The organism is Anabaena sp. UHCC 0399, from assembly GCF_034931465.1.
Lineage (GTDB): Bacteria > Cyanobacteriota > Cyanobacteriia > Cyanobacteriales > Nostocaceae > Trichormus > Trichormus minutissimus.
This window is the reverse complement of sequence record NZ_JAYGGZ010000037.1, coordinates 1-57,671: the sequence shown is the minus strand read 5'-3', so window position 1 is coordinate 57,671 and position 57,671 is coordinate 1. Positions and strand designations below refer to the sequence as shown.

Here is a 57,671-nt window from a genome sequence, read left to right as displayed (position 1 = left end):
GGGGTTTATGCTCGTTTGCCTTTTAATTTAAAAATCGAGTAGTTATAAACACCTGAAAAAAAGAGGTGACAGGTGACAGCGAAGAGGGAAGCAGAGTATTTCTTCGCTAGTTTGCTACTGCGTTGCCAGGTGCTGCATATTTGCAGGATGAATTCAGACTTTTGACGAAAGCTGAAAGTAGATTCTATCCGGCGGGTTCTGTTTGCAGTATGAGTGAGGCAAAAATCATGCTCTTAATCAACACGCTCAAATTTGTAAAGAAGTATAAATTTGATCACATAGTTTGCATAATTTCCCTAATTGAGTTGTATATAAAAAGGAATACCTGCAAATTCAGTCATTCCACAGAACCTCTATAGGGTTTGACTGAAGATTATGCAAAATTTACAAGGGTGAATATGCTAACAAGAAAGGATTTTCTTCTATTTACAGGTAGCTTATCAATGGTGTTGATGTCACCATTAATGGTCTATGCACAAGTTAGTGGTGAACCTTATAATCCCTATCAAGTACCTGTAGACCAAGCTAACAATATAAATTCTGCATTTATTCCTAAAACTGGTCTTTCTACAGAGTTTAAACGCAGCACTATTTCTAGAGAAAATATTTATCAAATGAAGTTTCCTCTCGATAAAAAATCAGAACCAATTCCTAATCTACCAAAGTCTAAAATTAGTCCCACCTTAGAAAAATTACTCCTCTCCAATAGCACCAGAGAAGAAGTTGAAATCATTATCACCTTCAAAGAAGACCTGACAATTCCCTTATTACCGGAACTAAAAGATGGGGAGGAAAGAGAAAAATCTCAACAACGACAAGCAGCCATTGAAGAAATCAAAGCCCAACGAATAAAATCTCAAATGCGGTTGCTGGAACAATATAAAATAACCAGCTACTTTAAACCAACTGAACACTTTTGGATTACTAATGCTGTCGCAGGTAAAACTCGATTTAGTGCAGTTAGGGAGTTAGCACAACTAGAAGCTGTAGCTTATATCCAACCAGTTTACGGAGGAGAAAAACCACCTGATGCGATTACTAATAATGACGTTGATAATGCCAGAGCAATTGTTTTTTCTGACCCCTATTTCAACTTAGGATTAACTCACCCTTGGATTGGTTTGTTAGATACCGGGGTGAGAAGCACCCATGTTTTATTTAATTCTCCTAGTAACTTGGCCTGGTTACGAGATTGCGTCAATGGTGGGGCGAATTGTAACACCACTACCAACCCTGGTTATAACACTGATGATGATTCCTGGGATCATGGCACAAGTACCGCCGCCATTATTAGCGGTAACGGTCTCCTCGGTAATACATATCGTGGTATTACAGGGGTTAGTCTAGACAGTTGGAAGATTTATACTAATGCTGGTCTAAATTCGGCGGCGGCGATTAGGGGAATTCAAGCTGGAGTTGCAGCCTTTGATAAGGTGTTGGTAGGTGAATTACAGGCTCAAGAGACAGAAAATGGTGCGATCGCCACTGCGGCGGATAATGCTTATAACGCTGGTGTAATTTTTGTCTCAGCTAATGGTAACTTTGGCCCTGATAGTAGCACAGTGCGTTCACCTGCGATCGCTCACAAAGTCATTGGAGTCGGCGGTATAATGACCACCGACCAGACACAATACAACGATCAAGGTCGAGGCCCCGCTACCGATGGACGCTTCAAGCCAGATATCCAAGCACCTACCTTTAGCGAAACAGCCAGTAATGCCTCTGCGTCAGCGTTACAAGTATTTGGGGGAACTAGTGGTGCAACCCCTTACGCTTCCGGTGTAGCAATGCTAGCCCGCAATTGGTTGCGACAATTCGGCACTTATGACAATGGTCAAACCTATGCCTTCATGATTCTCTATGGACAGAAGTCTTACCCCTATAATAATACTGTCGGCGCAGGTGTCCTGAAAATGGCTACCAACGGCTGGGCGCATTGGGGTAAAGTGGTAGTCAACAACGGTTCTACTATCGATATCCCCATTAATGTTGGTTCTGGTAAGCAAGATTTTGATGCCTCTTTATGGTGGCCTGAGTCTGCGGCGCAAGCACACAATGACATTGATGTCCACCTGATAGACCCTTCCGGTGTAGAAAGAGCCAGGGGTTACTCAGCTTTGAGTATATTTGAACGCGCACGGGTTGCAGGTAATCTTACCCCTGGCACATGGAAGATTCGCATTCGTGGCTACAATGTACCGACTGGTGGACAGCTTGTGTATTGGGCATCTCATATCCGTAATTAGGTTAAAGGTGACAGGTGAAAGATTACAACAGAAATATTAGATATCTCCAAAAATGACCTAGTAGGCACAATTCAATTAATTAATTAATTAATTAATTAATTAGACATCTCCAAAAAGTAGAGGCATAGCATTGCTACATCTCTACAAGGTTTCTAGATAACGCATATTTCATTTCTGGAGATGCTCGTAACCTGTTTCCTGTTTCCTGTTTCCTGTTTCCTGTTTCCTGTCCCCAGTCCCCAGTCCCCTATTCGCGGTATCTTAAACATGATGCTCTGAGGGTCTCATATTTTATGAAAGGCAGAAAAGTGCTAATCACTGGCGGGACTGGTGGACTTGGTTTAGGTGTTACACCAGCAGTTCTAGCTCAAGGTGCTGACGTTACGATTACTTACCGCAATCCCCAAGAAGTCGAACGCCTCAAAGCAATTCTCCCTCCCGCAGATTTCGCCAGGGTGAATTTTATCACCGCTAACCTAGAAGAAGAGTCTTCAGTAGCAAATATCATCAACCGCATGGGACAGGTGGATGTGTTAATTCATCTTGTGGGTGGCTTTTCAATGGGCAAAACCCACGAATATAGTTATGACAGTTGGCAGCATGAGTTTGCCATCAATCTGAATACCACTTTTTTGACTTGCAAGTACAGCTTACAAAAAATGCTGGAAACTGGCTATGGGCGCATTGTCACAGTCAGTTCTAGGGCGGCTTTAGAACCTGCGGGACAATTAGCTGCCTATTCTGCGGCGAAAGCTGGTGTGGTAGCCTTTACAAAAGCGATCGCAGATGAAACCAAAGGTACAAATATCACCGCTAATGTCGTCTTACCTTCGGTGATTGATACCCCCAAAAATCGTCAAGCTATGGGTGCAGAAAATGCCGATAAGTGGGTAAAAGCTGAATCTATAGCCGAATTAATCTGCTTTTTAGGCTCAGATGCAGCTAAGGATATCCGAGGCGCAGCGATTCCAATATACGGAAGTATTTAGGGGTGTAATACGGTTAACGTTATTGGTTGGTAGAGACGTTGCATTGCAACGTCTCTACAGGCTATTTCCGAATGGGCGTCCCACAGGGATAAGTTGCTACCTCTGCATCAGTGACAACTTTCTCCGTTGGTTGGTCTTTGGCTGCTAAATAATCGGTGCGGAGTTTATCAAATAATGTGGGTAGCTGATCATACAATCGCTTCAGGGGGCGGGGTTGGCACTGCTTGAGGACATAAGCTGTGAGCAACGGTAGGGCAATTGTGCTGTCGGTATAACAAACAATAGTGCTGGGTAATTCATCAGGGTCAATCTTACCCCAACTAACCGCTTCCGCAGGTGTTGCACCCGATAAACCACCAGTATCAGGACGAGCATCAGTGAACTGGACAAAGAAATCATGTCCCCGTTCTTCTAATCCCAAGACCTCGTGAATCTGCGGTTGGGTTTGTAGCAAAAAGTTTTTAGGGCTACCACCACCAAGAATGACAGCCGCACTTTTACCTTCTCCTTCTCTGGCATTGTAGGCGATCGCAGCTGTTTCGTTGACATCAATGGCTGGATCTAATATCAACTGCGAACCTTCTAACGCCAACGCCGCTACATTCATCCCAATGGAACTGTCGCCAGGGGAAGATGTATATATAGGTACGCCACATTCATAGGCAGTAGCTAGTAAACAAGAATGCTGCACTCCCAATTGCTTCTCTACTTCCCGCACATACTTACCTAGCAAATAATGAAACTCAGCCGTTCCCATACGCTTTTGGAAAGGTTCAGCTTGCAGTATCTTACGGATGAATGCGTCGGTTTCTAGCAAGACATCATAGCCAAAGATGATGTCATAAATTCTGATTGTGCCTTCTTCCCGCAATTTCACATCATCTAAGAATGGATTGCCGGCGAACAACTCAAAACCCAAGCCATAGTGCATATCATGGTAAAGATTTGCACCAGTGCTAATCATCCAGTCAATGAAGCCATGACGAATTAGAGGTGCTAGTGCAGACACCCCAAAACCGGCTGGTGTCATTGCACCGGAAAGACTAACTCCCACGGTGACACCATCTTTAAGTACATCACGACTCATGATTTGGCAAGCTTCCCGCAAACGTGCCGAGTTATAGGCGGTGAAGTAATTATCAATTAAATCCACCACACTAATATCCGTTGACATCGGTATGGGTGAAATTTTTTTACCCAAATGTTTTGCCATTTTGAGACTCCCGAATAGTAAATACGCCGAATCTCATGTTAACTATGTTTCGGCAATTTCTGGCATGGCCTGAATGTAAGAATTGTCGGCGACATATCTGAATCGCACGTACCATTCAGCACCGGCTAAACGCCCCGCTACCGCTAACGGAACTGGGAACTCAGCACTTTTCATCTTACCGAGGGTTTCTGTAAAATATTAGTGGACACTAACCAAGTAATTCTGCGATCACCTCCGGTGGGCGGAACGCCATCGCCTCCGGTGGGCGGAACGCCATCGCCTCCGGTGGGCGGAACGCCATCTCTACGAGAGGCTGCGCCAACGCCTATGGTGAACGGAACATAATCGCTTCCGGTACTGCAATCTGCGCTATCGTCCTAATAACATCATATATTAAGTTATGCTACAAATTTCTAATAAAATCAGCATCTCCGATAGCGAGATCGAAATTAGCGCGATTCGTTCTCAAGGTGCAGGGGGTCAAAATGTCAACAAGGTTTCTACTGCTATCCACTTACGCTTTAACATTGAAGCTTCAACATTACCTGCTTTCTACAAAGAACAGCTTCTGAAGCTAAATGACCGACGCATTAACCAAGAGGGAGTTATTGTCATCAAGGCTCAAGAATACCGCAGCCAGGAGAAAAACCGTGAGGAAGCTTTGCAACGACTCAAACAACTGATACTAAGCGCGGTCATACTACCCCAAATACGCAAACCCACTAAACCAACTCGCAGTTCTCAAAGAAAACGTATCGACAGTAAAACTAAGCGAGGACAGATTAAGTCTATGAGAAAACAGGTAATTGAATGAAGTACCCTGAACTTCTTAAGTCCGTGTTAATTCTAATACCCTTGGCAAGTGACAAATAGACTACATTGAGTCCGTCAAGAAAACAAAAAATTCCCGCTCAACCTTCGCTTCAGGTCTGTGCGATCGCTATATTCTTCATCTTCAACTCTGGGACTTGAACAGTCATCACTGTAATAACTCTGAGGAAGTTCCGTATTGTTTCGACAACAAGTTCAAGGCGAATTATCACATCAAATGCGTCTGAACTGTTTACTATGATGTTAATATGCTGTAAATTTGTTTGTGAGATAGCCTATAGTTTCCATAGATAAATTCATGAAAACTTCAAAATCCTACGTAAATATCTGAAGTAAATTAAAACAGAGCAAATAAATGTAAAGCAACGAATTTGTGGCTAAATAAAGCCTAGATAACTTAAAAAGCGACTAAAACCTAAATTCTAGCGGTTTATGCTATAGAATGCCTGGTTTATGCGATTTTAAGCTCTTTACCTTGTTTTGCAACAAATTTTATTTATATCTCTAATTTGCTTGAGTCAAATATAGCCAATTTTTGGGCAGCATTTCTGTCGCTGGTTTTGGCAGCTAATCAAACTGGAAATGCTAAATATTTGACGAAAACTGTCGAATTCAAGGCAATGTGTTGTTTGAATTAACACAGTGATTTAATAACCAGACTTTAACAAATAAATTTTGTGTCCACAAAAATTGTTGGTACACAGCCTATGGAAATGAAACAAACTAAGATTAAGAGAAAACGAGGAGTTGTCTTAACTTCTAAAGGTCTACAACGATTGCAAGAAGCGATTATATCTTGGGAGATTGTAGAAAACAAAGGTAATCGGCTGACTTTATCAGAACTGGGCAACCGGATCAATGTTTCTAGCAAAACTCTGAGTCGATTGTGGTCTTTAAGTAAAGGTGTAGATCAAAAAACGCTCAAATTGTGCTTTAGTACCTTTAAGTTAGAATTAGAGGCAGAAGACTACATTGTCCTGAGTGAAGAGAATGAAACCGAAATATCTAGTTTCTTCACAGAGAGTTTGTCTACACCAGAAGATAATCCGTCTCAATACTCTAGTGACGAATTAGAAAGTTGTTTCTCATATCCAGATGGGCCAGTACCTTTGGATTCCACCTTATATATAGAGCGTCCGCCGATAGAGGAATTAGTTTATAGAGAAATTACTCAACCAGGCTGTGTAATTCGGATTCGCGCTCCCAGACAGATGGGTAAAACTTCTTTGGTACTGCGTCTGTTAAACTTTGCACAGACACAAGGATATCGCACTGTCAATCTAAATTGCTACCAGATTGATGACCACTGTTTAACTGACTTAAATCAGCTTTTGCGTTGTCTGTGTTGGCAAATTGCCAACGAAATGGGGATTGACCCTAAACTTCACGATAATTGGGATGAGGAGTTTGGTTGTAAGTTGATCTGTAGCTTTTACTTGCAAAACTATATTCTCAAGGCGAGTAAAAGTCCCATAGTTTTGGTATTGAGTGAAGTGGATCGCTTTTTTGAGTATCCTCACATTGCTCAGGAGTTTTTCGCTTTGTTGCGTTCCTGGTGCGAAGAAGCACGGCAAGATCAAATTTGGCAGAAGTTGAGGTTAGTAGTAGTTTACTCTACAGAACAGTATCTATCTCTAAATATTAACCGATCGCCATTTAATATTGGGCTACCTATTCGCCTAGAGGAATTTACCCAGCAACAAGTCATATATTTAGCTAGAAGATATGGACTCGACTGGAGTTCTGGTCAAGAACCTGCTCAATTGATGTCTCTTGTTGGCGGTCATCCGGCGTTGATTCAACTAGCTTTGTTTTATCTTGTCTCTCAAAATATAACTTTACAAGACCTCATACACGAAGCGATCGCCAATGGTGGAATTTACCGCCATCACTTACGGCGACACTGGTTAAGACTAAAAACTAATCCTAGTTTAGTAAAAATATATACTCAGCTTGTATTTGCACAACAAAGTATGATTCTTGATCCTGTTGATACTTATAAACTCGAAAGTTTAGGATTGATTTGCTTTGATGGCGATCGCGTCTTACCTCGTTGTGAACTTTACCTCGCTTATTTTAAAAAACAACTATCTGCCATTGTTTAACTAAAATTCCATAATCAAGGAGATTTAAAAATTACAAATCTCCTTGATTATGGAATCATATTTTTTCACGCAGATGTTGAAAATCTCCTAAAATTTTGGACTAAACATGAGTGCAGATTAATTACCCTGAACTCATGTCACTATACTTATACTTTTATAATTAAAATGCAAGGATAGTTAAGACCTTTAAGCAGAAAGTTAAGCAATAAGAAGACAGTTAAGACATTTAAACTAAAAGTCCGTAAATTATATGAGTGGTTTTTCCCTAATGAGAACTAAGCGATATGGGACTAAAATTTAATGTACTTAAACGGAGCAAACCGCATTGTAAAGTATATCTATTTCATCGGCATAAAGTATCTAAAAATTGCTGACCATTGTGTTAATCTCTTTGTTTGATATCAGAATTTGACATGAAATACCAAGTTGGCGGTAGTCTCCCTAGTGATGATCCTAGCTATGTTATCCGTCACGCGGACGAACATCTCTATGCCAGTCTCAAAGCAGGCGATTTTTGTTACGTCTTTAATTCTCGCCAAATGGGTAAATCATCTCTACTACATCGCACAAGGGATCATCTGACGAAAGAAGGTCATAACTGTGTTTATCTAGATGTGACTCGTTTAGGTAGTGAGGATACAACAACTGAACAATGGTACAAAGGAGTTATTATCAGTCTTTTTTACGGCTTAAATTTGGCTGAAGAAGTCAATTTTAAACAGTGGTGGGAGATGCAAGCAGGTCTTTCCCCTGTACAGAAATTAAATCAGTTTATAGAAGAGGTGTTATTGTGCCAAAAACAAAATCAGCGTATTTTTATTTTTATTGATGAAATTGATAGTTTGTTGAGTTTGAGCTTTTCAGCCAGTGACTTTTTTGCCTGGATTCGTCATTGTTATAACCAAAGAGCGCACGATCCGAAATTTCAACGTTTAGGATTTGCACTGTTTGGGGTAGTCACTCCATCCGACCTAATTGCTGACAAGCGTCGCACACCTTTCAATATTGGTACAGCAATTGAGTTGTATGGTTTTAAAATAGACGAAGCTACACCATTGCTGTCAGGGTTAGCACAAGTAATCAGCCAACCCCAGATAATTCTACAGAAGATTATTACCTGGACAGGCGGACAACCTTTTCTGACTCAAAAACTTTGTCAGTTAGTAGTTCACATTGCTGGGGAAACACCAACCAAAAAAATTAATCTACCCCCAGGTACGGAAGGATATTGGCTAGAGCAACTGGTAAAAAAGCATATTATTCAACATTGGAAAGCCAAAGACGATCCCGAACACCTCCGCACGATCCGCGATCGCCTCCTATTCAACGAACAACGGGCAGGACGGTTGTTAGGCCTTTATCAGCAGGTGTTGCAAGCTGAGACAGCAAGAGAAAAGGCGCAGGCTAACGCTCCTATAGTCATCGATGACAGTCGAGAACAGACAGAATTATTGTTATCTGGTTTAGTCGAGAAACACAACGGCTACCTCAAGATTAAAAATCCCATTTATCGGCATATTTTTAATTCTGAATGGGTGGTAAGGCAATTAGACAATCTGCGTCCTTACTCGCAAGTATTCAATGCTTGGGTAGCATCGGGCTATAAAGATGAGTCCCGGTTACTGCGAGGGCAAGCTTTAAAAGATGCTCAAAATTGGTCGCAAGGTAAAAGTTTGAGCGATTTCGATTATAAGTTTTTTGCCGCTAGTCAAGAATACGAACAGCGCGAAGTACGAACAGCATTGGAGGTAGCACAGGCTAAAGAAGTAGAAGCACGACTAGTACATGAGAAAAAAACTGCTAAATTGCAAAGATTTCTGCTAATTGGAATGTGTATTAAGTTACTCATTTCTATAAGTTTAGGGGTAGGAATTTTCATTTTGTACCGCCGATCTCTGAAAAGCGAAACTCAAGCTAAAAACAGTGAAATTCGGGCAATTGTCTCTTCTTCTGAGGGACTATTTGCCTCACATCGCAGGCTAGATGCGCTCATAGAAGCAATTAAAGCCAAAGATAGGCTGCAAAAACTAGCAAAACCAAACACGAATATTCAGCATCAGGTAGAGAATGTACTGCGTCAAGCTGTTTATGGTGCAGATGAGTACAACCGTTTTGTCGGTCATACAGCAGCAGTTATGGCCGTAGCAGTTAGTCCTGATAGTTCTCTCATTGCTTCAGCCAGTATAGATAAAACAATTAAACTGTGGCGACGTGATGGTACAGCAGTTGTAACTCTTCTAGGTCATCAGGGAGCAGTCAGGGCAGTCGCTTTTAGTCCTGACGGTCAGATACTTGCCTCAGCGAGTGAGGATGGTACGATTAAACTCTGGAAACGGCACGACACAGATGCACTGTGGCGTGTATCTAAAACATTTAAAGGACACACTGCTTCTGTTTGGGGAGTCGCCTTTAGTCCTGATGGCCAGTTCCTCGCCTCTGTCGGTTGGGACAGAACAGTAAGATTTTGGCAACAAGATGGGACTTTACTCAGAACATTTTCGGGTTACAAATGGGGGTTTTGGGGAGTTGCTTTTAGTCCCGATGGTCAAACTGTTGCGGCAGCAAATCTAGATGGAACAGTGAAAATTTGGCAACGAGATGCTACAGGCTGGCAAAATGCCAAAGCTCTACAAACTCTGGAAGGTCACACAGGTTGGGTTATGGGAGTTGCTTTCAGTCCTGATGGACAGACTATTGCTTCAGCGAGTGAAGACAAAACTGTCAAACTTTGGCAACGAGACAGTACAGATGGTAGCTATCGCCTTGATAAAACTCTGCAAGGTAACAGTGCGGGTATTGCGGGAGTAGCATTTAGTCCTGATGGTCAGACTATTGTCTGTGCCAGTCTCGACAAAAGTATGAAACTTTGGCACATTGATGGTACAGAACTGAGAACCTTCAGAGGACATAGTGCATCTGTCTGGGGTGTAACTTTCAGTCCTGATGGTAGTTTTATTGCTTCGGCGGGGGCAGAAAACGTAGTCAGACTCTGGCAAAGTGAAAATCAATTCCAGAAGAGTGTAATGGCTCATGGTGCAGGGATTTGGTCAATCGCTATTACCTCCGATAGTTCCACCATCGCTACAGCCAGTCATGAAAAAGTTGCTAAGTTTTGGAGTCCCCAAGGCAAATTACGGAAAACTTGGACTGAAAGAAGCGTAGTTTTCGAGATTTCATTCAGTGAGGATGGCAAGTTAGTTGCTCTTCCTGCTCACGATGATACGGTAAAAGTCAAGCGGCGAGACAGTAGTTTAATCGCTAGTTACAAATATCCTTATGGCAAAAGCACAGGAGCAGTATTGAGTCCTGATGGTCAATCGATCGCGATCGCCAATGTTGATAAAATTGCTCAGATATGGAAGCGTGATCAGTCTGCACCGCAGATTCTCAAAGGACATCAAGCTGAAGTGTGGCAGGTTGCATTTAGCCCTGACAGTCGGCTGGTTGCCTCAGCCAGTGGTGATGGTAATGTAAAGTTATGGACACTGGATGGCCAGTTACTCAGAACTCTTGTTGGACATTCGACGGCAGTATGGAGAGTTGCTTTTAGTCCAGACGGTAAAATGGTAGCTTCTGGAAGTGGCGACAATACTGCTAAGTTATGGACTGTTGATGGTAAGTTGTTGAAAACATTCAAAGGTCACACAGCTGCGATTTGGGGGGTGGCTTTTAGTCCCGACAGCAAAATACTTGCTTCTGCTAGTGTGGATACTACCATTAAATTATGGAAGCTAGATGGTACAGAACTAACAACCCTGAGAGGACATACCGCAGCTATTAGGAAAATTGCTATCAGCCGCGATGCAACGTTGCTGGCTTCCGGCGGTGATGACAACACACTAATTATCTGGAATTTGCAGCGCATTCTTAACTTAGATGCACCAGCTTATGGTTGCAATTTAGTCAAAGATTATTTGAAAACTAATATAGCTTTAGAAGATAGCGATCGCTCTTTGTGCGACTAGTTAGAATTAGGGCTTGCACAAGAGTAATATTACTTTAAATTTTATTGGCTAGATTTGTCAGAATTTTCTCAACTTAAACCCTTGCGGATTGCTTGTAGTCGCTGCAATATTGTCAAGAAATGACCATTATCTATGAGTTGTGCTAAATGTCCGCTACAAAAACGTTCTTGACGAACGTGGCTAGTAAATAATTTCTGTATTGTAGAAATATCGGCTACATTTAATAATTCAGGAGTAGTTACAAAACTATTAGCTTCATGCTGCCAATTTGTCCAATCAAAAGATATGACAAATTTTTCTGTATAAAGTGCTGTGATGAATCTATTAAATTCTTTAGAATAGTTGTAGGGGTCTAACGCTAGAGGTTCTGTTTGTATGTCATATAGTTGGCAGTCTTGATGAGAAAATAATGTTAAAAAGGTGAGTATATTATCAATATTTTCTAGAGCAATCTGATTAGACATACTCAAATCCTCAAGACTCAATTGCAAAAATTAGGTGCTAGAAGACAATTAGACAGATTCACCAAATATATTCTTATACAATCTCACACTAAATCATGCACGCAACATCTCCAACAGGAGCAGATTTAGTCAAAAATATCAGTCTTTTTTCACAAAATTTTCTTGTTTCTCTGCCAGATTCACCTCAGATGCTCATTAATCTCAGCACAAATTTTTCTTGGTTTTGTTAGTTGTAACATCTATTTTCTGTATCCTCGGATGACTTTGATGACAAGTGATACACCAGAAGCATTAGAATCAGATAAGGAAATTGAGCGTTTAATTGATGAAATAATGTCAGCCAATCTGACTGATGAACAGTACCGCGAAAAAATGCAGCGTCGTAAAGAAGTACAAGAACGACGCATAGCATCAGCTGTGCCAGAAAAAGGGTTAATTATTGTCAATACTGGTAACGGTAAAGGGAAAACAACCGCCGCACTGGGAATGGTGTTGCGATCGCTTGGTCACGGTTACAAAGTAGCCATTGTCCAATACATCAAAGGTTCGTGGGAACCTTCAGAGAAAAAGGTGTTCAGCCTTTGGGAAGACCAAATAGAATTTCACGCAATGGGGGAAGGCTTCACCTGGGAAACCCAAGACCGCGATCGCGATTTGGAAAAAGCCAGCGCAGCTTGGGAAAAATCACTAGAATTCATCCGCAACCCTGATTTTCAGCTAGTGCTATTAGATGAAATCAATATTGCGCTGAAAATGGGATATTTACAAGTAGATGAAGTGTTAGCTGGTCTAGCAGAGAAACCAGCCAATAAACACGTCATCCTCACTGGTAGAGGCGCACCAGCCGCAATCATTGACCGTGCCGACCTAGTTACAGAAATGACTCTGGTTAAGCATCCTTTCCGTGACCAAAACGTCAAGGCGCAACCAGGGATTGAGTTTTAATTAGGGGACAGGGGACAGTTAACGTTGAGTACACATTTGGAGAATGCGGCGATCGTCTCCACTAATAGAGTTAATCTGATGATAGTCTTGTAGGGCTACAGAGTGGGCATAAGTCATTGGCTCATCGCTGGAAAATCTAGGTATTCTACTAGTTGTAGCTACATCTGGTGAAATACCTGCATCTGGTGTACTAGTTACAGTCATTGCCAACTCTCCAGATTGGTTGAGTGTGCCTTGGAAGCAGCTAAACTCAGACCTAGGCATATATAATGCACCAACTAATCTACCTTGCCGTTTTTGAAATACAACATAGCCTTGGCCTATCTGGTTTGGTTGTGCTGATTGACCATACAGATAAATTCCATCTTTTGTAGGTACGTTGACTTTTTGGCTAATTCCTGAGTTTTTAGCAGCTTTTTGAGTATTAATATTCTTCTCTAAACTGATAGAGGAAACTAGTCTCGGTTGCTGTGACTGAAGATTGCTAATGCTTTCAGTGTCTTTGGCTACTGTCCGCAGTTGACTTCTTTGCTCACGAATTTGTCTTAGTTGCACTAGCAGAGGAGTCGAGGAACTATCTTGTTTTTGTTGCGTCGATGTAGGGAGAGTCGCAGCGTAAGCATAACCCGTCCTAGATATCGCTTGTGTAGAGTGAGGCGATTGTTTAATCTGATTATTTAGTAAAGTTTTTTCACCCACCACACCAAGGGTGAAAATTAAACCAATGGCGGGGATTGTCAATTGGCGCAAAGAAAAAAAGTTAGATATGTTGTTAAGCACCCGACTTCTCCTGTTACAAACTTAACGACTTCCTCAGCGATTCACTTAAACCATACCTAAGTTTCTATTATTTAAGATTCGGTCAAAGGTTTGATTAAAATTTCTGAGAATAACAAACGGCTAAAAAATGAGTTTTTATGCAATTTCCGATGATAGTCCTACCTTATCACTGATAAAGACATTAATGCTTCACCCAGAAGGTTCATTCTATTGGGGGATGCGCTCGGAGAATCCCATGCAATGAGAGGGTTTGACATCTTGCTGCTATATTTAGCAGTTAAAAAAAATTGACGTTTCGCCTCAATAACGTCTCGCTTTGTTAAGTACATAGATATCTACAACTGCAACTAATTCCATTTCGGAAAAGTCGCAATATTTTTTGTCTATCTTACAGACTAGAGTTTTTATACTTAAGTAAGTCGGGGAGAAAAATCCAATGTAAGTAAAACAGGGTAAATAATTAAAGGTTTGTAGTAAGAACTTTAGTTCTCTCTGCGTTCTCTACGTTCCCTGCGGGACGCTCCGCGAACAAAAAAGGACTAAAGTCCTTACTACGAACTCAATCCTAGTTTTTTCACATTACTTAACATAGTTTGGTTTTTTCAAGTCGTTCTACTAAATATGAAGAAATGTAAATAGTCGGTAGGGTGTGTTATACCCTAGGCTAGCGCACCTTGAATTCTTGACAATGCGTTGCGCTTAGTCTTAGAGCTTTGAATTGGTATTACTATAGTTATCTAGAGTGAACTGATTATATGGCATATAGTGATTTTACTTTAGAAAAAATTAAACAAAAATTTCAAATAAACACTATTGAAGGTGTGGGAATATTTGCCGATTCACCAGATATAGAATCTAGTCAATTATTAAAAGAGATCCTAGAATATAATGTACCTATTGCTATCGCTAGTAATAGTGAAAAAGCTCGGTCAGAAATGATTATTTCACCGATTTTACTAGATTTGCGACGGCAATTAAACAACCAAATAAACTTGTTTTCTGGTGTGGAATTCAATGTTGATGCCACACAAGGTTTAAATGGAATTTGTGATTTTATCATTACGCGATCGCCAGAAAGATTAATTATCACTGCACCAGTAATTATTATTGTGGAAGCCAAAAAGGAAAATATCACGGCTGGTTTAGGACAATGTATAGCAGAAATGCTAGCAGCAAAAATTTTTAACGAGCGCACTGGTAATGAAAATTTTACAATTTATGGAACTGTCACAACTGGCAGTATTTGGCAATTTCTCAAATTAGAAGGAGAAGTTATCTATATTGATTTAAGTGAATATTATCTTAAAGATGTTAATAAAATTTTGGGAATCTTAGCCAGTGGTTTACGTTAAAATTTTCCCAAAAAATTGCCCCCTGGGTTCAGGAGGCGCATCACCTTATAGAGACGTACTCTACATTTAACTAGCAACGTATTCTTTGACATTAGCTCGACGGCGACGGAGATGAGCTAAGGCTTGATGCTCTAATTGGCGGACTCTTTCACGACTAAGGTTTAATCGCTCGCCGACTTTTGCTAGAGACAGTTCGTTACCATCCTCTAAACCGAAGCGTAGTGCTACCACTTCTCGCTGTTGGGGTGTGAGTTCGGCTAACAAGGTGTTCAAGTCTTGGCGTAAGAACTCTTGGGTGGTGTAATACTCTGGTGATGGGCCGTCATCTTCGAGCATTTCTTGCAGTTCTGTATCCTGGTTGTCACCCACGCGTATATCTAAAGAAACTGGTTGACGCGCCATGTTCAGATACTCACGAATCTGAACAGGTTCTAGTTCTAGTTCTTTGGCGATTTCCGCCGGACTTGGCGATCGCCCCAAAGTCTGTGCTAGTTCGCGCTGTACTTTTTTAATTTTGTTCAGTTTCTCGGTAATATGGATGGGTAGGCGAATTGTCCGACCTTGTTGAGCGATCGCACGGGTAATTGCTTGGCGAATCCACCAGTAAGCGTAGGTGGAGAATTTATAGCCCCGCATGGGGTCAAATTTCTCTACGCCTCGCTCTAATCCTAAAGTTCCCTCTTGGATTAAATCCAGAAACTCCATGTTCCGTTTCTGGTATTTTTTGGCGATCGCTACTACTAAACGCAGGTTCGCTTCAATCATCTTTTGCTTGGCGCGTTTACCTTGAGCTACGGTCTGTTTCACCTCGGTTTCCGATTGGTGAACATGATCAGCCCACTCTGGTAAACTGGGTTCGCGTTCTAACTTCTTCGCTAAGGCTTCTTTCGCGTCTAGAAGTGTCATCATTTGCTGCACCTGCTTCCCGTAAACAATCTCTTGCTCACGGGTGAGCAGGGGAACTCTACCAATTTCTCGCAGATAGGTTCGCACCATATCAGCCGTGAATTTGGCGTTCAGGTCTTCATTATGGGTGTTAACAGTAGGCATTGGTGCGTTGTCCTCTACTCCCTAAACACAATCAATCTTGAGTAACTAAATCTGACAGTGGAAATTAGTCAGATATCACAGAACATGACGCGCTACCAAAACTTTCACATTGCGGATGTCCATTTTTCAGAAGGCGCGTCCTTGAGATATGTTCCCCTAGCTTCCCTACATTTTTGAATCTCTGACAAGCAATCTGGGTTGTTTTCAAGAATTCTTTCTTTAGTTGCTAGTGGCAACTGTTCAATCCGAAGTCAGTATGAGTTCTACTTATCTCATAGTAGAATAAATCAGGCATATAGTAAAGTAGCCCGAAGACGGATATATATTATAATCCAAAATGGTTTGTTTGTTAAAAAAATTTACTTCCTTTCTTCAGCTAACTATATCTATAGTGACGTGGAAATCTCCTCTGCTGTTGCATGGAAGTAGGGAGATAACCGAACTGGGTAGGGCAAGATAATGGAGGGAAGTTACGAAGAGTAAAATTTAGGAATTAGCTATTGGGGATTTGTAGTTAATAGGTTCTTTGTGGGAACTGTTGAGTGTTGACTGTTGACTAGTCCTCTTACATAAATGCTGAAGCTGTCATGTTGAGCGAAGCGAAACATCTCATTTTCGGACTGTTGCAAGAGGTCTACTGTTGGCTGTTAACTGATAGAGAAAGGCTAATGCCCAATTTCCCTAGTGATTTTCAGAAACCTAAATCGGCTTTAGCTAGTTCAGCAGCTGCAAATACCTCTTCGTCTGGTTTTTCTTCCCAAGCGGTATCGCCAATTTCGGTGTAAAAGGTGGCATCGTAGGGACGGGTTCTTACTACCACAGGCATAGGAACGGCATGACCTAAGATTAAGGCTTGTTGCTTGGAGTCTAACTTTGCTAGCACAGACCTTAAACCACCAGCACCGGAAACACCTGTAAAGATTGCGTCGATGTCTTTCTCATCGTTGAGCAAAGCGGTGATGCGAGTGCCGATTTGGGACATGACTTCATTATCTATCCCAGAGGGTCTTTGATCAACTACTAGAAGTGTGACGAAATATTTTCGCAGTTCACGGGCGATTGTGCCGAAGATGGTACTTTGAACGATCGCTGGGTCAAGGAAGCGGTGAGCTTCTTCTATAGTAATCATTAATGGTGTGGGGCGATCGCAAGGATTTTTGCTTTGTAGGAATTTATCAGCCTTTTTGACGTAATGCTCATGAATCCGTCTGGTGATCATGTTAGTCACCAACATATATGAGAGCATATTCGACTGAGAACCAAATTCTACTACTACATTTTTCCCAGCTTCTAAGGATTGTAAGATTTTACTAATATAATTCTGGGGACAAACTGCCCGCATATATTTAAGTCCATCTAAACGCAATAATTTGCGCTGCAAGGCCATAATTGAGCCTTTGTGTCCTCGCTTCTCGTCACAGAACATCTCAATGTCTTCATTAGTCATGTTCAGCAGTTGGACAATCCAAGATTTGCCGAACTCACTATATAAGATGTTGGCATTATCTAAAGCTGCGTCCGATAAGCCTAAATCTCGACTACATAATTTCACATCTTCGACTTCGATTTGTTCATAACTCAGATAGAGTTCTTGGGAATCTCGCACCCCCCGACGCTTGCTAGATTCAGGATCAAGGGTGTAAACTTCGACTCTACCAGGGAAAAGCTGCTTGAGTCCCTTCACTGTGTTGACGTTTTTACCCTCGGCTACGGCTTCCCAGCCATATTCAGAGTGCATATCAAAAATCAAGCTGACTGCGGCATTTTTGCGAATAACACCGGCTAAGAGTAAGCGGGTGAGAAAAGATTTACCTGTACCAGATTTACCAAACACCCCATTACTACGCTCCACAAAGCGATTTAAATCGATACACACCGGGACATCCATATCTAGAGGTTTCCCAATGGAAAAGTTCCGCCTTTGGGGATCATCTTCCCAACCAAATACCCGCCGAAAATCATCTACGCTAGCTTCATACACTTGGCTAAAGTGGCTAGGGATAGTTTTCACGGGGAGTAACTCCATCGTGGTACTAGTTTGGGGTTGGAAGGAAGCCAAATTAGTAGAGGATGGGACAAAGGGGTTTACAGATTTACCATCTGTGGTGGAAAAAGACTCATGAGATTCAGGGGTGAACATCAACATGGGTGAGAGGTTAATCGTCCCGTATGTTCCGCTACCAGCTAACACGTCTCGTAAAAACGTGTCTTCCCAACTGGGGGGGCTAGCGATGATGCGGGCGTTAGCAGTACCCAATGCTACATCTGTCAGCATACAAAAAAAGCGCGATCGCATCCCCTGGACGACTAAAAATTTACCCACCCGCATATCCTCAACGGAGATATCGGGGTGTAATCGCACTTCTAAACCCCCAGTCAAAGAACCTTGGATTACTGAACCTAATGGTTGTGGCAAATTTTCATTAGTCATTGGGAATTGGGAATTGGGTATGAGTTAATAGCCATTAGTCCCCCCCTGTCACCTGTCACCTATCACCTGTCACCTATTCCCCCTACTCCCTCATCTACTCAATCTGAATAGAAGTCGGTGCAGAACCAGTGGGAGGAACACCGATTAATGGTTTGCGAAATTGGGTGTAGATGCGATCGCGCCAAGCAAAAAACGCTGCATAATCAGGGTTGTCTGCTATAGATGGTACACCTTTACCTCGAATGGTGACGGGTAAATCTAGGTAAGCTCCTTCAGGGAACTTTAATAGTATAGATAAACCTGCGACTGCTAAATCAGCTAGGGTGGGTTCATCTCCAGTTAAGTAGGGACTATCAACTAACAATAGGTTGACTGCTTCTAGGTCTTGTTTTAAATCTGCGATCGCAGATTTGATCACCTCTGGCGTATATCCTACACCAAACCCCAACATAGTCATAAAATCACCAGGGACACCTTCCACTAAAGTTTTGAGGATATCTGGTGTGGAGGTTGGTAATAAAGACTTACGAAAATTCTGGTCTTGACTGATAGCCGAAAATAGTGCTTTCCTACCCTTGATACCAATTGACTCATCAGCCCATTCTTCTATTAATAAAGTTAAACCCCGTTTTTTGGGGTCTTGTGGTATTAGAGGACGATCTGGATATTCTAAGTCTAAATACTTAGCTATTGCTGTAGAATCAGCAATATATCTACTACCATCCTTTAATACTGGTAGTTGCTTTTGCCCAGTCAACCGAAATAGTTCTACCTGACCAATTCCAGGTGTCACCTCAATTTTGCGGTATTCCAAACCTTTATAGTCTAGAATTAGCCGCACTTTTTCCGAGTATTGAGAGAGTTCCCACTGGTATAATTCCAACATTTTATATACCTTGTAACTAATGAGTTTATGAACTTTCTAATTGTATCTTTAGTTCTAGTAAATTTCCTGAGTAAATAATTAATTATTACCTAATTTATTTGCTCGAAAAATTGTTTTTTTGTCATCTTTTATAGTTTTTGCTATCTTAGTAGAACTGATTTTTCGTATCGATGATCATCGCAATTTCTACAGCTATTCCGTAAAATAGCACACATGAATTAGATTTGCTATAATGTGCGGACAGCAGTAAATATTAGCATTTTAGTATTTAATTTAACTGATCATTGATCTAGTTGAAAAATTCTTGCAATTAGTCTGAACCTGCTTTAAAGCTACATTCAAAGCTGAAGAATCATATTTTTACCCAAAAATCTTACTGCCGTGGTTAGATTTTGTTGGTAGTAAGATGTTATAAATCTTTAATGTAAACGCTGTAAAATTAGAACAAACAAAATTTATGAAGCTCAACTACAGCAAATTGCTGACTAATTTTGCTAGTGTAGTAAGTCTAGCAGGTGTTAGTTTCCTGATCAGCTTACCATCGGGCGCAAAAGAGGTATTAAATCCCAATCCTACTATTCTCCAAGAAGCTCGCTATAACCGGAGTCAATCTACCCCTGATAATGTGATAGAACTCACAAAGGGTAATGACAAACAACAGATAGCACAAGCCCCAGGGAATGGCAGACTAAATCCTAGACCCAGCATATTTAACGAGCCTCCTTATAATCGCGGTAGTCGCACCACACCGACTGAAGTAGCACCACCCCCAGCGACAACACCCACCGCACCTGAGACACCAGCCGCAGGAACAACTGAAACTCAAGGCAAAACTTTGTTAGCATTGGCGGAGTCTTCTCCCTCTTTTACAGTATTAACCAAAGCCATCAAAGCTGCTGGACTCAGCGAAGTTCTGCAAGGCAAAGATAACTTAACAGTGTTTGCACCTACTGATGCTGCATTTGCGAAATTACCACAAGACGCTGTACAAGAGTTATTCAAACCAGAAAACAAAGAAGTATTAGTCAAGATTTTGACTTACCATGTTGTTGCTGGTAATGTTTTATCAACTGATTTAAAATCAGGTGAAGTTAAAAGTGTTGAAGGCGGTGCGATTAATGTCAAAGTTGATCCTAACACTGGTGTTACCGTCAATGATGCCAAAGTGAGCCAGGCAGATATTAAAGCGAGCAATGGTGTAATCCATGCCATTGACGAAGTAATTTTACCCCCCGATTTGTAGGCTGAGTTTAAAGCTAGAATAACTAGCCTACCTGCAATCAAGTTTTAAATAGTGAAAGCCTCATTCAAGTTTTAGCTTTATTTTGAATGAGGCTTTTATCTAGTTTGTAGTAAGGACTTTAGTCCTTCTTAAATTCTTCCAGAATAAGGGCTAAAGCCCTTACTACAAACTTTGAATTATTTCTTCGCAATTACCCACACCGCATGAATAATTCCAGGAAAATAACCCAACAATGTCAACAGGATATTAATCCAGAAGTCTTTACCTATCCCTACTTGTAAAAAAACTCCCAGAGGTGGGAAGAAAATCGCGCATAAAATCCGCACTAAATCCATGTCAACCTCCTTGTGAGATTACGGCTGCTCTTGATATAACTACTCTAGAATTGGCTCTGATTCCTGAATTTTAACTTTTGACCTCCGCGTAGCTGCACTAGCCACCGCTAATTTTAGCTTTATAGCCTAGCTTAATCAAAATTTCCAAAATTTTCTGTTTATGGTCGCCTTGCAGTTCTATTTCATTATCTTTAACTGTGCCACCCGTGCCGCATTGAGTTTTTAAGGTTTTGACTAAATCTGCCAAGATTTCTGGCTTGGTTTGGAAACCAGTAATGACTGTAACCGTTTTACCCTTCCGTCCAGAACGAGTGGCTTGCACTCTCAGATTTTGTTGTTTTGGCGGTAATTCTGGAGTTGCTCTTTCTGTGGCGGCGGGGTTGTCGTTACCAAATTCGCGGTAGGTATAACGCTTGTCGGCAGAGTTGGAATTGGAAGAAGACATAAAATTTTGATGGAGAAAGACTTTAGAGGCAATATCAAGCTGTACTAGGAATCAAATTCTAGACTAACATCACAAAACCAAGCGATGCCTACGGCGTTAGTATATTCTCTCTGATTCAGACTTTACTTATAATAATTAGGCTATCCCATCACAATATAATTTCCGTGACTACCACTCCCCTTTCTCCAAGTTCTCCCTCTACTAATCTAGTTCCCGATACACAAGGACGTTTTGGACGCTTTGGCGGAAAGTACGTCCCGGAAACCTTAATGCCTGCTTTAGCTGAATTAGAAGTAGCTTATCAGCAATACCGCCATGATTCCGGTTTTCAAGCAGAACTACAACAACTGCTTAAAGACTATGTAGGACGCGCCACACCGTTATATTTTGCGGAACGCCTGACTGCTCATTATGCCCGTCCAGATGGCACAGGGGCGCAAATTTACTTAAAACGTGAAGACTTAAATCATACAGGCGCACACAAAATTAATAATGCTCTTGGTCAGGTATTACTGGCAAAGCGCATGGGTAAGCAACGCATCATTGCTGAAACAGGCGCAGGGCAACATGGTGTTGCTACTGCCACAGTTTGCGCTCGCTTTGGGTTGTCATGTGTAATTTATATGGGCGTTCACGATATGGAACGCCAATCTTTAAATGTATTTAGAATGCGGCTGATGGGGGCAGAAGTTCGCCCAGTGGCAGCAGGTACAGGTACTCTCAAGGATGCTACCTCTGAGGCTATCCGGGATTGGGTGACAAATGTGGAAACAACACATTACATTCTAGGTTCAGTAGCTGGCCCCCATCCATACCCCATGATGGTACGTGATTTTCATGCCATCATCGGTGAAGAAACTCGCGCTCAAGCTGTAGAAAAGTGGGGCGGTTTACCGGATATTCTTATGGCTTGTGTAGGTGGTGGGTCTAATGCGATGGGACTATTCCACGAGTTTGTGCGTGAGACATCTGTGAGGTTGATAGGGGTAGAAGCGGCTGGAGAAGGTGTCAATACAGAAAAACACGCTGCTACCTTGACAAAAGGACGAGTAGGTGTATTACATGGGGCAATGAGTTACCTGTTGCAAGATGAAGATGGACAAGTAACTGAGGCTCACTCAATTAGTGCAGGGTTAGATTATCCTGGTGTTGGCCCAGAACACAGCTATTTGAAGGATCTTGGTCGCGCTGAATACTACAGTGTGACTGATGCAGAAGCTTTAGAAGCATTCCAAAGATTATCTAAGCTGGAGGGAATTATACCAGCCCTGGAAACATCCCATGCGATCGCCTATTTAGAAACTTTGTGTCCCCAACTAAGCGGTAGTCCCCGAATTATCATTAACTGCTCTGGACGCGGTGACAAGGATGTACAAACCGTAGCTAAATTTCTTAATCCTGCATAAATAGGGATTGGGGACTGGGGACTGGGGATTGGGGACTGGGAAAGAATTTTTTCCCTGCACCCCTATATCTATATATCCCTATTGAATTGCTTCTATATCTACCGCAGAACATTGCAAGGCATTATCACACGTATAAACTAGCAATGAACCATCGGGGCGGAGTTGAAACAAAAAATTATCGGCGTTATACTCGGCTGGAGTCCTTGTCCCGGCGACAACGGGACTATATCCTAATAATACTAATCCTCTGGATGAAGATTTAAGTTCCATTGTTTGATCAACGGCTACAGTTCTACGTCGTTGGGGATGAAAATATCGGGTTCTCATCGCTCCCAAATAGCCGTCCATCCTCAGAATACTTTCATAAACAATGCCATCAACACTGTAGGTAAGTTTCCATGTTCCATAAAGGGGAGAACTTGCTTCTGTTAGTTGAGCAATGGTAAATGAGGAAGGCTGTGGAGTTATTGGAGAATTAGCATTTACTGGCTTCATCCCAGAAAATCCCATTCCTACGATTAACACTCCCATTGCTATAGTTTGTTTAAAATTCATATCTGGCTTTTCTCCAAATTAGTGTTTAGATTACTGGCAAAAAATTACATGAGAATTTACGCTCTGGATGAAGTCAGACTTTTTTCAACTTCATCCAGAGGTTAATACAACTTGAATTCTGCCTTATCGCATGATTATTAATATTTTTTAATAACTTCTCAGAGAGAAATAATATTGTTTTTAGTCACAGCTAAATTCACATTTTATCCAGTGGATTATTTCGTGTTTAATAAATAATCAGAGCTAAAAAGACTAACAAATTTATTTGTTCATAATGCATAAAACTATACTAATGTAAATCTAATTATTAAATATTTATATAGTTAATGAAAAAAAATGAATTTCATTAACTGTTTTAGAGCTTTTTTAGAGTTAAAAATTAGGTTGATGAGCTACTTTTTTGCCCAAAGGTAACAAGTTCATTTTTAAGAATGATTATTTTAATATATAGAAACATTTACTATCAACTAATAATCCAATTTAGGCATTTGTAAACCTATTTATTTGAGCTTGATTGAGAACCAGTAATATCAGAGTAAATTCATATTGGGCAAGTATGAGTATTAGCGATCGCCTACCCATTTATGAAAAACTATGAATTTAAAAGTTATCAGAGAATATTCGTAGTTAGGTCACTATAACCAAAGATATATGACCACAGAGGGAAGTTGTTCAATTTATAACAGTCTGGTTAGATGGTTGCAACAACTACATGGCTTGAAAAATGCTTCGGACAACAATTTATAGTCTTGCTCTAGGAAGTTTCGTTCTCGCCAGTGGAGCGAGTGCTGTTTCTTTACAAACTCAATCTGTAAATCAATCTGTTCAGCCAAATTCTTCAACCATCAACTACGATTTAGCACAATATTTTCCAGGACAATACAATCGTCGTCCTAGAACATTTAATCGTCCTGTACAATCTTTTCCCCAAAGACCATATAATCCTGGACAATCGAATCCCGGCTCTTTCGGTGGACAATCGAATCCCGGCTCTTCCGGTGAACAATCAAATCCCGGTTCTTCCAGTGGACAATCAAATCCCGGTTCTTCCAGTGGACAATCAAATCCCGGCTCTTCCGGTGGACAATCAAACTCTAATGCTGCTTCTATAGAACAGTCAGTTTTCGACCAAATTAACCAATACAGAGCTTCCCTAAATCTACCAGCACTCACACGTAATTCTGCTATTGATGAGCAAGCTAGAGGTCATAGCCAGAATATGGCTAGTGGTCAAGTTCCATTTAGCCATCAGGGTGCTGAACAGCGATTTAAAGCAAGTGGTGTTGCTTACAAATCAGCTAATGAAAATGTGGCTTACAACCAAGACAGAGACCCCGCTACGAGTGCTGTGCAAAGTTGGCTAAAAAGCTCAGGACACCTTGCTAACATCAAAAGCAATACGAATGTGACTGGTATTGGTGTTGCAGTTAACGGCCGAGGCGTAGTTTATCTGACCCAAATTTTCATGCGTGCTTAAAAGGGACTGGGGACAAATCAATTCAAAATTCAAAATTCAAAATTAAATAACTGGGGATTGGGGATTGGGGACTAATCAACTCAAAAGCCAAAAGATTATTTCTTATATCCCCTGCTCCCCTACTTCCCGATGAATCTCCAAAAGTATCCTGTTCTATATTCTAAAGATGAGAAGTTAGAGTATAGGTCTTATAGTCTGTACACAAAGTAATTTCGCATGTCCCGACAAACTGCTTTTGGCATCGCTTTAAGTACGCTTGTCCTTGCGGGAGGGTTGCTTGTTCCCCCCATCGCAGGCCATACGTCTACACAAGCACCTACTGAGGATCAACCGTTGTCGATTGTTTCTAGTCAGGTTGCTAGCTCTACGGCGTTTCAAACTACTGCTTTAGAAAAATCAGTGTTTGAACAGATTAATCGATATCGGGTAGCTAGGAGGTTGCCAAAGCTAACTCTCAATGCCAATATTACTCGCCAAGCCAGAATTCACAGTCGAAACATGGCTAGAGGAAAAGCCGCATTTAGTCATAACGGGTTTGAGGAGCGAGTTTATGCTATTCCTCTTCGCTACAATAGTGCTGCCGAAAATCTTGCTTTTAATCGGGGATATAGTGATCCGGCTAATCAAGCGGTGATTGGTTGGTTAGAAAGTCCTGGACATTTGAAGAATATCCGAGGTAATTACAACCTTACAGGAATTGGTGTCGCGGCTAATCAGAAAGGTGAGGTTTATCTTACACAAATTTTTCTGCGTACTCGCTAGATGGCATTGTGGTTTTTTTGCACAATAATAATGTATGTCTAACTGCATATATTATTAAGTGATTCATGACATTACAAGACTTTCAAGTAAGCGATCGCGATCTGAGTGATGCGGCTGTGTCCCAATATTTACAGTCTGAAGTGCTGGCTGTTGATACCGAAACTATGGGATTATTACCGCAGCGCGATCGCTTGTGTCTAATTCAGTTGTGTAACCCCCAAGGCCAAGTAACAGCTATTCGCATCGCCAAAGGACAAACAGCAGCTCCCAATTTAAAGAAACTGCTAGAAGCTACAAATGTCCTGAAATTATTTCACTTTGCGCGTTTCGATGTCGCTACCCTACGGTATTATTTAGACATTCATGTTCAGCCAATTTTCTGCACCAAGATTGCTAGTAAGTTAGCTCGCACTTACACCAATCGTCACGGACTCAAGGATGTAGTGCAAGAGTTAGAAGGTGTAGAACTCGATAAAAGCTCTCAAAGTTCCGATTGGGGTAACGCCAGTAATTTGTCTGAAGCACAACTGAATTACGCCGCCAATGATGTCCGCTATTTGATTGGTGTGCAACAGAAGTTAACCCCTATGCTCAAACGCGAAGAACGTTGGGAACTTGCTCAACAATGTTTTCAAGTTCTCCCTACAATCGTTGCTTTGGATTTATTACAATTCAAAGATTTGTTTGAGCATTAAAGAAGCAGCCATAATTCAAATGATAATTCGTAACTCGTAATTAATCTGAGCAATTACGAATTACGAATTACGAATTACGAATTAATTTCTACACGTCCTTTTCTTGCGTCTCCATATGATTTTTCATGCGATCAACGACATTATAATCATCTGCACCTGCGGGGGTTTGTGATTCAATAATGCCTTCTGTGGGGCCACCGATAGCCTTCCACGCAGCTAGACCACCTTTAAGTTCTGATACATGGCTAAACCCAGCAGAACGAAGCATTCTGGCTGCTTCTGTGGTTTGTTCTTCGGTTGCACCGTAGATATAAATATCACGGTTTTTGTCTAAAGCTGGTACGGCGCGATCTACCAGTTGATCTATTGGCATGGGCATTGCACCCATGATATGACCTTCATTATATATAGAGCGATCGCGTACATCTAAGATTGTAAACGCTGGTTCACCCCATTCTAGACGAGACTTAACTACATGAGCATCAGATTGTGCTGCTATAGGTGGTTGTGGGGGAATAACACCGCTTAGTAAATTGCTATTCATAACTTAACTATTACTTGCTTACTGCATTATGTGCAATTTAACTAATGATCGTGAATTAAGTTCTCTGGCTTTGGTATGAATAACGGCGAATACTGGAGGTAGATTTAGTAGCACAGCAGATTTTTGTTAGGTTTTAGTGTCTGCGATCGCTAAAAATAATTCATCCTCAATCTGCTGTTTTAATTCCTGGTTAATGCTCACACTTCTCTCAAGACAATCGGTGATTAATTTATTAGCATTGAAATATGCTTGCAATAATTTTATTTCTTGGTTATTCAAATCCCAATCATAACCGATATTACGATATTTAATAAAATTTCGTCTGACCGCTTGTTCCCAAAATATGCTATTTTTCTGCCACCAAAAATAGAATTTTTCTGAGTTGCTTTCTGTACAAGGTAATTGCTTTTTGAGCTTTTGTAGTTCTTGTTTAAATTCAGCGTCCCCAACTAAGTCAATAGCTTCATCCAAAGTAAGGCTCAAAGCATGAGCATGGTTAAAATCATGAATGATATTGAGATGATTTTCTTCAGCCAATTTTAACTCATGCACACAATTGAGAATGCTAAACAGCAACTCATCCAGTGCCATTTCTGGGTTAAAAGCTAAATTCTCAATAAAATTCCATTGTATTCTGTAATTTGCAGTGATACCAAAAGTGTAACCATAAATAAAATAAAAAGCGCGAACAGCAGCCGTGTTATTTTTAATAGATGTAGAATTAGTTTTTTGGTTTAACCAAATGAGATATTGGCGTATTTTGTGATCATTTACTACAAGTGTATCAACCTGATTTTTCATTAACTTGATAGTTTCATCAACACTTGATAGCATATTCAGAGTTAGCAAAAAGACATTATACCAACGCTCTTCAGTGATATGGTATATTAATGATGTCAAATCCGTATCTTGGTACTTTTCAACAAGGTTTCTCGCAGTTAGATATTCCAATAATCCTAAATTAGAAAAAGAGTATATTCCCCTGGCTCTCTCCACCAATAAACCATCTTGAAATAATAGACCTTCTAGCACTGATTTGTGATCTAGATACATTTGTGATTTATCGAGAGCAAGATTGGCTATAGTCGGTAAATGTTCAGCTATCAACTTCTGAAGTTTTTCCTGCTCAAAAAAATAATCCCCTGCGATAAAAGTGACAGCAGCAATTTGAGCAAGTAGCTTTTTTTTAGAATTTAAGCTCAAATTAGCGTAAAAACCATCTCGTTTAATACCTCTTATTTCATCCCACCTCACCAATAAAGTATTCATTACTTGCTCATACAACTTAGCTGGATTAGGTGGTAATTGTCCTTTAACTTGAAATAATAAACAGATGAGATGTAGCAATAGAGGTACTCGCGCTAACTCTCGAATGCGCTGGTTTTCTGGCAAGTTAAGGTGCTGGATGAATAAACTACTAGTAGCCTCAGCTTTACTAATAGACTGATTAGCCACCGCGACAAACCAGTTTTTGACAAAAATTTCTATTTGTTGGGCATTAAAATCTGCTAATTCTACCTCATTAAAGCCGGGAAATCTATATTTATGAGCAGCAATGCGGCAGCTAATAACAAACTTATTTTTATAATAAATCTGGCTAAATTTGCGAATTTCTCTAATCACATTATCTGTATGCTCTAGCGGTACTTCATCTAGTCCATCAAGTAAAATGAGTACCCTGCCTTTATTTAGTACAGTTAAAGCGGTTTCCTCATCAATTCCACAGGAGTAAAATACTTGGCTAATGTATTTCTCAATGTTGAATTCCTGTTCATATTGTGCATCTTCCGCAAATTCCTTTAACCTGATAAATACTGGAACATGGTGAGGTTGAAATTTACCTTGATTGCACGCGATCGCTAAATGCTGCAAAAATGTTGTTTTACCTGACCCAGATTTACCTAATACCATCAACTTTGAGTACCGTAATCCGGCTTCCAACCCTGGTAATGTTTTCCGATGGTTGCTTTGTCCCAGTTGGTAAAAATTAGACTCCAAGGGTGAGTCTTGCAAAAGATCAGAAATCTCCCGCCATTGCTGACTGGTGATTTCTTCCAAAACACTGACATGGGTATAAATTTCATCTAATGGTATCGCCCGTGCAATATCTAACATTTGGAGAGTATTGCACTGATCTTGGATTTTGTCCTGGCACTTTTGCCGCAATTCCTGCACTAAAGTATTGAAGTCAAAATTATTAGGCTGTAGTTGCAGAGTGCCTTTAGATACCCAATCTTCATGTAAACTAGCCACCTGTTGCCAAGACAGTCCCAACTGTCGGCAAATTTGCACAAAACAACTACGAGAAACTGGTTCACCCGCAAAAAACTTGGAAACTGGTTGGCGCGTGATTCCTAAAGCGGTTGCTAATTTTTGCTGACTCAAGGTTTTATCAGTTAAAGCTGTTTTTGCAGCTTTAATACCTTCTGATGAAGCTTTTAGTCCTCGGCTTGTCATACTCCCAGAAAAATATATTATTAAATGGTAAAAGACGTAATTTTTTATACGTAGATGCCATCTGGACAATAACTCGTATATACCCGGAGAAGGAGTCTTCATCGGGTTATTTCGAGTAGGGTATGTTAGGTAGATTGCGTAGGTGATTTCTTCATGGCTGTAATTTTTCAGCCACTCACCAGCAGTTAGAGAATGATTAATCGGTAGAGAAACACACTTAGGAACACACTAAAAGTCAAAATTTCTCTTAACTGTGAAGATTCACGATTATAGCATCCAAGAATCAAAACATACCAAGCTTATACGAAACTCATACATTTGGTACGCAATACGATAGCTGAACTTTTCAGAAATTTAATGGAAAATTAAGTGTAGCCCCGTAGTACAAAGGCAATGTATAGCAACAAATGCCTGTAAGTCTACGTAATTGCAGAAATAGGAGGGAATAAATACCCCCTCATGAGGAGCAAATGGAGCATCAAAAACCTCCAGGGTAGCTTCTCTTCAGGAGCTTTACAGACAGCAAAATTAATTGCCAAATCAACATTAGGCTAGAACATTATGGTGATGCTGACCGCTTCAAATCCTAAAATTCTTGTTGTAGACGACGACTTTGGTGTTCGCAACCTTATATATCGCTTTTTAAGCCGTAAATATCAAATTGAGTCGGCGGCTGATGGTAAATCAGCTCTAGCGTTATTTGATCAATTTGACCCTGCTTTAGTAATTCTCGATTGGAATCTCCCAGATACTAGTGGTTACAATCTGTGTCAAGAAATGCAGAGTCGGAATAATGTTTTAGTGATGATTCTGACTGGGAGGACAGAAGAAACAGATAAGATTAGAATTATGGCTGCTGGTGCTGATGATTTTATTACTAAACCGTTTAGTCTAGCTGAAATAGAACTCAGAGTGCAAGCTCTCTTAAGACGTATCCGCTCTATTAAACAATCTCCTTCACAGCGTCTGATTTTCAAACAGCTAGCAATTAATCCAGATGGTAGAGAAGTCACCCTGAATGATAAACCTCTCAATTTAACGGCGTTAGAGTTTAATATTCTACATTTTCTGGCAAGCCATCCCGGTCAAGCTTGGAGTCGTCCCCAACTCATCCAAAAAATCTGGGGTTGCGACTATGTAGGAGATGGACGGGTAGTTGATGTACACATCGGTCAGCTACGTAAAAAATTAGAAACTGATACTAGTGTCCCCGAGTTTATTAAAACTGTTCGCGGCTACGGTTACAAGTTTGAAATCCCAGAATAAAAGACAATTTTGATATCCAAACATTAAATTGCATACAGACAGTGTTGCTAATATCAAGCGGATTGCTACACTTTATTTACATTTTTGGTTTTGATAGTTGCAATAACTTTGCAAATGAATACTCAAGTCGGTTACAAGTAATTATATTGAGGCTTGCGTATAGAGATTGGTGTTAGTTTTGGGTACTAATCCCAACAATCTCAGGGAATATGGTGTCTACCAAAGCCTCAAATAAAAGCTCTGTTGGTTTTGAATTATTGTCCCAGCATCAGTTTCTACTCAGTCAAGATGTACTGAATTTATCGGATATTTTCCCTAAAGGTAAAACTTGGGATAAGCATAGAGTCAATGCTGAACAGGTTTCTAGTTACTACGCTACAGCCGAAGAAGATTTCTTCAATGAGTATGCTTGGCGGGTAAAGAGGTGTTCAGAGTTGCTAGAGTTCCAATTATTACCAGAAGATTCGGAAAATAGTCTTAAATTAAAGCTGTTGCATACTCGATTTTGTCGGGTTCGTCACTGTCCGGTTTGTCAGTGGCGGCGATCGCTCATGTGGAAAGCAAAAGCCTATAAAATTCTTCCAGAGGTTGTTGCAGATTATCCCAAGCATCGATGGTTGTTCATAACTTTAACTGTGAAGAATTGCCAAATTACCGAACTCCGAACCACCTTGGATGAGATAAACAAAGCTTTTAAGCGATTGACTGAATTAAAAGCATGGCCGGCGAAAGGTTGGGTAAAATCTATTGAAGTGACCAAAGGTAGAGACGGAGCATCAGCACACCCACATTTACATATTTTGGCAATTGTGCAGCCATCGTATTTTAGTCATGGCTACTTGTCTCAAGCCAAATGGGCGACATTATGGCAACAGTGCTTACGCATTGATTATCAGCCAGTAATTCATATTAGCGCGATCGCCAAACATCATGACCCCACAGTGCTGATTCCCGAAATACTCAAGTATCAGGTGAAAGAATCGGACTTAATAGCTGATAGGAAATGGTTTCTAGAGTTAACCCGCCAATTGCATAAAACCAGAGCGATCGCTGTTGGGGGTATACTCAGACGTTATATGCGCGAGTTAGAAGAAAATAATCAAGACCTCATTGACACAGATGAAGAGATGGATGAGGTTAATCATGGAAGATTGACTTTCCAATGGGATCGAAAATTACATAAGTACAAGATAGAGGGATAACTGAGGTTATTGACAATACTCATAATCGGGAATATACGGTGGTTTCAGTCATCTAAAGAATGTAAAAGCAGACTATTCATTTTTATCTTTATTGGCATCATGTTGATTTGAAGTAACCCAACCAACATAGCCACCAAGACAGACTTGAACAATATCAGCAAATACTGGACGATAATCTTTATCCACAACCGCTAAACCCAATGAGCCACCGACCAATAAAGTTGTACTAATGACAAAACCCAATTCTTTAATTTTTTGAGACATTTGAATTTACCAAGTTAGAGTTATTCACAAAAAGTTCGCACAGCGACAAAGAAAAATCTCACTAGCCGAAAAGTATATGAATAAGTGTAACTCTCACTTATTCATATACTTTGTTTCTTATTCTTTGTTTCTTAATTACATAGTGAGAATACTAAATATATATTCTGCTTTCTCGATCATTTTAGGCGTTAGCCTACCCAACCAATATTTAGGGAAAAAACAGAAAATGCCAGTCAACCAAAGATATGGATGACTGGAAATGCAAAGATATAAATTACCTTCGCTTGAAACTAAAAAATAGCTTCGATATTCAGTTAATAAAATACTAGAACAATGTTTAATATGTAAATCATGCCAGTATTATTCAGCTACTAACCTTTGAGTAACCAACTCAGCCGCTAACTCAATTGCAGCTTTCATACTAGTAGCATCAGCAATTCCCTGACCTGCGATATCAAATGCTGTTCCGTGGTCGGGGGAAGTGCGAACAAAGGGTAAACCAATGGAAGTATTTACAGCACGGTCAAACGCCATCAGCTTGACGGGAATTAAACCTTGGTCATGATAAAGTGCCAAATAAGCATCGGCGGGATTTTGTCCTGGAGAATTACCATACCAAGCTTGACCAGGCTTAACCCACATTGTATCGGGGGGAATCGGCCCTTCTATCTGAAAATTGGGGCGTTTTTGCCGTTCTGACTCCAACCAAGGAATTAACCAATCCTGTTCTTCAGTTCCCAATTGTCCCTGTTCGCCACTGTGGGGATTTAAACCTGCGATCGCAATTCTCCCACTAGTTATGCCAAAATCTTGCTCTAAACACTCCACCAATAAATCTAATTTTGTGGTTAACAACTCTTGTGTCAGGGTATTTGCTACTTGTGACAAGGGGATATGAGTAGTAGCTAATAAAGTGCGGAGTGTCCAACCAGTATAAGGCGATCGCGCTACAAATAACATCCCAAATCTTGCAACAGCAGCTTTTTCAGCTAACAGTTCCGTTTGTCCTGGGTAATTATACCCTGCGGATTTCCACGCTGATTTGGCAATGGGGGCTGTAACAATACCATCAAAGTTACCAGCTAGAGTTTGTGCGATCGCATATTCCATATAAGCAAAACTCGCCGCACCACTGGCTGCATTCCCCGCCCCTAGAATAATTTTGCCCTCAATTTGTGTATCTAAAGGCACATCAATAACATTTAATTCATCAGGACTTGCCAAAGGTGCTAACTTCTCAATCGCTGTTAGTTTTTTATATATCTGTACCAACAAATCTCGATTACCGATCACAGTTAAATCGCAGTTTTGACCAACTCCCGGATCTGCCAAAGCTTTTAAAATCACCTCCGGGCCAATTCCGGCTGGATCTCCCAAGGTTATAGCTAATCGTAACCGTTTTTCATATGGTAAATTTACCCCTTGAGTTTGATTAATTTGATACATATTTTTACTAATAAACCAAGTTGCTAGGTTAAAAACTTTTACCCCAATCCCCAGCCCTCAGACCCTATGTTAGAGATTGTCCATCAAACTAGTTTAGAATTATTTACATAGGTCTAATCCTACCTTAGCCGTTACAAAGCTTCTGGGAGACATAGTTTATCTGAGTCTACCTAAGTCGTAAGATTAGCAAAGATTTAGATTTGAGTCATCAAGTCTAATCTGTTGAAACAACTCAAAAATAAGAATCTACAGATCCACCATTCGCAAAGGAGAATACATTAATGAGCGGCGAAATGTTCAACGCAGCTATCTTGTCTTTCGGTCTAATCTTCGTGGGTTGGGCTTTGGGTGCTTTATTGCTGAAAATACAAGGTTCAGAAGAATAATCCCCCTAGAGGACTGTTGGCGAGATACAAAAAGCTTTACTGTCCCCAGAAAAATAGCGTGTCCGTCAACCGGACAACGCTGTTTTGTCTAATCTGTACGTATGAATGACGTTTTCCTTAAAAAGAAGTAAACTTTTGTTTACAGATATAATTCTGTTAAGATTCTTTTCATAAAAGTTTAAAATTTGTTAATACCCTCATGACCTTATTAATAGTCGGTGCTACAGGCACTTTAGGAAGACAAGTGGCTCGTCGGGCGATCGATGAGGGATATAAAGTCCGTTGTTTGGTTCGCAGTGCTAAAAGGGCTGCTTTTTTAAAAGAATGGGGTGCAGAACTTGTAAAAGGAGATTTGTGTCGCCCCGAAACCCTCACAGGCGCATTAGAAGGGGTTACAGCAGTTATTGATGCTGCTACCTCCCGTGCTACAGATTCACTGACTATTAAACAGGTAGACTGGCAAGGTCAGGTAGCCTTAATCCAAGCGGCAAAGGCTGCGGGTGTAGAGCGTTTTATATTCTTTTCTATTCTTGATGCCGATCAGTACCCAGAAGTCCCACTTATGGAGATTAAGCGGTGTACTGAACTATTTTTAGCCGAGTCTGGAATAAATTACACAATCTTACGATTAGCTGGCTTCATGCAAGGGTTAATCAGCCAGTATGGCATACCTATTTTAGAAGGGCAACCTGTTTGGGTAACTGGCAATTCTTCACCGGTTGCTTATATGGACACTCAAGATATCGCCAAGTTTGCGGTGCGTGCCTTGAGTGTAGCAGAAACCGAAAAACAAACTTTCCCGGTGGTAGGAACTCGTGCTTGGAGTGCAGAGGAAATTATCAATCTGTGTGAACGCTTGTCTGGCAAAGAAGCCAAAGTCAGGCGAATGCCAATCAATCTGCTGCGTACCGTGCGCCGAATTGCACGCTTTTTTCAGTGGGGATTAAATGTAGCGGATAGATTAGCGTTTACAGAAGTCTTGGCAAGTGGTAAGGCTTTAAATGCGCCAATGGATGAAGTGTATACAGTATTTGGGTTAGAACAAGAACAGACAACTACTTTAGAAGGCTACCTCCAAGAGTATTTCAACCGTATTATGAAAAAGCTCAAGGAGCTAGACTACGAAAAAACTAAAAAGCAGAAATCTAAAAAGACTCCGTTAAAAAAAGTCAATAGTCAATAGTTATTCGGAATTGGGAATTGGGAATTGGGAATTGGGAATTGGAAATTGTACTTCTAGGTCGTTCGCAGTAGCGTCGCGCAGTGAAGAAATTATGCTTCTTGCTTCCTGTTCCCCTCTACCCCCTATCACCTGTCACCTGTGATCCAAAATGTGTAAGGGCTACCGAAAATTTGGGTCTAAAGCCCCGTCCACTTCGGCAAGCTCAGTGCATCGCTTCTAGGACGGCTTTTTGGTATAATTGAATTGTCTCAGGTAGAATATCCGCCGATACAGGACGACTCAAACGAGTGCAACACGACGGGTCGGGAAATAATAAAGACAACTCGGTGGCGAATACGAGTATAAAAATAGCTAGCGAAATCAACAAAGTAGCACCAACCAGAAAAAAAGTATTTTTGTTCATAAACGTATCGTGGGGCGCACGAAAACGCTAGGCTTAGTATCCTAGTAAATCTCTGGAGATGTAGCCCTCTGGGGTCAACTAAGTTAAGCTCGTTAATTGGTTCTGTTGAACGGTTAATTGGTTTAAGCACTGCCAGCAATGGATAGTTGATTTTAAGGCGTGTCGATGAAAGAGAAAGCCTAAAAAGTGATTTTTAGAATCACTGCACTTTTAGTGCGGTGAGAACGTCAAATAAGAAAAAGCATCGCCTATTATTTGGATATTTGAGTGTGCCGAAAGCAGGCATTATCTACAATGACGTTAAACCGGTAGCCGTTCGTGTGGCTACCGAACTGAAAGACAAGCTAACCGCAGCCGGTTGGGATGTATGTATTACATCAAGTATCGGTGGCATATTGGGCTATTCTAATCCTGAAAGTCCTGTATGCCATACCCCTATTGATGGTCTGACACCCCCTGGATTTGAGTCAGAAATGAAGTTTGCCATAGTCCTAGGGGGGGATGGCACTGTGTTAGCAGCGTCCCGTCAGGTCGCTCCTTGCAGTGTTCCCATTTTAGCGGTGAATACTGGTCACATGGGCTTCTTAACGGAAACATACCTGAATCAATTGCCCCAAGCAATAGAACAGGTAATGGCCGGTGAGTATGAAGTTGAAGAACGCGCCATGCTCACTGTTAAAGTCCTACGAGGGGAGTCTGTGCTTTGGGAAGCCCTGTGTTTAAATGAGATGGTGTTGCATCGAGAACCATTAACCTCGATGTGTCATTTTGAAATTGCAGTGGGTCGCCATGCACCAGTTGATATTGCTGCTGATGGGGTAATTGTTTCTACACCAACGGGTTCTACAGCTTATTCTTTAAGTGCGGGTGGCCCTGTTGTTGCACCTGGTGTACCTGTATTGCAGTTAGTACCTATTTGTCCCCACTCTTTGGCTTCTAGGGCTTTAGTGTTTCCTGACACAGAACCAGTTAATATCTATCCAGTCAATATTCCTCGCTTAGTTATGGTAGTGGATGGTAATGGCGGCTGCTACATTTTCCCAGAGGATCGAGTATATTTGGAGCGATCGCACTACACCGTCAAATTCATCCGCCTACAACCACCTGAATTTTTCCGCATACTACGGGAAAAATTAGGTTGGGGTTTACCTCATATTGCCAAACCTGCTTCGGTAGAATTACCTTAGTCATGGGGCATTGGGCATTGGCTATATGATCTGCATTCTCTTCCCCTATACCCCTAAAATCCCCAAAGGTTATGACACCTGCTCACAGTCCTTGTGTTTTGATCATTGAAACGGATGATAGCCTAGCCAATCAGCTATCGTTTGATTTGCAAGAGGCTGGCTATGAACCTGTGTTGGCTAATGATGCAGCCAGTGGTTTGCAGTATTATCACGATCGCCAACCTGCTTTAGTGGTTCTTGACCGAATGCTTGCGGGTGAATCAGGACTTGCACTGTGTAAAAATCTCAGAAATGCTGGAATGCGATCGCCAGTGCTGATTCTCATGGCCAGGGATACAGTTGATGACCGGGTAGCTTGTCTAGAAGCTGGTGCTGATGATTACATCCTCAAACCCTATCGCCCAGAAGACTTTTTAAAGTTAATTCGTCTGTACCTCAAACCTGATATTGATACTACAGAACAGTTGCGTTTTGGGGATATGGTTTTAGACTTAGCTACCCGCCGTGCGATTTACAACGGGCGAATTGTTGATCTCACCATGAAGGAATTTGAACTTTTAAAGTTTCTGATGGAACATCCCCGTGAAGTCTTAACCCGTGAGCAAATTTTAGAAAATGTTTGGGGTTATGACTTTATGGGTGAGTCTAACGTCATAGAAGTTTACATTCGCTACTTACGGTTAAAAATCGAAGATGAAGGTCAAAAACGCCTCATTCAAACAGTGCGCGGTGTAGGTTATGTACTTCGAGAATCTTAAATAGTGCTGAGTGCTGAGTAATGAGTAATGAGGAGTGGTGAGTGCTGAGTGCTGAGTGCTGAGTGGTGAATGCGTTAGCGGTAGCAAGGCGTTTAGCCGATGCTGAGTGTCTTTAATTTTGAATTTTGTAGGCGCAAGACTTGCCGTAGGCTATTTTGAATTCTGAATTATAAAGCATGGGCTATTTGTGAGAAATTTCTGTAAAATCGAAATCTAAATTAGCAAATTAAAAATTGTATGATGCGTTGGTTAACTTTTATTCCGATGCTGCTGAGTATTTTTTTGATGGGGTGTTCTGTGCAGTCAACAGCTAAACCTCCTGAAAAAACTGCTCAAGCACCAGTATCATCGGGGCAAACATTACCCATTTCTGCCAAGGCAATCGTTCCTAATGGTACAACGATTCAGTTGGAAGTGGCGCAGACACCTGAACAGCAATCACTCGGACTGATGTATCGCCCAGCTTTACCAGACAATCGAGGAATGCTATTTCAATTTTCCTCTGCGCAACCGGTGAGCTTTTGGATGAAAAATGTACCTGTGGCTCTGGATATGGTCTTTTTACAAAATGGTGTAGTTAAGTATATTAAAACTTCTGCCCCGCCTTGCACTAGTGAACCTTGTCCTACCTATGGCCCGAATGTACCTATTGATAAAGTCATTGAATTGCGATCGGGACGGGCGAAAGAATTAAATCTTCAGGAAGGTGATAGTATCAAAATTGAGTTTTTAGATACGCGAGGTTTACCGTAATTAACCTTGGTACGGCTTATTTCACAGGTCTAGAGCAAATGGGCATTCATAAGTTTTACGTAAAAAATATATCAAGTATACGTAAAACAACAAATTTTGAGGTTACTATTTAATATAATCTCAAAAATAGTTAATTCTACGATTTATCAGGTAAAATCACAAACTAACGAATTAGATAGCTGAAAATCTTACTTTTGGCATAAGTGTAATCAGTCGTCAATAAGGCAGTATTAGCTATGGAATCTTGATTACTAGATGTGTAGTCAAAAAGCATTGTAGTAGCAAAGATAAATCCATGCTTCAGAATCACTTTTAGTCAAAATAATCGGTAGAGGAATGGCGTTAGAGCTAGAAAAAGCTGTATTTTTCTAGTTTTTACAGACGATATGCCTCCTTTTTAAGGAAATTAGCTAAATTGACTAGTGTGTTTATCCGGTAATCGTAAATTCACGGGTGAAGTAATAGTTGCAGGCTACAGATAAATGAGAAACCAATACTTGACGGTACATATTAAGGAAGGAGGTGAGTTACAAATGTCACCATCAACATATTCACGACTAATTCGTTTCTTACAGGAAGATTTGTCTATTTCCGCCGCATCTTTAGGAGTGGCGTTGCGCCATCGAGAACAAGATCCGGGACCTTTACCGATGATTCTTTGGCAGTACGGTTTGATTACTTTAGACCAACTAGAACAAATTTATGATTGGTTGGAAACAGCATAGAATATGAGTTCTCATCAAGGAGAATCAAAGTATGGCAAATCTACTCTGTCTTTTACCAAGGCTAACAGATAGAGAAGTTGATTTTTGGATTTTCTATTTATTTCCAGACGAATTCGATAAAAGAGCGAGTTAATTAGTTAACTCGCTCTTTTATTTGAGTCAGAGGGGAAGAAGAAGAAGGAGAGGAGTGGGGAAGCAGAGGAGAACAATTAATGCCCAATGCCCGATATTAATTACGAATTACGAATTATTCTGATGATTAATTGACCAACGGTGTTCTACTGGTACAGAAGAACCTTGACAGCTTTCTTCTAAGTGCTTTTGTTGAACTACTGCTTTACGGAGAGTAATAATTAGTTGATTAACCTGATATCGCAGTTCAGGGTTATTATTGACTGCTGACATGGTTTGTCTTTCTAATAGTTGAAGTATAAGTTCGTAGTGAATAGGTGATGGTAGAGGGATTTGCTCCATGTAGTTAATTGATGATTTCAATTAGGTAATTTTTTGATGTTTAATTTTTATTTGCTGTCAAGTCAATTTTGACACAATAAATAAATATTTAATACTAATTCAAAAAATAATTGCTACAAATGTAGGTTGGGTTGAAGAACAAAACCCAACGCCTCAAAGCCTTGTCTCTGTTGGGGTTCACTTCATTCAACCCAACCTACCGATCTGTTTGATTCTTTACTAAAATTGGTATAACTGAGATTTTTAGATAATCAACTAACTAGCCCCTAGTACCGCTTATTTCTGCCAAGCTATACTAAGGTGATCCTAGGTGCTAGCTCTGAATAGTTTTCAAGTAGAGGGGGAAAATAAAAGCGCGATCGCTAATTCTGGATCTGGCTGTTTGACTAAGGATTCGCCAATTAAGACTGCTGCTGCACCAGCTTGTGATACTAAATTTAAATCTTCTGGGGTATGTAATCCTGACTCGCTCACAACTAGAATATTTTTTTCCTGTAATTGGCTACCCCTGGCGGCTAAAATTTGGCAAGTGGTTTGCAAATCAACAGAAAAATCTTCTAAATTGCGGTTATTGATTCCGACTAAAGATACACCATCTAAAGCCAATACACGGTCAAGTTCTTCAAGATTATGAACTTCAATCAATGCTGCCATATTAAGACTCTTGGCAATTTTGAGGAAGTATTGCAAGTCTTGATCGCTGAGGATAGCTGCAATTAATAAAACTGCATCTGCACCTCGTAACCGTGCTAAGTACATTTGATAAGGATAGATGACAAAATCCTTACACAGTAGCGGCAAATCTACAGCAGTACGGACTTTGGATAAGTTCTCAAAGCCACCTTGAAAAAACTTACTATCGGTTAAAACAGAAAGACAACTAGCACCACCTTGTTGATAGGATAGGGCGATCGCTACTGGGTCAAAATCTTCCCGAAATACGCCTTTACTGGGGGAAGCTTTTTTAACTTCCGCAATTAACGCAGGTTTAGTTCTACCTTGTTTTAAGGCCGCGACAAAATCACGCGTTGGTGGTGCGGTGAGTGCTTGCTTCTGCAATTCTCGTAAAGGCACTCTTTCGCGCATTTGTTCAACTTCTATTTCCTTTTGCCAGACAATTTCTTCTAGGATGTGCTGCGGTTCTGCATCTGGTACAGCAGCTTGATAGCGCAATATAGAGACATTTATAGCCGGGTTCGGTTGACGGCGACGGATTTGCATATTCAGTGCTGAGTGGTGAGTGGTGAGTGGTGAGTGCTGGGTGCAAAATGTTGTCTGATCCCCCTAAATCCCCCTTCAAAAGGGGGACTTTGATTCTAGTTCCCCCTTTTTTAAGGGGGGTTAGGGGGGATCAAAATGATGGGGGATAAGGTTATCGGACTTGTGTGTACACCGTAGCCTCTACACCCTAGATAATTGCTCGTTTATATGCTTCATCCAACACTTCTGACAGAGTTGGGTGGGCGTGAACTAAATGGGCTAGGGTTTGGACAGATTGACGGTTAGCGACGGCGGCGGATGCTTCGTGGATTAAGTCGGAGGCGTGTAAGCCAAAAATATGCACGCCTAAAACTTCTCCGGTGTCTTTGCGGTAGATGACTTTGGCGATACCGTCGGCTTCGTTTTCTGCTAAGGCTTTGGAATTTCCTTTGAAGTAACTTCTACTGGTAGCGACTTCAAAACCTTCGGTTTGTCCTAATTCTTTCGCGGCTGTTTCAGTTAAGCCAACATAGCTAACTTCGGGATGGGTAAATGCGGCGGCGGGAATGCTGCGATAATCGACTGTTCTATCATGTCCAACCATATTTTCGACAGCGATGATACCTTGGGCTGAGGCTGCGTGTGCCAGCATCATTTTACCGTTAGCGTCACCAATTGCCCATAAATGGGGTACAACTTCCCCTGCTGATAGCACTGCCATGCGATCGTCAACAGGAATAAAATTGCGGCAATCAAGTTCTACACCCACAGATTCTAAACCAAGATTTTTGGTAGCGGGGATGCGTCCTGTGGCTACTAGGCAAGCATCCACTTCGATGACCTCAACATCTTCTTTGGTTTTGAAATCTGCCAATTCAATCACTACAGGCGAACCGGGAATAACTTTTTTGGCGTAGATTCCCACTTTGGTTTCAATGTCGCGGGGTGTAATTAGTACCCGTTCGGCGAGTTTAGCAATATCGCGATCAAAACCTGGCATAAGTTGATCAAGGGCTTCAATCAAGGTGATTTCACAGCCCAAAGCTGAGTAAACATCAGAGAATTCTAAACCGATGTAACCACTACCAATAATGGCTACCCATTCCGGGAGTGTTTCTAGCTTCACGCCTTGGTCGCTAGTAAACACGGTTTTGCCGTCTACTTCAATCCCTGGGGGGACGAAGGGTACAGAACCAGGAGAAAGAATTATATCTTTAGCGGTGATGGTTTTTTCGCCACCGTCTCCTGTCACCGTGACTTTTTGTGTGCCGGCGAGTTTACCCCAACCCCTGATGATATCGACTCCCAGGCGTTTGAGGCTGTTTGTTAAATCCCCTTGAATTTTGGAAACAAGATTATTGGCGTGATCTGCGATCGCTTGACGATCAAATTCTACACCGCCAATTTGGATTCCCAAAGACTTCAGGTGATGGGCATCGCGCAGTTCCCGCACACGTCCAGATGCGGCTAACAACGCCTTAGAAGGAATACAGCCTCGGTTAACACAAGTTCCTCCCATATCAGCTGCTTCGATAATCGCTGTTTTTAAGCCGCAACTTACGGCGTGTAGGGCTGCGCCATGTCCCCCTACACCAGCTCCTATAATTACTAAATCGTAATCAAAGTCATGACTCACGTTAGTCTCCCCGTGTGCTTCGCATTATCTATTCTCAACTTCACTCGTCATCAGTGCAACCCCTATTAAAAATTCAAAATTCAAAAGTCAAAATTAAAGAACTTCTGCCCTTTTGCTTCCCCTGCTTCCCAATTCCCAGGAGTTATTTAATTAATTTTGACTTTTGACTTGATTTGTCCCTATTCCATTATGACCGTGAAAGTATTTGCAGGGCGATCGCGCAACGAGTAATCTTGAATTAAAATCACCTATAGGATTCTTCCAGGCGATCGCTTAATGTCTTTTCCCAATATCAGTGAATTTACAGTCCGCCGTTATGCTAACTCCAAGTCTTTTCAACGTGGTGAGGCATATTTTCAATCAGGTGCTGTGACCAAAATTACCCAACGTGGTCAGCAGATACAGTCTGAAGTTGAAGGTCGTGAAGTCAAACCTTATCAAGTCTGTTTGAATTTTGACGATAAAGCCATAACCTCAGCCTACTGTAATTGTGCCTATAACTTTGATGATTGGTGTAAACATATTGTGGCGACGGCACTTGTATTAACTCGTCAACCAGACATTATTGAACAACGCCCCACCCTAGAACAGTTACTAAATCGTCTCGATGCTGTGCAGACTCAAAGGCTAGTACAGGAATTGGTGGCAGAAGAACCCCAACTAATTGATATTATTGATCAGCACGTCAGTTGGATGACAAGTCCTGTATCTAAACCTCTATCTGCCAAATCTGAACGACAAATTACTGTGAATCTTCCTGCTTTGCGGGGGCAAATTAAGCAAATTCTCCGGGAGGCGGTGAGTTATTTTGAGGAGGGGTATGAGGAAGATCCCCTGACAGAAGAATTATTTAGTTTGGTGCAAGGGGCTTTAGAGTTTAGCGAACAGGGAGAAAGTTATAATGCGATCGCTGTTCTCGAAGCTATTACCGCTACCTGTGCAGAAAATTGGGATGAGGTTTTAGAATACGGTGGTGATAATAATGAAATCGCCTGGGAATTGAATATTGCTTGGTGTGAGGTGATTCTCTCGGCCGAACTCACCCCAGAAGAAAAAGTTGATATTCAAGTCAATTTGGAAGTTTGGCAAGATGAATGGAATACTGATTTTGGTATGAGTTTAGCAGCCTTACGCCAAGGCTGGGATGATCCGCAATTGATGCAGGTTCTTCAGGGAAACATCAGTGAAAGGGGCGTTTGGGGACAAGAAATACCAGACTACGCTGATGATTTAGCCATGATTCGCCTGAAAATTCTCGAACATCAAGAACGTTATCAAGAATACCTCTATTTAGCCCAGGCAGAAGGACAAACCCAAGCCTATCTCACTATGTTAGGACGCTTAGGCAGAGTAGAAGAAGCTGTGATAGCCGCCCAAACTGAAATGAGTTCAATGGAAGAGGCCTTCGCTTTAGCCAAAACCCTCGCTGAACAAGGTTCATTACCGCAAGCCTTGGAAATTGCCCAAACTGGGTTTAAGTTATGGGGAAATTGTCAGTACGCATTAGGCATTTGGACAAGTGATTTAGCCTTAGAGTTGGGTAATAGTGAAGTTGCATTGTTAGCACTCAAGGCGGCTTTTGAAGTCAAGCCTCACTTTGTTGATTATCAAAAGATAGCAGAATTAGCCGGGGAAGACTGGGAGAACATCAAACCCGACTTATTGAAAGTTATCAGCACTTCTGAGCATTGGGAAATACAAGCAGCCAAAGTAGAGATACTTTTACATGAAGGTTTAATTGATGATGCTATTACAAGTGTTAGCGAACTGAGTCATTATCATGTAGCTTTAGTTCACCGTGTCATGGAAGCCGCCATTTCTCACAATCCTGACTGGGTGATTGCTAACTCTCGCCGCAGTGCTGAAAGAATTATGGATGAGGGAAAAGCAGAATATTATGGTGAAGCGATTGAATGGTTAAAACAAGCACGCGCCGCTTACATAGCATCTGGAAGACAAGCACATTGGGCGAGTTATCGTGAACAGTTGATGGAAATCCACGGACGTAAGCGTAAATTAATGGGGATGTTAAAGGAATGGGGTATGGAGTAAGAAATTAGCAGTTATTTAATCGTCCCTTCTTAGGAATTACGAATTATTACTAGTCGCAATACATCCACCTGCTAATAGAAATGCTAATGTCGCCCCCACTGCACCCACAATAGGTGTAATGCTTTGGGGTTGGGGAAAAACTAGGCTAAATAAACTCATGGCTAACGCAAATCCACCGAAATACATCCCCAATCCTAATCCTTTCCAGCGTTGGGACATAAGACCTAAAGCAAAGGGAATTGTGCCATTAATAATTAAACTAAAGCCGACTATTAATAGTAATAAAAAAGGAATTAGGTTGAGAAAAACTATTAACAATAGTGAGACAATGGTGATGCCAATACCAATCAACATGGCGCGACTGTTGCCGATTTTAACAGCAAACCAACCCCCAGGGAGAGCCGCAACAGCGATCGCAAGTCCTACCCCCACCATCAGCCAATCATTTTGATTAAATTGGGCTAGTAAAATCTTACTGACAACATCCATTAGCAAGCGAGAACCCCAAGCAATCCCAAAACCAGTTGCTAAAATTAGTCTTAATTCTGGCCAAGGTAGCTGGATAATTTCTGGGTGACGTTGCTCACCTGGTTTATCGGGAGGGGTAACTATGCGTAATGTAGCTGCTACAGCTAACAATACAAAAGAAGCGATCGCAAAGGCAAAAATTGACCCTAAACTTAAAATAAATTGATTAGCAACGCCGCGAAACGCCCCAATTATTCCCCCTATCAGTGTCAGCAAACTAGCTGCGATGGGTAACTCGGCTGGGCGGGAATACTTAGCCAATAAACCGATAGCCGGAGAACGAAATACTGTCATTGCGATCGCCCATGCTATTAATGTTATGGGGAGGAGCGATCGCAAAACTACAGTCGGTGGTACAAAAGTAACTATGCTGGGGATAGCTATAAATAATGTGGCTGAGAGAATTACACCCCCCGAAATAAACAGAAATCTACTACCTACCCAATTTTTGGCTTGATCTGAAAGTCCCCCCATCAGAGGTTCTAAAATCACAGCCAAAGCATTTTCTATTACCAACAAACCTATTGCCAAAGATGCAGGAAAACCAAATTGGCTTAAAAGTTGAGGTAGATAAGCATTATAAATTACCCAGCAGAGGGTGATTGCTCCTTGCAATGCAGCCAATACCCCAACCTGCACCCATAAGATATTAAATTGCGGTTTAACAATATTCATTAATCTGTGATCAATAATTCCCGTATTTCCAAGATACCGGGATTATGAGAGCCTATTTATAAAAGAAATATTAAGTAGGGTGTGTTAAGGCTGTGTAAGAATTTGGGAGTGTGTGCAAATGATATCTAGCCGTAACGCACCACTATCATACGGTGTGTTACACTTTGCTTTAACATCTACCACTTAATTTCCCCACGAGCTAGCCGGTTTTCATAGTCTTCTAAGTTGGAGAGATAATCAGAGAAATCTGATTCCATTAATTCCAGTGATTCATCAGAATGTAGCCAATTTGAAGAGTCTTTACTGCTAGACTTCCAAACTAGAAAATCGATAAAATCATTTACTTCTTGAACTAGAGACTTTGGAAGTCGGCGAATTTTAGCAATGGTTTCTTCTTGTGTTGTCATGGAGTTTGCCTTTTATCCATGAGTTTATTTCTAGCATACTCTTCTCTACGAGATTGATTAAGAGAAGAAGAAGTCACCAGGACAGATGAGTCTTGGGATAAGCAACGAGTAACGGAAGATACTGAGGTGTATGAGGTAGCAGAAAAATTTATTCAGGCGAACTGTTATAGCCCCACAGTCTTTATAAATATCGGAAAGAAATGTTACGCTGTACAAATTTCAATGCGAGAGAAGAGAAAATATCCCCTATTTACACACGCCCCTATGGTACATCCACTTCCTCCACCAAAAGTGTAACAACACCCAGGCAAGTGTCCGTTAGGAGAAGATGTGTCAAAAATTACTTCACTATAGCATATCCAGTTTCCTTTCACTCTCCATCCTACGCGATCGCCAAATTTTTCCCAGGCTTCTTCGTAATACTGACCATCTGGCTTACCGCCGACGCTCAAGTAAATTTCTTTTTGAATACTGAAACCAAAATGTCCATTGCTATATTTTACCCATAGTTGGTCAATTGTACGGAGGTCAGTACAGGGAAAGTTTAATAACTCTTCGTTGCTAATTCCGCCAACTTTTTCACGCCCTATTACCTGAAGCATTACCAGATAAGTTTCATAGTCTGCTTCTTTCCACTTTTTTGCTGCTAGTAGGTCGCGCAATTTCGTATAGTCTACACCTTTGTCTGAGGCTAATTCAGTTTGATGTAGTTTCTTAACTTCTGCTTGTTCTCGTTTTAGTCTTTCTGCTTCCTGTTGTCGTCGTATTTCAGCTTCTTGTTTGCGTTGACGTTTCTCAGCTTCTTCTAGTTCTCTGTGTCTTCGTAAAGCCTCAGCTTCCTGTTGTCGTAGTATTTCAGCTTCCTGTTCGCGTTGACGTTCTTCTCGTTTTTGCTTGAGTGCTTCCACGGCAGCACGAATCCCTTTGGCTACATCCGTAAAAGCATCATCTTGAGTATGCCAATACCTTGACACCACAGGTTCAGCATTTTTAGGTAAAGCTTGCAGTCTAGCAAATGGCGCACCAACCCAATCAACATTCCGCAAAATCACCGGAATTACACAAGCTTCTCCTTTCTCGTGGCGTTCTATTGCCATTTTAAGTTCCACATCCCAGCAGTATTGAGAATGGAGAAAATCAACACTGATAAGTAAGAGAATAATATCGGCTGTCTTTAGATTGTTCTTAATTTCCTCATCCCACACGCCTCCAGCTAGTATCTTGCGGTCATACCAGCTTGATATTACACCCTGTCTCTCCAATATAATCAGGTATTTAGCTAATTCATCCCGTAAATTTTCATCTTTGTGAGAGTAAGAAAAGAAAAGCTTGAAAGATTCCTCTGCCATTTTCGCGCTCAGGAGTAGGATAAATTAGGCTTAGAATAAATTATAGTGTTTTTACCTAATTTTCCTGAGAAGCTGCTGATAATAGATGATGAGGCAATATGAGAATGCCAAAAGTATCAATTAGTATGAATGCGAGTTGTTTGGTCGGTAGTATGCACTTAACTTTTCGCGTTATGTGTAAAAATTGACGCTTAACCTAACCCCCTAACCCCCTTCCCTACGAGGGAAGGGGGAAAAGTTAATTTTAGTTCCCAGATGTCTCTACATTAATACTCTGGAACTGAGGAATCTACTTCCCGACTCCAAGCCTGAATACCACCTTTGACGTTTGTACCCACAATCCCCGCATCCTTGAGGATGGCTAGAGCTTTAGCCGATCGCCCGCCCATCTTACAATGAGCAATTAAGCGATGACCGTTGAGTAATTCTTTGACTTTTGCGACACCATTACCGTTTTCAATTTCTGGTAGCGGAACTAACACTGAACCAGGAATTTTCGCAATGTCGTACTCATGAGGATTTCGCACATCTAGCAGCACAAAATCTTTCGCACCACTATCAAGTAATTCCTTCAACTGTGTTACAGTTATTTCTTGCATATCTTGCTGTTGTTGCGCTTCGGCTGCTTTGGCTTGGGGGATACCACAGAATTGTTCGTAGTCTATCAGCTTTTCAATAACTGGGCGGATGGGGTTAGGACGCAGCTTTAACTCCCGGAATTTCATATCGAGGGCATGATAAAGCAACAGTCTGCCACTTAAGGTATTACCATTACCAAGAATAATTTTGACGGTTTCTGTGGCTTGAATGACACCAATCATCCCAGGGAGAATACCTAATACTCCACCTTCTGCACAGGAAGGAACCATTCCTGGTGGTGGTGGTTCTGGGTATAAGTCGCGGTAGTTCGGCCCGCCTTCGTAGTTAAATACAGTTGCTTGGCCTTCAAAGCGGAAAATTGAACCGTAGACGTTGGGTTTGTCTAACAATACGCAAGCGTCGTTAACTAGATATCTGGTGGGGAAGTTATCTGTACCATCTACGACGATATCGTAAGGTCTGATAATATCTAGGGCATTCTCCGAACTTAGGCGGGTTTCGTAGAGGTCAACTTGACAATAGGGGTTAATCTCGTGAATGCGGTTTTTCGCGGATTCAATCTTGGGTTTACCTACCCAGGATGTACCGTGAATGACTTGGCGTTGCAGGTTGGAAGTATCCACAACATCGAAATCAACGATACCGATGCGGCCGATACCTGCGGCTGCTAAATATAACAGTAGTGGTGAACCCAGTCCGCCTGTACCGATACATAACACACTGGCAGATTTCAGGCGTTTTTGTCCTTCTACTCCCACTTCCGGCAATATTAGGTGACGGGAGTAGCGTTCGTAATCGTCTTTGGTTAACTGGATATCTTCCAGATTTGGATTGAGCATAAAAGTTTGAATGAGGAAGCGCGGATTATTGATTGTATCGAAAAATGATATCTGTCTCTATATTTAAAAATTATGTTATCAGGAAAGTAGGGACTGGGGACTAATCAAGTCAAAAGTCAAAAGTCAAAAGTCAAGTTTAAATTGATGGATAAGCAAGTTTGTAGTAAGGACTTTAGTCCTGATTTTTCTAAGGACTAAAGTCCTCTCTACGAGACGCTACGCGAATACTACGAACCGTCAAAACTAACTTGACACGTTACTAGCTTTCTGCAACAAGTGTCTCGGCTTGAAAGTGATGAGTGTTATCAAGACTCCAAGTTTTGATGTCACCGGCTACACCTTTTTGAACGGACACTATTATATATAGATATCCTTGCCAAGCATACAGGCGATCGCATTCTGAGGGAATGGCGGGATAGTCGGGATGGGAATGATAGATACCAATGATGCTGAGTGAGCGATCGCGGGCTGATTTTTGTACTTGTAACATGACTTGGGGTGCGATCGCATATCGTCTTTCGGTGCTATGGGTTGTTTTATCGCCAGCAAAGTTATCTGCTTCGCTATTCCAAGCATTTGCTGTTGGTATGACTTCAACTACAGTTTTCACCCCATCCGCCACATATCCCAAAATTAACCCACAGCATTCATTAGGGTAGGTGGTTTCAGCATGGTTAAAGATGGTTTGCTGATGTTCTGGTAGAAGTTTGATCATTAGACTCTTGCATAAGACTCTTGCATAAATATTTTTTTGTTTTGCGCAAAGGCGCAAAGGTGCAAAGAAGGACGCTATAGTTAAGTAGCTAAACAAAATTAATTACACAAAGTTAAGCCATAAAACCCTTATCCAGAATAGAAACTCATGTATAAATAATTCTGTGCGATTACTTATCACTTTTGCAAGAAACTCATGAAAATTTATTTTCCCTACTCCCCACTCCCTATAGTCCCTAGAAGTTCTTTAATTTTGAATTTTGAATTTTGAATTGGTATTACCTCGGCGGATCTCGGTGCATGAGGGGACGTAAACCATTTAAGCCGGCTGCAATAGCTGAACCATTATGAACGACTGTCGCCGCTAGGGGATGTAGTCCTACGGTGGTGGCTAGTCCGAGTGCGGCTAAATTGGGAACTACGGCTAAACCGATATTTTGCTGAATGACTGTTTGGGTTTGACGGGCGATCGCAATTGCTTCTACAAAACTGCTCAGGTTATCATCCATCAGGACTACATCTGCTGTTTCTCTGGCTACTTCTGAACCTCCACTAAAGGAGATAGAAACGTCAGCATAGGCTAACGCAATGGAATCATTCAAGCCGTCGCCTGTAAATGCTACTGTCTTTCCAGCTTGATGTAATTTCTGGATGGTATCAGCTTTTTGCTCTGGGAATGCTTCAGCATGAACTTGGGATAAGGGAATACCCAGTTGTTCTGCGACAGCTACAGCCCGTTGCTGATTATCTCCTGTTAATAGGTGAATTTCCATGCCGTATTTAGTTTGTAATTGCTGAATGATGGCTGGACTTTCTGGACGCAATGGATCGGTGTAATAAATTACGCCTTGGAATTCTTGATTGACTGCTACATACAATAAGGAATCATGGGCAGAAATGCGGCAATTGAGATGCTGGGGACAATCTGCGGTGTTGCATTGATGGGCTTCATAGAGACAATCTAAAGGGACACCACATTGACGTAAAAAGCGATCGCTTCCTACTAGCACTTGTTCACCGTCGATTTTAGCTTTGACCCCTAAGCCAATTTCATATGCAAATTCTTGACGGGACAGAATTTCTATCCCTAATTTTTCGGCATAACGAGTTGATTTAGTGCTGGTAATTCTCAATGCAGCGCAAATAGACCGTCAAATTCGTCTAGCCTTACAAGTCAAAGCCTTGGGAATACCTGCTGTAGTCATCCTCAATATGGCAGATGAAGCCAAGCATTTTAGGATCACAATTCATCCAGAACAATTAGCCCAAAAATTAGAGATGCCTGTAGCATTAGTTAGTGCTAAGTATGGTAGGGGTTATGCGATGGTCGAAGACCCGCCTTGGGCGATCGCTATGCGTCAAATTATCAAAAATTAGCAGAAAACTCCACACCCATTGCACCTGAAGCACTCAAGCAAGAGATTATCGCCCATCGGCAAATTCCAGAGGAGCAAATTCAAGCCATCCTAGAAAATACGGTAGAAATGCCCTCGCAGTTATTTAAAACATTCACAGAAAAGTTGGATGGGGTATTACTGCATCCCTTACTAGGACTACCACTGTTTTTTCTGTCAATTTACTTAATGTTTGCGTTCGTTTGGTTGGTGGGTTTGCCGTTACAGGATGTAGCTGATGCTATTACTGGATGGTTGCAGAAAGTTGTGATTACTCCCCTCACCGCCTATTTGCCGGAGTTTTGGCGGGGATTTCTGGTAGATGGTCTTTATAGCGGGTTAGCTACCGTAGCATCTTTTATTCCCCTAGTAATGACCTTTTTCTTCATGATGGCCATTGTAGAAGACAGTGGCTATTTTTCCAGAGCAGCGTACATGATGGATGCTTTAATGTATCGCTTTGGGCTGGATGGTCGTAGCTTTGTATTGCTAATTATGGGGTTTGGCTGTAATATACCTGCCATCATGGGAACACGAGTGATGCGATCGCCGAAGGCGGGTCTTCGACCATCGCAGGCTTTACGCTTACTTTCCATTTTTATTATTCCCTTTGCCCTCTGCTCGGCACGGTTGACTGTATTTATATTTATAATTGATGCCCTATTTAATCGGACTTGGGGGCCTTTGGTACTGTTTTCTCTGTACCTATTCAGTTTTGCTGTTGCACTGTTAACCGGACTACTACTAAAAGGACACTTTCAAAACCAAGAACCTTTTGTCATTGAACTACCTCCTTACCGCTTCCCCACCCTCAAGCAAATATTTCTCCGGGGATGGGGTGAGTTAAAGCAGTTTCTACAACGTGCTACCGGATTTATTACTGCTGGGGTAGCTGGTGTATGGCTATTAAGCAATTTACCTCAAGGTACAGCCAACCCCATCAGTAGTGCTGGAGAGATGCTAATTACCATCCCGATTGTAGTTGGGATGGTGACAGGTTGGGATGCAGTCAAAGCATTCTTGAAGCGAGGAGGTGGATTTATTGCGCTAGGGTTATTAGCCATCTGGTTGTTGAGCAACTTACCAGGAAATCAAGAGACTAGCTACGCCACGCGCATTGGTGAGTTTTTTGCCCCTCTCCTCAATCCAGCCGGTATTCCCCAACAGTTAACTATTGCATTGATATTTGGATTCATCGCCAAAGAAATTTTAGTGGGATCTTTAGCCAGTATTTACCACCTTGCTGATCCTAATGCTGTACAAACAGTTATTTCCCAAACAATATCACCAATTCAAGCCTATAGTTTTATGCTTTTTTGTTTACTTTACACGCCCTGTTTAGCCACGGTTGCTACTATTAAAAGTGAGTCTAAAAGCAGCCGTTTTACTCTGCTATCTGTTGTCTATGGACTAACTTTGGCGTGGGTTGTCAGTACGTTATTTTATCAAAGCGCAAGGTTACTGGGGTTAAGTTAAAATAGAAACCTTGCCTGTATCAATGTCGTAAAATCCTCCAACGATTTTGAGTTTACCCTGACGTACTAATTTCGCTAAGATTGCAGACTTTTGTAGCAGTTTTGCCGCTTGGTATTGAATATTGGCAATAACTGCTGCCTCTTCAATATTCTGAGATGTTTTTTTGACGCTAGTTAAAGCTGGTTTGATACCTTCGATCACATAGCCAATCCTACCAGGAAGAGGTTCATTTTTCATAGCTGCTGCAACAGCACCGCATTTGCTATGACCCAAAACGACAATTAACTGCGAACCCAATACAGATGTAGCATATTCTATACTGCCAATAGCCATGTCACTGGCGACATTACCCGCGACTCGCGCAACGAATAAATCTCCAAGTCCTTGATCAAAAATAATTTCTGTTGGTACTCTAGAATCTGCACAGCCCAATATAGTTGCAAAAGGATACTGACCTTGGGTAATGGCTTGCAGACGTTTTCGTGATTGATTGGGATATTGAGGTTTACTTTCTACAAACCTTTGATTACCAACTATCAAGCGTTTTAACGCCTGTTGAGGATCGACTACATTAGGGTTAACTGGATTAACATCAGCAATAGTAGTTTCTTGTGTATCTTTAATCAGACTACCACCTACAGTAGTAGCTGCTAAAGCTAAACCGCTACCACCTGCTAATAACAAGAAATTACGACGACCGATAAATCCATTGATTCGACTCATTAATCTTCCTGACAACATTTGTGTTGTTGTCAGGAAGATATCAGAATTGGAGATGCTACAAGAGTACCTTTGTACACGGTTTAAGAGTGATTTAATTTTTGGGCATAGGGCAATTCAATGCGTGAATTTTGGATTTTAGATTGGTTTCCACCCAAAATCCAAAATTCCTTGTCCCCTAATGTCTCTTCCCAGCCCCCAAATACAGTTCGGCTACTTTAGGGTCAGTCAACAATTCTTGACCAGGGCCAGATATAGCATCCCGTCCAGATTCTAAGACATAACCACGGTTTGCCATTTCTAAAGCCTTACGGGCGTTTTGTTCTACGAGGACAATTGCTGTACCCCCTTGATTAACTTGTTTAATCTGCTCAAATACTTGCGTTACTAAAATAGGAGATAAAGCGGCTGAAGGTTCATCTAACACCAATAAACTCGGTTCTAACATCAAAGCTTTGCCCATTGCTAGCATTTGACGTTCTCCCCCTGAGAGTGTACCAGCACGTTGCCGACGGCGATCGCTTAATCTGGGAAACATGGTAAATATTCTATCTTTGAGGGGTTTGAGGGCATCATTACGAATAAAAGCCCCCATTTCCAAATTTTCTTCGACACTCAAAGAAGGAAACACATTAGCAATTTGGGGTACGTAGCACATTCCCCGACGGACGATTTGATTAGATTTCAGTCCGGCGATATTCTCATCCTTAAAGGTAATTGTGCCTGTATGGGGTGTCAATAAGCCAAAAATGGTTTTGGCTAAAGTTGATTTACCCGCGCCGTTAGGGCCAATCACTGTCACCAATTCCCCTTGTTCAACCCGAAAATTCACACCCTGTAGGATATCAACATCTTTAATGTATCCAGCATGGACGTTTTGAACTTCTAGCAGTGGGGCTGAATTTTGTGCTGAACCTGACATAGAATTCTTGCCATCAAATCAAATATAGTGACTTTCACTCTAGTCAATTATTGGTCATTACTCCAGACTCAGCACTTTGACTTATCTACAAAATCCAGTTTTTCACTAAAGACTTTTTTACACTTTTAAATTAGCGACGATTTATTTTTAATAGAAAAATATTGGGCGAATATAATACGCTACTATACAAACAAAGTCCGCTTGCGCGGACTAATGAAAAATTAGGGGTTTTGTCTGTGTAGCTGCGAATTATATTCGCCAAGGAAAGTAATAAATTAGACTTTTCAAACAACCTCTAATCATCAATTTAATCAAGATGGCAATACACACGTTGCTAGAGGTGATAAATCGCGTCTCTACAATATGAATCAATATGGTTATTCGTCGTCCTCATCGTAGCTGTCTCTGCGAGAACGGCGGACGTTGCCTTCGTCCTCTTCATCCTCTTCATCATCACGGTCTTCACGGGAGCGGCGGACATTGCCATATTCGTCCTCATCTTCATAGCGGCCTTCACTGTCTCGTCTTCCCCTGCGTCCCCGATATTCCCGATAATCTCCTTCTTCCTCACGTTCTTCACGCCTTGAGCCACCGATAAAATCCTGAGCCTTCCGTAAAAAATCGCCTACCATAATCTATCTCCTCGCCGAAATATAGCAAGTAGGTTTTTCAAAAGTTTGTATTTACCCTTTGTTATGATGAGCCGATTTTTGTAGTCTTCCGTCCTGCTTTTGAAAGACAATGCGATCGCTCCCCAGGAATAGACTTTTATTTGGGTTATGTGTGCAGAGAAATTATTAGCGATCGCATTGTGCCAGTTGCGTAAGTCCTGACTACTTCAGCAGTAATCTTGGCACTATGGCGATCGCTCTGACACGAACAAACCCCGTTCTTTCAACCGCTCTAGCTCTTTTGGATCTCTCAAATGTCATCACAATACCGAGATTCTCAGTGCTTGAACAGCTTCTTGCCAAAATGAGAATTGCTGGGGTTTTGAGAACGTATAGAGAAAACTCTGTGATCACAATTTACATTGACCAGGGATATACAGGTTTTTTGAGAATAAAAGAAAAACTTATGATTTGAATTTGAAATTACTTAGCAGATCCATGTAAAGCGATCGCAAATTTTCAGATAAACTTAGGCACATACCTGCCGTTCTGACCTTTTTTAAATTCAAAATGCAAAATTAAGAAGAAGATTTATCTTGAATTAATTCTAGGTATCAGCCCCTAATGATTGCAATTTTGAATTGTTTTTACCCCTAATATCTGAATCAAGGAGGAATTACAACGTGGATTTCTTGTCCGATTTCTTGATGAGCTTATATAAACTTAAGAATATCGTTCAAAGCGAAAGCATAGATGTCTGTCTTCTGTTCGACATCAATATCAGGTTTGAGCGACCCAGTTTCTCTCCTTGAGACATTCTCCATTCACAGGTGAAGTTCTGACAGGTGTTTCCGTCGCAGCGCATAAGTGCCCGCCACCGCCACAAACATTCGATCAGCATGGAGCATACACAATGAACAAGTTTGACTCAACTAAACTGCGGACAAAATTTGACAACACCAGCGAAGGCTGGCTAGTGCAGGTATATAGCGGCGATCGCCGCCTGCTCTGCGTGCTCGATTCGTCTCACGCCTGGACTTTTTTGTTGGGCTGTGGGTTCGGTCTCCTACTGGCGGTGGGGTGGTTTAACCTCGCCAGTTACAGTCCATCCACGACTTATAAACCATCAACAGCTCCCCCTGAATTGTGGATTGATTAGCTCAGTCATTGCTAGAAGAGTGGTGTCCATGCAACTCCTGTTCCTGATTTGATTGATCCCGTACCGTCCTCGGTGCAATATCCGTCTATAGAGAAAATTCTGTGATCGCAATTTACACTGACCAGAGATATACGAGTTTTGTGAAAATAAAAGGAAAACTTATGATTTGAATTTGAAATTACTTGGCATATCCATGTAAAACGATCGCAGATTTGTGCGAATTTAAGGATATGACTTAAGTACATAGAATTTTGGGTCTTAATATATCTTGATCTATAGAAGTTACTACGGGACAGCGACACCTTCCAGCCCCATTTGGAGAGCGGCCGGCCATCTTTGAACCCACTGCCGACAGGTGTTACGCGAACACCTGTCGGCAGGGTTGAAGCGCTGCACCCTTACTTCTTAAAGCTCACTTATCACAATAATCGCTCTTTTTTAGAGGAGGCGGAAGGAGGTATTCATGGATTTTTTGTCCTTGTTCTTAGTGGACTTCGTTAAGCAGTTGCAGTCGCCAACACTCAGCTTTCTGATTGGTGGTATGGTCATTGCCGCCCTTGGTAGCGAATTAATAATTCCAGAGGCGATTAATCAGATCATCGTCTTCATGCTGCTCATGAAAATCGGTCTGACCGGTGGTCAGGCGATCCGCAATTCCAACCTAACGGAGATGGTGTTGCCCGTAGCGTTTGCTATGGTATTAGGAATTCTCATTGTATTCATCGCGCGCTATACATTGGCCAAGCTGCCGAAGGTCAAAACCGTGGATGCGATTGCGACCGGGGGGTTGTTTGGTGCTGTGAGTGGCTCTACTATGGCCGCCGCCCTGACGGTACTGGATGGACAAAAAATGCAATACGAGGCATGGGCTGGCGCACTCTATCCCTTCATGGATATCCCAGCGCTCGTAACTGCGATTGTGATTGCCAACATTTATATCAACAAGAAGAAGAAGCGTAGTGCAGCAGGCGAGTCTCTCAGCAAGCAGGAGTATCTCAGCAAGCAGACCGTTGCAGCAGGCGATTATCCCGATCAGCAGGATTATCCCAGCACCCGGCAAGAGTATCTCAGCAAGCAGCAGTCTGCGGATAATCGGGTCAAGATATGGCCGATCGTGCAGGAAAGCCTCCGGGGTCCTGCCCTATCGGCAATGTTGCTCGGCCTTGCTCTTGGCATATTAGCCCAGCCGGAAAGTGTCTATAAAAGCTTCTACGACCCCCTCTTCCGCGGCTTGCTTTCGATCTTGATGCTGGTGATGGGTATGGAGGCTTGGTCAAGACTTGGCGAACTGCGCAAGGTAGCCCAGTGGTACGTCGTGTATAGCGTAGTGGCACCGCTGTTGCATGGGTTCATCGCCTTCGGTCTCGGTATGATTGCCCACTATGCCACAGGATTCAGCATGGGCGGTGTCGTGGTTCTGGCCGTCATCGCCTCCTCCAGTTCAGACATCTCAGGTCCGCCCACGTTGCGAGCCGGGATTCCGTCAGCCAATCCCTCCGCCTACATCGGTGCCTCCACAGCTATCGGTACACCCATTGCGATTGGCGTGGGAATACCGCTCTTCCTCGGACTCGCCCAGGCGATAGGCGGCAGGTAATCCCAGACGGGTCGCGGTCTGTCAGCGCTCCCTTGACCCGGCAGACCAAGCGACTCAATATATAAGATCAATTACGGTAAGGAGGTAAGCAACATGGCCAAGCCAGCCAAAAAGCTCGTCATCGTCACAGAAAAGATTCTGCTGAAAAAGATCGCCAATATCATCGAAGAATCCGGGGCAACCGGTTATACGGTTCTGGAAACCGGCGGTAAAGGCAGTCGCAACGTGCGCTCGTCGGGACAACCCAGCGTTTCTGACACCAATGCGAATATAAAATTCGAGGTGATTACCCCGGATCGGGATATGGCCGAGAATATTGCGGATCAGGTCGCAATAAAGTTTTTCCTCGATTTTGCGGGCATGATCTATATCTGTGACGCGGAGGTACTGTACGGGCACAGTTTCTGTGGACCAGACGGCTGTTGAATTGAGACGACACAGACCTAAAAAGCCGGGGCATGACCCCGGTTTTTAGTAGTCGTATTTCTTGCCTGCGGGACTTGGGTCTCAGTGGCAGTCCCCAGTCCCTATTCCCCCAATACGGTTCGGTTAAGCTCTAAGCGGTATTG

The 57,671-nt window shown here is 41.7% G+C and carries 50 protein-coding genes and 2 pseudogenes (1 of these 52 running past the window's edge); 26 read left to right on the top strand and 26 right to left on the bottom strand.

Going from position 1 to position 57,671, the window contains the following annotated elements; genetic code table 11:
* The 3 genes from sppA to fabG all read left to right on the top strand — a co-directional run.
* A protein-coding gene (sppA, locus tag VB693_RS19315; RefSeq protein WP_323267654.1) for a signal peptide peptidase SppA crosses the window boundary here: on the top strand, nt 1-42 show its 3' end. 1,791 nt of this gene lie to the left of the window's left edge; only the last 42 of its 1,833 coding nucleotides appear in the window; the start codon falls outside the window, past its left edge; its stop codon occupies nt 40-42.
* 356 nt (nt 43-398) lie between these two features.
* The gene (locus VB693_RS19310; protein ID WP_323267653.1) at nt 399-2,246 is read left to right on the top strand and encodes a S8 family serine peptidase; all 1,848 of its coding nucleotides are present in this window, start codon (nt 399-401) and stop codon (nt 2,244-2,246) included.
* A 293-nt stretch (nt 2,247-2,539) separates the two neighbouring features.
* Nucleotides 2,540-3,235 (top strand): 3-oxoacyl-ACP reductase FabG, encoded by a 696-nt coding sequence (fabG, locus tag VB693_RS19305; protein ID WP_323267652.1) that lies wholly within the window; start codon nt 2,540-2,542, stop codon nt 3,233-3,235.
* 61 nt (nt 3,236-3,296) lie between these two features.
* Here fabG and VB693_RS19300 read toward each other — a convergent pair whose 3' ends face one another.
* Nucleotides 3,297-4,448: a homospermidine biosynthesis protein gene (locus tag VB693_RS19300; protein WP_323267651.1), complete on the bottom strand. Its 1,152-nt coding sequence runs from the start codon at nt 4,446-4,448 to the stop codon at nt 3,297-3,299.
* 201 nt (nt 4,449-4,649) lie between these two features.
* On the opposite strand from VB693_RS19300, the gene VB693_RS19295 reads away from it, so the two are divergent.
* The 4 genes from VB693_RS19295 (at nt 4,650) to VB693_RS19280 (ending at nt 11,349) form a co-directional block, all read left to right on the top strand.
* Complete coding sequence (locus VB693_RS19295) at nt 4,650-4,793, top strand: hypothetical protein (RefSeq protein ID WP_323267650.1); 144 nt, start codon at nt 4,650-4,652, stop codon at nt 4,791-4,793.
* Between the two features lie 55 nt (nt 4,794-4,848).
* On the top strand, nt 4,849-5,262 hold the full coding sequence (gene arfB, locus VB693_RS19290) for an alternative ribosome rescue aminoacyl-tRNA hydrolase ArfB (protein WP_190701731.1): 414 nt from the start codon (nt 4,849-4,851) through the stop codon (nt 5,260-5,262).
* 724 nt (nt 5,263-5,986) lie between these two features.
* A complete protein-coding gene (locus VB693_RS19285; RefSeq protein ID WP_323267662.1) occupies nt 5,987-7,384 on the top strand; it encodes an AAA-like domain-containing protein in 1,398 nt (465 codons plus the stop codon).
* 413 nt (nt 7,385-7,797) lie between these two features.
* Nucleotides 7,798-11,349, top strand: a complete 3,552-nt coding sequence (locus VB693_RS19280; protein WP_323267649.1) for an AAA-like domain-containing protein — start codon at nt 7,798-7,800, stop codon at nt 11,347-11,349.
* 68 nt (nt 11,350-11,417) lie between these two features.
* Here VB693_RS19280 and VB693_RS19275 read toward each other — a convergent pair whose 3' ends face one another.
* Entirely contained in the window at nt 11,418-11,813 is a 396-nt protein-coding gene (locus VB693_RS19275) for a DUF6508 domain-containing protein (protein WP_323267648.1), read from the bottom strand.
* A gap of 267 nt (nt 11,814-12,080) precedes the next feature.
* On the opposite strand from VB693_RS19275, the gene cobO reads away from it, so the two are divergent.
* Nucleotides 12,081-12,758, top strand: coding sequence for a cob(I)yrinic acid a,c-diamide adenosyltransferase (gene cobO / locus VB693_RS19270; RefSeq protein ID WP_323267647.1), 678 nt, complete (start codon nt 12,081-12,083; stop codon nt 12,756-12,758).
* An 18-nt stretch (nt 12,759-12,776) separates the two neighbouring features.
* Here the strand turns inward: cobO and VB693_RS19265 are convergent, their stop codons facing one another.
* The gene (locus tag VB693_RS19265; RefSeq protein ID WP_323267646.1) at nt 12,777-13,538 is read right to left on the bottom strand and encodes a hypothetical protein; all 762 of its coding nucleotides are present in this window, start codon (nt 13,536-13,538) and stop codon (nt 12,777-12,779) included.
* Between the two features lie 755 nt (nt 13,539-14,293).
* On the opposite strand from VB693_RS19265, the gene VB693_RS19260 reads away from it, so the two are divergent.
* Complete coding sequence (locus VB693_RS19260; protein WP_323267645.1) at nt 14,294-14,890, top strand: hypothetical protein; 597 nt, start codon at nt 14,294-14,296, stop codon at nt 14,888-14,890.
* Nucleotides 14,891-14,956: 66 nt separating this feature from the next.
* Here the strand turns inward: VB693_RS19260 and VB693_RS19255 are convergent, their stop codons facing one another.
* The 3 genes from VB693_RS19255 to VB693_RS19245 form a co-directional block, all read right to left on the bottom strand.
* Nucleotides 14,957-15,940: an RNA polymerase sigma factor, RpoD/SigA family gene (locus VB693_RS19255; RefSeq protein ID WP_323267644.1), complete on the bottom strand. Its 984-nt coding sequence runs from the start codon at nt 15,938-15,940 to the stop codon at nt 14,957-14,959.
* Nucleotides 15,941-16,631: 691 nt separating this feature from the next.
* On the bottom strand, nt 16,632-18,371 hold the full coding sequence (locus VB693_RS19250; protein WP_323267643.1) for an ATP-binding protein: 1,740 nt from the start codon (nt 18,369-18,371) through the stop codon (nt 16,632-16,634).
* Nucleotides 18,372-18,465: 94 nt separating this feature from the next.
* The gene (locus VB693_RS19245; protein WP_323267642.1) at nt 18,466-19,257 is read right to left on the bottom strand and encodes a glutathione S-transferase family protein; all 792 of its coding nucleotides are present in this window, start codon (nt 19,255-19,257) and stop codon (nt 18,466-18,468) included.
* Between the two features lie 457 nt (nt 19,258-19,714).
* Between VB693_RS19245 and VB693_RS19240 the strand changes: the two genes are divergently transcribed.
* On the top strand, nt 19,715-20,500 hold the full coding sequence (locus tag VB693_RS19240) for a fasciclin domain-containing protein (protein ID WP_323267641.1): 786 nt from the start codon (nt 19,715-19,717) through the stop codon (nt 20,498-20,500).
* Between the two features lie 176 nt (nt 20,501-20,676).
* Here VB693_RS19240 and VB693_RS19235 read toward each other — a convergent pair whose 3' ends face one another.
* Together VB693_RS19235 and VB693_RS19230 are read right to left on the bottom strand one after the other, a co-directional pair.
* On the bottom strand, nt 20,677-20,835 hold the full coding sequence (locus VB693_RS19235) for a YqaE/Pmp3 family membrane protein (RefSeq protein WP_190701753.1): 159 nt from the start codon (nt 20,833-20,835) through the stop codon (nt 20,677-20,679).
* A 97-nt stretch (nt 20,836-20,932) separates the two neighbouring features.
* On the bottom strand, nt 20,933-21,280 hold the full coding sequence (locus VB693_RS19230; protein WP_323267640.1) for a translation initiation factor: 348 nt from the start codon (nt 21,278-21,280) through the stop codon (nt 20,933-20,935).
* 164 nt (nt 21,281-21,444) lie between these two features.
* On the opposite strand from VB693_RS19230, the gene trpB reads away from it, so the two are divergent.
* The gene (trpB, locus tag VB693_RS19225) at nt 21,445-22,686 is read left to right on the top strand and encodes a tryptophan synthase subunit beta (protein WP_323267639.1); all 1,242 of its coding nucleotides are present in this window, start codon (nt 21,445-21,447) and stop codon (nt 22,684-22,686) included.
* 78 nt (nt 22,687-22,764) lie between these two features.
* On the opposite strand, the gene VB693_RS19220 is transcribed toward trpB, so the two are convergent.
* On the bottom strand, nt 22,765-23,241 hold the full coding sequence (locus VB693_RS19220) for a hypothetical protein (RefSeq protein ID WP_190701760.1): 477 nt from the start codon (nt 23,239-23,241) through the stop codon (nt 22,765-22,767).
* A 724-nt stretch (nt 23,242-23,965) separates the two neighbouring features.
* On the opposite strand from VB693_RS19220, the gene VB693_RS19215 reads away from it, so the two are divergent.
* From VB693_RS19215 to VB693_RS19205, 3 genes are all read left to right on the top strand, one after another.
* Nucleotides 23,966-24,718 (top strand): CAP domain-containing protein, encoded by a 753-nt coding sequence (locus tag VB693_RS19215; RefSeq protein WP_323267638.1) that lies wholly within the window; start codon nt 23,966-23,968, stop codon nt 24,716-24,718.
* 216 nt (nt 24,719-24,934) lie between these two features.
* Entirely contained in the window at nt 24,935-25,480 is a 546-nt protein-coding gene (locus tag VB693_RS19210; protein WP_190701766.1) for a CAP domain-containing protein, read from the top strand.
* Nucleotides 25,481-25,545: 65 nt separating this feature from the next.
* On the top strand, nt 25,546-26,175 hold the full coding sequence (locus tag VB693_RS19205; RefSeq protein WP_323267637.1) for a ribonuclease H-like domain-containing protein: 630 nt from the start codon (nt 25,546-25,548) through the stop codon (nt 26,173-26,175).
* A gap of 88 nt (nt 26,176-26,263) precedes the next feature.
* On the opposite strand, the gene VB693_RS19200 is transcribed toward VB693_RS19205, so the two are convergent.
* Both VB693_RS19200 and VB693_RS19195 read right to left on the bottom strand, forming a co-directional pair.
* Nucleotides 26,264-26,719: a rhodanese-like domain-containing protein gene (locus VB693_RS19200; RefSeq protein ID WP_323267636.1), complete on the bottom strand. Its 456-nt coding sequence runs from the start codon at nt 26,717-26,719 to the stop codon at nt 26,264-26,266.
* A 126-nt stretch (nt 26,720-26,845) separates the two neighbouring features.
* A complete protein-coding gene (locus VB693_RS19195; protein WP_323267635.1) occupies nt 26,846-29,176 on the bottom strand; it encodes an NACHT domain-containing NTPase in 2,331 nt (776 codons plus the stop codon).
* A 561-nt stretch (nt 29,177-29,737) separates the two neighbouring features.
* Here VB693_RS19195 and VB693_RS19190 point away from each other — a divergent pair.
* Nucleotides 29,738-30,442, top strand: a complete 705-nt coding sequence (locus VB693_RS19190) for a response regulator transcription factor (protein ID WP_323267634.1) — start codon at nt 29,738-29,740, stop codon at nt 30,440-30,442.
* A gap of 209 nt (nt 30,443-30,651) precedes the next feature.
* Entirely contained in the window at nt 30,652-31,644 is a 993-nt protein-coding gene (locus VB693_RS19185; protein WP_323267633.1) for a protein rep, read from the top strand.
* A gap of 72 nt (nt 31,645-31,716) precedes the next feature.
* Here VB693_RS19185 and VB693_RS19180 read toward each other — a convergent pair whose 3' ends face one another.
* Both VB693_RS19180 and pdxA read right to left on the bottom strand, forming a co-directional pair.
* Nucleotides 31,717-31,908, bottom strand: a complete 192-nt coding sequence (locus VB693_RS19180; protein WP_323267632.1) for a hypothetical protein — start codon at nt 31,906-31,908, stop codon at nt 31,717-31,719.
* A gap of 360 nt (nt 31,909-32,268) precedes the next feature.
* The gene (pdxA, locus tag VB693_RS19175; protein WP_323267631.1) at nt 32,269-33,354 is read right to left on the bottom strand and encodes a 4-hydroxythreonine-4-phosphate dehydrogenase PdxA; all 1,086 of its coding nucleotides are present in this window, start codon (nt 33,352-33,354) and stop codon (nt 32,269-32,271) included.
* Between the two features lie 281 nt (nt 33,355-33,635).
* Between pdxA and VB693_RS19170 the strand changes: the two genes are divergently transcribed.
* Complete coding sequence (locus VB693_RS19170; RefSeq protein ID WP_190701790.1) at nt 33,636-33,740, top strand: PetM family cytochrome b6-f complex subunit 7; 105 nt, start codon at nt 33,636-33,638, stop codon at nt 33,738-33,740.
* 199 nt (nt 33,741-33,939) lie between these two features.
* Entirely contained in the window at nt 33,940-34,923 is a 984-nt protein-coding gene (locus VB693_RS19165; RefSeq protein ID WP_323267630.1) for an SDR family oxidoreductase, read from the top strand.
* 202 nt (nt 34,924-35,125) lie between these two features.
* Here VB693_RS19165 and VB693_RS19160 read toward each other — a convergent pair whose 3' ends face one another.
* The gene (locus tag VB693_RS19160; RefSeq protein WP_323267629.1) at nt 35,126-35,326 is read right to left on the bottom strand and encodes a hypothetical protein; all 201 of its coding nucleotides are present in this window, start codon (nt 35,324-35,326) and stop codon (nt 35,126-35,128) included.
* A gap of 269 nt (nt 35,327-35,595) precedes the next feature.
* Here VB693_RS19160 and VB693_RS19155 point away from each other — a divergent pair, with 269 nt between their 5' ends.
* The 4 genes from VB693_RS19155 to VB693_RS19140 all read left to right on the top strand — a co-directional run bounded on the left by VB693_RS19155 (nt 35,596) and on the right by VB693_RS19140 (nt 38,749).
* Nucleotides 35,596-36,513: an NAD(+) kinase gene (locus VB693_RS19155; RefSeq protein ID WP_323267628.1), complete on the top strand. Its 918-nt coding sequence runs from the start codon at nt 35,596-35,598 to the stop codon at nt 36,511-36,513.
* Nucleotides 36,514-36,584: 71 nt separating this feature from the next.
* On the top strand, nt 36,585-37,271 hold the full coding sequence (gene nblR, locus VB693_RS19150) for a response regulator transcription factor NblR (RefSeq protein WP_323267627.1): 687 nt from the start codon (nt 36,585-36,587) through the stop codon (nt 37,269-37,271).
* Between the two features lie 237 nt (nt 37,272-37,508).
* Nucleotides 37,509-38,024 carry a DUF192 domain-containing protein gene (locus tag VB693_RS19145; protein WP_190701806.1) on the top strand — a complete coding sequence of 172 codons (516 nt, stop codon included), beginning with the start codon at nt 37,509-37,511 and terminating at the stop codon, nt 38,022-38,024.
* Nucleotides 38,025-38,557: 533 nt separating this feature from the next.
* Nucleotides 38,558-38,749, top strand: coding sequence for a DUF2949 domain-containing protein (locus tag VB693_RS19140; RefSeq protein WP_242039351.1), 192 nt, complete (start codon nt 38,558-38,560; stop codon nt 38,747-38,749).
* Between the two features lie 240 nt (nt 38,750-38,989).
* Here VB693_RS19140 and VB693_RS19135 read toward each other — a convergent pair whose 3' ends face one another.
* The 3 genes from VB693_RS19135 to lpdA all read right to left on the bottom strand — a co-directional run bounded on the left by VB693_RS19135 (nt 38,990) and on the right by lpdA (nt 42,059).
* Nucleotides 38,990-39,223, bottom strand: coding sequence for a DUF5340 domain-containing protein (locus VB693_RS19135; protein ID WP_190701809.1), 234 nt, complete (start codon nt 39,221-39,223; stop codon nt 38,990-38,992).
* Nucleotides 39,224-39,553: 330 nt separating this feature from the next.
* A complete protein-coding gene (gene trpC, locus VB693_RS19130; protein ID WP_323267626.1) occupies nt 39,554-40,444 on the bottom strand; it encodes an indole-3-glycerol phosphate synthase TrpC in 891 nt (296 codons plus the stop codon).
* Between the two features lie 187 nt (nt 40,445-40,631).
* Complete coding sequence (gene lpdA, locus VB693_RS19125) at nt 40,632-42,059, bottom strand: dihydrolipoyl dehydrogenase (RefSeq protein ID WP_323267625.1); 1,428 nt, start codon at nt 42,057-42,059, stop codon at nt 40,632-40,634.
* Nucleotides 42,060-42,335: 276 nt separating this feature from the next.
* Between lpdA and VB693_RS19120 the strand changes: the two genes are divergently transcribed.
* Nucleotides 42,336-44,111 (top strand): SWIM zinc finger domain-containing protein, encoded by a 1,776-nt coding sequence (locus tag VB693_RS19120; RefSeq protein WP_323267624.1) that lies wholly within the window; start codon nt 42,336-42,338, stop codon nt 44,109-44,111.
* A gap of 36 nt (nt 44,112-44,147) precedes the next feature.
* On the opposite strand, the gene VB693_RS19115 is transcribed toward VB693_RS19120, so the two are convergent.
* From VB693_RS19115 to VB693_RS19090, 6 genes and pseudogenes are all read right to left on the bottom strand, one after another.
* Nucleotides 44,148-45,314: an MFS transporter gene (locus VB693_RS19115; RefSeq protein ID WP_323267623.1), complete on the bottom strand. Its 1,167-nt coding sequence runs from the start codon at nt 45,312-45,314 to the stop codon at nt 44,148-44,150.
* 176 nt (nt 45,315-45,490) lie between these two features.
* Nucleotides 45,491-45,721 carry a DUF2281 domain-containing protein gene (locus VB693_RS19110; protein ID WP_323267622.1) on the bottom strand — a complete coding sequence of 77 codons (231 nt, stop codon included), beginning with the start codon at nt 45,719-45,721 and terminating at the stop codon, nt 45,491-45,493.
* A 203-nt stretch (nt 45,722-45,924) separates the two neighbouring features.
* A complete protein-coding gene (locus VB693_RS19105) occupies nt 45,925-47,070 on the bottom strand; it encodes a GUN4 domain-containing protein (RefSeq protein WP_323267621.1) in 1,146 nt (381 codons plus the stop codon).
* A 266-nt stretch (nt 47,071-47,336) separates the two neighbouring features.
* The gene (gene moeB, locus VB693_RS19100; protein ID WP_323267620.1) at nt 47,337-48,509 is read right to left on the bottom strand and encodes a molybdopterin-synthase adenylyltransferase MoeB; all 1,173 of its coding nucleotides are present in this window, start codon (nt 48,507-48,509) and stop codon (nt 47,337-47,339) included.
* A 259-nt stretch (nt 48,510-48,768) separates the two neighbouring features.
* Entirely contained in the window at nt 48,769-49,224 is a 456-nt protein-coding gene (locus VB693_RS19095; protein WP_323267619.1) for a M67 family metallopeptidase, read from the bottom strand.
* A gap of 277 nt (nt 49,225-49,501) precedes the next feature.
* Nucleotides 49,502-50,329 (bottom strand): annotated as a pseudogene (locus tag VB693_RS19090) (HAD-IC family P-type ATPase); the annotation flags it as partial.
* Between the two features lies 1 nt (nt 50,330).
* On the opposite strand from VB693_RS19090, the pseudogene feoB reads away from it, so the two are divergent.
* A pseudogene (gene feoB / locus VB693_RS19080) lies at nt 50,331-52,093 on the top strand (ferrous iron transport protein B); the annotation flags it as partial.
* On the opposite strand, the gene VB693_RS19075 reads toward feoB, so the two are convergent.
* From VB693_RS19075 to VB693_RS19065, 3 genes are all read right to left on the bottom strand, one after another.
* A complete protein-coding gene (locus tag VB693_RS19075) occupies nt 52,085-52,816 on the bottom strand; it encodes a carbonic anhydrase (protein WP_323267616.1) in 732 nt (243 codons plus the stop codon). The pseudogene feoB and the gene VB693_RS19075 overlap by 9 nt on opposite strands.
* A gap of 175 nt (nt 52,817-52,991) precedes the next feature.
* Entirely contained in the window at nt 52,992-53,735 is a 744-nt protein-coding gene (locus VB693_RS19070) for an ABC transporter ATP-binding protein (protein WP_190701883.1), read from the bottom strand.
* A 377-nt stretch (nt 53,736-54,112) separates the two neighbouring features.
* On the bottom strand, nt 54,113-54,367 hold the full coding sequence (locus VB693_RS19065; protein WP_323267615.1) for a hypothetical protein: 255 nt from the start codon (nt 54,365-54,367) through the stop codon (nt 54,113-54,115).
* Nucleotides 54,368-55,968: 1,601 nt separating this feature from the next.
* On the opposite strand from VB693_RS19065, the gene VB693_RS19060 reads away from it, so the two are divergent.
* Nucleotides 55,969-57,102, top strand: coding sequence for a sodium-dependent bicarbonate transport family permease (locus VB693_RS19060; protein ID WP_323267614.1), 1,134 nt, complete (start codon nt 55,969-55,971; stop codon nt 57,100-57,102).
* 93 nt (nt 57,103-57,195) lie between these two features.
* Nucleotides 57,196-57,528, top strand: coding sequence for a P-II family nitrogen regulator (locus VB693_RS19055; RefSeq protein ID WP_190819978.1), 333 nt, complete (start codon nt 57,196-57,198; stop codon nt 57,526-57,528).
* Nucleotides 57,529-57,671: the final 143 nt, after the last annotated feature.

Bases quoted from the DNA above. Each gene is read 5' to 3' on its own strand.
- VB693_RS19310 (WP_323267653.1), top strand. From the start codon at position 399: ATGCTAACAAGAAAGGATTTTCTTCTATTTACAGGTAGCTTATCAATG.
- fabG (WP_323267652.1), top strand. From the start codon at position 2,540: ATGAAAGGCAGAAAAGTGCTAATCACTGGCGGGACTGGTGGACTTGGT.
- VB693_RS19300 (WP_323267651.1), bottom strand. From the start codon at position 4,448: ATGGCAAAACATTTGGGTAAAAAAATTTCACCCATACCGATGTCAACG.
- arfB (WP_190701731.1), top strand. From the start codon at position 4,849: ATGCTACAAATTTCTAATAAAATCAGCATCTCCGATAGCGAGATCGAA.
- VB693_RS19285 (WP_323267662.1), top strand. From the start codon at position 5,987: ATGGAAATGAAACAAACTAAGATTAAGAGAAAACGAGGAGTTGTCTTA.
- VB693_RS19280 (WP_323267649.1), top strand. From the start codon at position 7,798: ATGAAATACCAAGTTGGCGGTAGTCTCCCTAGTGATGATCCTAGCTAT.
- VB693_RS19275 (WP_323267648.1), bottom strand. From the start codon at position 11,813: ATGTCTAATCAGATTGCTCTAGAAAATATTGATAATATACTCACCTTT.
- cobO (WP_323267647.1), top strand. From the start codon at position 12,081: ATGACAAGTGATACACCAGAAGCATTAGAATCAGATAAGGAAATTGAG.
- VB693_RS19260 (WP_323267645.1), top strand. From the start codon at position 14,294: ATGGCATATAGTGATTTTACTTTAGAAAAAATTAAACAAAAATTTCAA.
- VB693_RS19255 (WP_323267644.1), bottom strand. From the start codon at position 15,940: ATGCCTACTGTTAACACCCATAATGAAGACCTGAACGCCAAATTCACG.
- VB693_RS19250 (WP_323267643.1), bottom strand. From the start codon at position 18,371: ATGACTAATGAAAATTTGCCACAACCATTAGGTTCAGTAATCCAAGGT.
- VB693_RS19245 (WP_323267642.1), bottom strand. From the start codon at position 19,257: ATGTTGGAATTATACCAGTGGGAACTCTCTCAATACTCGGAAAAAGTG.
- VB693_RS19240 (WP_323267641.1), top strand. From the start codon at position 19,715: ATGAAGCTCAACTACAGCAAATTGCTGACTAATTTTGCTAGTGTAGTA.
- VB693_RS19235 (WP_190701753.1), bottom strand. From the start codon at position 20,835: ATGGATTTAGTGCGGATTTTATGCGCGATTTTCTTCCCACCTCTGGGA.
- VB693_RS19230 (WP_323267640.1), bottom strand. From the start codon at position 21,280: ATGTCTTCTTCCAATTCCAACTCTGCCGACAAGCGTTATACCTACCGC.
- VB693_RS19220 (WP_190701760.1), bottom strand. From the start codon at position 23,241: ATGAATTTTAAACAAACTATAGCAATGGGAGTGTTAATCGTAGGAATG.
- VB693_RS19215 (WP_323267638.1), top strand. From the start codon at position 23,966: ATGCTTCGGACAACAATTTATAGTCTTGCTCTAGGAAGTTTCGTTCTC.
- VB693_RS19210 (WP_190701766.1), top strand. From the start codon at position 24,935: ATGTCCCGACAAACTGCTTTTGGCATCGCTTTAAGTACGCTTGTCCTT.
- VB693_RS19205 (WP_323267637.1), top strand. From the start codon at position 25,546: ATGACATTACAAGACTTTCAAGTAAGCGATCGCGATCTGAGTGATGCG.
- VB693_RS19200 (WP_323267636.1), bottom strand. From the start codon at position 26,719: ATGAATAGCAATTTACTAAGCGGTGTTATTCCCCCACAACCACCTATA.
- VB693_RS19195 (WP_323267635.1), bottom strand. From the start codon at position 29,176: ATGACAAGCCGAGGACTAAAAGCTTCATCAGAAGGTATTAAAGCTGCA.
- VB693_RS19190 (WP_323267634.1), top strand. From the start codon at position 29,738: ATGGTGATGCTGACCGCTTCAAATCCTAAAATTCTTGTTGTAGACGAC.
- VB693_RS19185 (WP_323267633.1), top strand. From the start codon at position 30,652: ATGGTGTCTACCAAAGCCTCAAATAAAAGCTCTGTTGGTTTTGAATTA.
- VB693_RS19180 (WP_323267632.1), bottom strand. From the start codon at position 31,908: ATGTCTCAAAAAATTAAAGAATTGGGTTTTGTCATTAGTACAACTTTA.
- pdxA (WP_323267631.1), bottom strand. From the start codon at position 33,354: ATGTATCAAATTAATCAAACTCAAGGGGTAAATTTACCATATGAAAAA.
- VB693_RS19170 (WP_190701790.1), top strand. From the start codon at position 33,636: ATGAGCGGCGAAATGTTCAACGCAGCTATCTTGTCTTTCGGTCTAATC.
- VB693_RS19165 (WP_323267630.1), top strand. From the start codon at position 33,940: ATGACCTTATTAATAGTCGGTGCTACAGGCACTTTAGGAAGACAAGTG.
- VB693_RS19160 (WP_323267629.1), bottom strand. From the start codon at position 35,326: ATGAACAAAAATACTTTTTTTCTGGTTGGTGCTACTTTGTTGATTTCG.
- nblR (WP_323267627.1), top strand. From the start codon at position 36,585: ATGACACCTGCTCACAGTCCTTGTGTTTTGATCATTGAAACGGATGAT.
- VB693_RS19145 (WP_190701806.1), top strand. From the start codon at position 37,509: ATGATGCGTTGGTTAACTTTTATTCCGATGCTGCTGAGTATTTTTTTG.
- VB693_RS19140 (WP_242039351.1), top strand. From the start codon at position 38,558: ATGTCACCATCAACATATTCACGACTAATTCGTTTCTTACAGGAAGAT.
- VB693_RS19135 (WP_190701809.1), bottom strand. From the start codon at position 39,223: ATGGAGCAAATCCCTCTACCATCACCTATTCACTACGAACTTATACTT.
- trpC (WP_323267626.1), bottom strand. From the start codon at position 40,444: ATGCAAATCCGTCGCCGTCAACCGAACCCGGCTATAAATGTCTCTATA.
- VB693_RS19120 (WP_323267624.1), top strand. From the start codon at position 42,336: ATGTCTTTTCCCAATATCAGTGAATTTACAGTCCGCCGTTATGCTAAC.
- VB693_RS19115 (WP_323267623.1), bottom strand. From the start codon at position 45,314: ATGAATATTGTTAAACCGCAATTTAATATCTTATGGGTGCAGGTTGGG.
- VB693_RS19110 (WP_323267622.1), bottom strand. From the start codon at position 45,721: ATGACAACACAAGAAGAAACCATTGCTAAAATTCGCCGACTTCCAAAG.
- VB693_RS19105 (WP_323267621.1), bottom strand. From the start codon at position 47,070: ATGGCAGAGGAATCTTTCAAGCTTTTCTTTTCTTACTCTCACAAAGAT.
- moeB (WP_323267620.1), bottom strand. From the start codon at position 48,509: ATGCTCAATCCAAATCTGGAAGATATCCAGTTAACCAAAGACGATTAC.
- VB693_RS19095 (WP_323267619.1), bottom strand. From the start codon at position 49,224: ATGATCAAACTTCTACCAGAACATCAGCAAACCATCTTTAACCATGCT.
- VB693_RS19075 (WP_323267616.1), bottom strand. From the start codon at position 52,816: ATGAGTCGAATCAATGGATTTATCGGTCGTCGTAATTTCTTGTTATTA.
- VB693_RS19070 (WP_190701883.1), bottom strand. From the start codon at position 53,735: ATGTCAGGTTCAGCACAAAATTCAGCCCCACTGCTAGAAGTTCAAAAC.
- VB693_RS19065 (WP_323267615.1), bottom strand. From the start codon at position 54,367: ATGGTAGGCGATTTTTTACGGAAGGCTCAGGATTTTATCGGTGGCTCA.
- VB693_RS19060 (WP_323267614.1), top strand. From the start codon at position 55,969: ATGGATTTTTTGTCCTTGTTCTTAGTGGACTTCGTTAAGCAGTTGCAG.
- VB693_RS19055 (WP_190819978.1), top strand. From the start codon at position 57,196: ATGGCCAAGCCAGCCAAAAAGCTCGTCATCGTCACAGAAAAGATTCTG.